36 protein-coding genes (2 of these 36 running past the window's edge) are annotated in these 57671 nt (G+C 67.9%); 18 read left to right on the forward strand and 18 right to left on the reverse strand.

The genetic code is table 11. The features are described 5' to 3' along the window. A protein-coding gene (locus G7Z99_RS11125) for a TonB-dependent receptor plug domain-containing protein (RefSeq protein ID WP_375139148.1) crosses the window boundary here: on the forward strand, positions 1–637 show its final stretch. Its footprint begins 1895 nt before the window's first position; the window shows 637 of its 2532 coding nt (coding positions 1896–2532); its start codon lies off the left edge, out of view; its stop codon occupies positions 635–637. A 454-nt stretch (positions 638–1091) separates the two neighbouring features. Here the strand turns inward: G7Z99_RS11125 and ku are convergent, their stop codons facing one another. The 7 genes from ku to G7Z99_RS11160 all read right to left on the reverse strand — a co-directional run bounded on the left by ku (position 1092) and on the right by G7Z99_RS11160 (position 6359). Then, the gene (ku, locus tag G7Z99_RS11130) at positions 1092–2018 is read right to left on the reverse strand and encodes a non-homologous end joining protein Ku (RefSeq protein ID WP_181093757.1); all 927 of its coding nucleotides are present in this window, start codon (positions 2016–2018) and stop codon (positions 1092–1094) included. A gap of 122 nt (positions 2019–2140) precedes the next feature. Beyond that, positions 2141–3046 (reverse strand): SDR family oxidoreductase, encoded by a 906-nt coding sequence (locus tag G7Z99_RS11135; RefSeq protein WP_181093758.1) that lies wholly within the window; start codon positions 3044–3046, stop codon positions 2141–2143. 238 nt (positions 3047–3284) lie between these two features. Further along, positions 3285–3518 (reverse strand): PLD nuclease N-terminal domain-containing protein, encoded by a 234-nt coding sequence (locus G7Z99_RS11140; RefSeq protein WP_181093759.1) that lies wholly within the window; start codon positions 3516–3518, stop codon positions 3285–3287. A gap of 76 nt (positions 3519–3594) precedes the next feature. Then, positions 3595–4566, reverse strand: coding sequence for a methyltransferase (locus G7Z99_RS11145; protein WP_181093760.1), 972 nt, complete (start codon positions 4564–4566; stop codon positions 3595–3597). Next, positions 4566–5918 carry an iron-containing redox enzyme family protein gene (locus G7Z99_RS11150; RefSeq protein WP_181093761.1) on the reverse strand — a complete coding sequence of 451 codons (1353 nt, stop codon included), beginning with the start codon at positions 5916–5918 and terminating at the stop codon, positions 4566–4568. Before G7Z99_RS11150 ends, G7Z99_RS11145 begins: the two co-directional genes overlap by 1 nt. Positions 5919–5937: 19 nt before the next feature. Continuing rightward, the gene (locus tag G7Z99_RS11155) at positions 5938–6129 is read right to left on the reverse strand and encodes a hypothetical protein (RefSeq protein WP_181093762.1); all 192 of its coding nucleotides are present in this window, start codon (positions 6127–6129) and stop codon (positions 5938–5940) included. A gap of 59 nt (positions 6130–6188) precedes the next feature. Then, entirely contained in the window at positions 6189–6359 is a 171-nt protein-coding gene (locus G7Z99_RS11160; RefSeq protein ID WP_181093763.1) for a KGG domain-containing protein, read from the reverse strand. A gap of 550 nt (positions 6360–6909) precedes the next feature. Here G7Z99_RS11160 and G7Z99_RS11165 point away from each other — a divergent pair. From G7Z99_RS11165 to G7Z99_RS11180, 4 genes are all read left to right on the forward strand, one after another. Continuing rightward, on the forward strand, positions 6910–29646 hold the full coding sequence (locus tag G7Z99_RS11165; RefSeq protein ID WP_181093764.1) for a BapA/Bap/LapF family large adhesin: 22737 nt from the start codon (positions 6910–6912) through the stop codon (positions 29644–29646). A gap of 116 nt (positions 29647–29762) precedes the next feature. Beyond that, positions 29763–31172, forward strand: coding sequence for a TolC family outer membrane protein (locus tag G7Z99_RS11170; RefSeq protein WP_181093767.1), 1410 nt, complete (start codon positions 29763–29765; stop codon positions 31170–31172). Continuing rightward, positions 31169–33328, forward strand: coding sequence for a type I secretion system permease/ATPase (locus G7Z99_RS11175; protein ID WP_181093769.1), 2160 nt, complete (start codon positions 31169–31171; stop codon positions 33326–33328). The genes G7Z99_RS11170 and G7Z99_RS11175 overlap by 4 nt, the downstream gene beginning before the upstream one ends. After that, positions 33325–34527, forward strand: coding sequence for an HlyD family efflux transporter periplasmic adaptor subunit (locus tag G7Z99_RS11180; protein ID WP_181093771.1), 1203 nt, complete (start codon positions 33325–33327; stop codon positions 34525–34527). Before G7Z99_RS11175 ends, G7Z99_RS11180 begins: the two co-directional genes overlap by 4 nt. 6 nt (positions 34528–34533) lie before the next feature. Here G7Z99_RS11180 and G7Z99_RS11185 read toward each other — a convergent pair whose 3' ends face one another. From G7Z99_RS11185 to pdxY, 4 genes are all read right to left on the reverse strand, one after another. After that, positions 34534–35151 (reverse strand): serine protease, encoded by a 618-nt coding sequence (locus G7Z99_RS11185; protein ID WP_258197014.1) that lies wholly within the window; start codon positions 35149–35151, stop codon positions 34534–34536. Positions 35152–35434: 283 nt separating this feature from the next. Beyond that, entirely contained in the window at positions 35435–36706 is a 1272-nt protein-coding gene (locus tag G7Z99_RS11190; protein ID WP_181093775.1) for an NTP/NDP exchange transporter, read from the reverse strand. 1 nt (position 36707) lies between these two features. Next, positions 36708–37616: an aldo/keto reductase gene (locus tag G7Z99_RS11195; RefSeq protein ID WP_181093777.1), complete on the reverse strand. Its 909-nt coding sequence runs from the start codon at positions 37614–37616 to the stop codon at positions 36708–36710. Between the two features lie 390 nt (positions 37617–38006). Beyond that, positions 38007–38879, reverse strand: coding sequence for a pyridoxal kinase PdxY (gene pdxY / locus G7Z99_RS11200; protein WP_181093779.1), 873 nt, complete (start codon positions 38877–38879; stop codon positions 38007–38009). 412 nt (positions 38880–39291) lie between these two features. On the opposite strand from pdxY, the gene G7Z99_RS11205 reads away from it, so the two are divergent. Beyond that, positions 39292–40425: an MFS transporter gene (locus G7Z99_RS11205; protein WP_181093856.1), complete on the forward strand. Its 1134-nt coding sequence runs from the start codon at positions 39292–39294 to the stop codon at positions 40423–40425. Between the two features lie 45 nt (positions 40426–40470). Here the strand turns inward: G7Z99_RS11205 and G7Z99_RS11210 are convergent, their stop codons facing one another. From G7Z99_RS11210 to G7Z99_RS11220, 3 genes are all read right to left on the reverse strand, one after another. Then, on the reverse strand, positions 40471–41445 hold the full coding sequence (locus G7Z99_RS11210) for a DNA replication terminus site-binding protein (protein ID WP_181093781.1): 975 nt from the start codon (positions 41443–41445) through the stop codon (positions 40471–40473). A gap of 425 nt (positions 41446–41870) precedes the next feature. Further along, entirely contained in the window at positions 41871–43010 is a 1140-nt protein-coding gene (locus tag G7Z99_RS11215; RefSeq protein WP_181093783.1) for a glutathione-independent formaldehyde dehydrogenase, read from the reverse strand. 252 nt (positions 43011–43262) lie between these two features. Further along, entirely contained in the window at positions 43263–44672 is a 1410-nt protein-coding gene (locus tag G7Z99_RS11220) for a purine-cytosine permease family protein (protein ID WP_181093785.1), read from the reverse strand. Positions 44673–44979: 307 nt separating this feature from the next. Here G7Z99_RS11220 and G7Z99_RS11225 point away from each other — a divergent pair, with 307 nt between their 5' ends. The 10 genes from G7Z99_RS11225 (at position 44980) to G7Z99_RS11270 (ending at position 52651) form a co-directional block, all read left to right on the forward strand. Then, a complete protein-coding gene (locus G7Z99_RS11225; protein WP_181093787.1) occupies positions 44980–45465 on the forward strand; it encodes a flavin reductase family protein in 486 nt (161 codons plus the stop codon). 87 nt (positions 45466–45552) lie between these two features. Next, positions 45553–46596: an LLM class flavin-dependent oxidoreductase gene (locus tag G7Z99_RS11230; RefSeq protein WP_181093789.1), complete on the forward strand. Its 1044-nt coding sequence runs from the start codon at positions 45553–45555 to the stop codon at positions 46594–46596. Positions 46597–46774: 178 nt separating this feature from the next. After that, complete coding sequence (locus tag G7Z99_RS11235; protein ID WP_181093791.1) at positions 46775–47371, forward strand: amino acid synthesis family protein; 597 nt, start codon at positions 46775–46777, stop codon at positions 47369–47371. 58 nt (positions 47372–47429) lie between these two features. Further along, positions 47430–48263, forward strand: coding sequence for an alpha/beta fold hydrolase (locus G7Z99_RS11240; protein WP_181093793.1), 834 nt, complete (start codon positions 47430–47432; stop codon positions 48261–48263). Beyond that, positions 48260–49741 carry an aldehyde dehydrogenase gene (locus G7Z99_RS11245; protein WP_181093794.1) on the forward strand — a complete coding sequence of 494 codons (1482 nt, stop codon included), beginning with the start codon at positions 48260–48262 and terminating at the stop codon, positions 49739–49741. Before G7Z99_RS11240 ends, G7Z99_RS11245 begins: the two co-directional genes overlap by 4 nt. 13 nt (positions 49742–49754) lie before the next feature. Then, complete coding sequence (locus G7Z99_RS11250) at positions 49755–50240, forward strand: flavin reductase family protein (RefSeq protein ID WP_181093796.1); 486 nt, start codon at positions 49755–49757, stop codon at positions 50238–50240. 68 nt (positions 50241–50308) lie between these two features. Next, entirely contained in the window at positions 50309–50698 is a 390-nt protein-coding gene (locus tag G7Z99_RS11255) for a carboxymuconolactone decarboxylase family protein (protein ID WP_181093798.1), read from the forward strand. Between the two features lie 87 nt (positions 50699–50785). Next, positions 50786–51538 carry a GntR family transcriptional regulator gene (locus tag G7Z99_RS11260; RefSeq protein ID WP_181093800.1) on the forward strand — a complete coding sequence of 251 codons (753 nt, stop codon included), beginning with the start codon at positions 50786–50788 and terminating at the stop codon, positions 51536–51538. Between the two features lie 2 nt (positions 51539–51540). Then, positions 51541–52104, forward strand: coding sequence for an NUDIX hydrolase (locus G7Z99_RS11265; protein WP_181093802.1), 564 nt, complete (start codon positions 51541–51543; stop codon positions 52102–52104). A gap of 259 nt (positions 52105–52363) precedes the next feature. Beyond that, positions 52364–52651: a hypothetical protein gene (locus G7Z99_RS11270; RefSeq protein WP_181093804.1), complete on the forward strand. Its 288-nt coding sequence runs from the start codon at positions 52364–52366 to the stop codon at positions 52649–52651. A gap of 12 nt (positions 52652–52663) precedes the next feature. On the opposite strand, the gene G7Z99_RS11275 is transcribed toward G7Z99_RS11270, so the two are convergent. Beyond that, complete coding sequence (locus tag G7Z99_RS11275) at positions 52664–52951, reverse strand: DUF1652 domain-containing protein (protein ID WP_181093806.1); 288 nt, start codon at positions 52949–52951, stop codon at positions 52664–52666. A 634-nt stretch (positions 52952–53585) separates the two neighbouring features. Between G7Z99_RS11275 and G7Z99_RS11280 the strand changes: the two genes are divergently transcribed. Next, entirely contained in the window at positions 53586–53819 is a 234-nt protein-coding gene (locus G7Z99_RS11280) for a type I 3-dehydroquinate dehydratase (protein ID WP_181093808.1), read from the forward strand. Here G7Z99_RS11280 and G7Z99_RS11285 read toward each other — a convergent pair. Next, entirely contained in the window at positions 53810–54667 is an 858-nt protein-coding gene (locus G7Z99_RS11285) for a sugar phosphate isomerase/epimerase family protein (protein ID WP_181093810.1), read from the reverse strand. The two genes, G7Z99_RS11280 and G7Z99_RS11285, sit on opposite strands and share 10 nt — an antisense overlap. A 126-nt stretch (positions 54668–54793) precedes the next feature. Continuing rightward, a complete protein-coding gene (locus tag G7Z99_RS11290) occupies positions 54794–56170 on the reverse strand; it encodes an L-serine ammonia-lyase (protein WP_181093812.1) in 1377 nt (458 codons plus the stop codon). A 145-nt stretch (positions 56171–56315) separates the two neighbouring features. Between G7Z99_RS11290 and G7Z99_RS11295 the strand changes: the two genes are divergently transcribed. Continuing rightward, positions 56316–57263 (forward strand): LysR substrate-binding domain-containing protein, encoded by a 948-nt coding sequence (locus G7Z99_RS11295; RefSeq protein ID WP_181093814.1) that lies wholly within the window; start codon positions 56316–56318, stop codon positions 57261–57263. 14 nt (positions 57264–57277) lie between these two features. Here G7Z99_RS11295 and G7Z99_RS11300 read toward each other — a convergent pair whose 3' ends face one another. Further along, positions 57278–57671 carry the 3' portion of a bile acid:sodium symporter family protein gene (locus tag G7Z99_RS11300; protein WP_181093816.1) on the reverse strand. Its footprint extends 599 nt past the window's final position, so only the last 394 of its 993 coding nucleotides appear in the window; its start codon lies beyond the right edge, outside the window; its stop codon occupies positions 57278–57280.

The raw sequence follows: 57671 nt of genomic DNA on the forward strand, positions 1-57671 counted from the left end.
GCTGACCGAAAACCTCTATGACCGGCGTGGCGGCAGTGGCGCGGTAGGCGATGTGCTCGCCTCGCTGGGGCTGGCCCGCACCACCTGGATCAACTACTACACCAATGCCTTCGACACCCGTACCCGCGGGATCGACCTGGTAGGCGACCATACCCAGGCCTTTGGCGCCTTCGGGGAGGTGCGCTGGACGCTGGGCTTCAACTGGAACAAGACCACGGTGCGCGGCACGCGCAGCACGCCCCAGGGCTTGGCCGAGGCCGGCCTGCAGGTGGTGGGCCATAGCCGCGAGGGGGATCTGGTCGCGGCCCTGCCCGAGACCAAGTGGGTGCTGGGTGGCCAATGGATGCTCGGCAACTTCACCGGCACCTTGCAGACCACCCGTTACGGCAGCGTCGAGACCTGGCAGCAGAACCCTGCACAAGACCGTCGTTTCGGCGCCAAGTGGATCACCGACCTGGACCTGTCCTACCTGCTGCTCGACAGCCTCACGCTGAGCCTGGGGGGCACCAACCTCTTCGACGTGCGCCCGGACAAGCACGGCGTGCCCAACCCCAATGGCAACCAGGCAGCGTATGGCAACGCGCCGTTTCATCCGGGGGGTGGGTATTGGTACACGAAGCTGGCGTACGACTTCTGAGCAGGCAAGCCTTCTGGTTGGCCATGGGCGGCCTTGCAGCATCGAGATCAGGGTTGCCAGGCCATCGGTCGACCTGCTGGCGATGCCGTGCGGCTGCCAGCGTCATCGCGGGCAAGCCCACAAATGCGGGGGTGCATGCGGAGCCGATGTGAGGGGTTTCCTGGGGGGTGGGAAGTGTGCCTGGAGGGGTTGAGTGGCTGATTTTACGGCCCCTGCGGGGCCGATCGCGGCGCTGGGGCCGCTCCTACAGGAGGACCGCAGCGCTGATTTGCCAGGACGCCGGCGTTCTCGTGTGGGAGCGGCCCCTGTGCCGCGATCGGCCCCGCAGGGGCCGTAAAGCCAGCGATTTGGTTGCGACAGTTGAACCGAACAGGTTCAGCGACACGATGCCGCCTGACAGTTGCGCCCACAAGGGGCCAGTCAATCGGCCCACCCTCGCGCCCCCTGCCGACCCTCACGATGCCTTGCGCGGGCTGCGTGTGCGCTTGGCCGGTGCTTTTTCCTTCTGTGCAGACGCCTTGCCGGCAGCGGACTTTCTGGGCGTCGTCTTCTTCGGTTCGGCCTTCTTTGCGGTCGTCTTGGCACCGCCCCGCTTGCCACCCAGGCTGCGCTTGAGCAACTCGGTCAGGTCGATGATGTCGGCGCTCTTCTGGCCGTCTTCATCCGTCTCGCGTGCGACGACGCTGATCGAGCCTTTGCTGGCCTTCTCTTCCACCAGCTCCATGATGGTCTCGCGAAACGCGTCATGGTACGTCTCCGGCTGCCAGTGCCCGCTCATGTCGTTGACCAGTCGCTTGGCCATGTCCAGCTCGCGCTTGTCGAGCGTGGCTTGGGTCACGCTCTTGTCCAGCTCCAGCGCGTCCAGGCCACGCACCTCGTTGGGCCAGCGCAGCGTGATCAGCACCAGGGCGCCTTCCAGCGGCCGCAGCAGGGCCAGGTGCTGGCGGGTATGCAGCACCACCGTCGCCAGCGCCACCTTGCCACTGCCAGCCAAGGTCTCGCGCAGCAGGGCATAGACCTTGCCGCCGCGCTTGTCGGGGCTCAGGTAATAGGGCGTGTCGAAGTGCTGCAGCGGGATCTCGCTGGCGTCGACGAACGAGAAGATGTCGATCGTCTGGGTCGCTTCGGGGCGTGCGTCGTGGATTTCTTCCTCGCTGATCACCACGTAGCGGCCTTTCTCGTGCTCGACGCCCTTGACGATGTGCTCGCTGTCGATCTCCTTGCCGGTGACCTTGTTGATCCGTTTGTAGCCGACCGGCTCCATGCTGCGCTTGTCGAGCCAATCGAAATCGATCCGCTCGCTGGTCACTGCCGTGTTCAGGGAAACCGGGATGTGCACCAGGCCGAAGCTGATGGCGCCTTTCCAGATGGCTCGAGGCATCGTGATGCTCCTGATGAAAGTCCATTCATGGCACGAACGAAAACGAGCGCCGTAGCGCTCGTCTTCAGTCTAGCGTCAGCCCGGCACCTCGTCGGTCGAACCGCACGGCCGGGCGTCATGCCTCATGGCAGCGGATCGCCACCGGTGACGCCGAAGATCTCGCCGGTGATGTAGCTCGACTCCTGGGTCGCCAGCAGCACGTACAGCGGCGCGCACTCGGCAGGCTGACCTGGACGCTTCATCGGCACCTGGCTGCCAAACTGCGGGATCTTCTCCTGCGGCTGGCCACCGCTGGGCTGCAGCACGGTCCAGACCGGGCCGGGGGCCACGGCATTGACCCGAATGCCCTTCTCGATGACCTGGCCGGCCAGCGCCTTGGTGAAGGCCACGATCGCCGCCTTGGTACTGGCGTAGTCGAGCAGGGTCGCCGATGGCTGGTACGACTGGATCGACGCGGTATTGATGATGGTCGCGCCTGCGGGCATCAGCGGTACGGCCTCCTGGCACAGCCAGAACAGCGAGTACACGTTGGTCTTCATGGTGTGGTCGAACTGCTCGGACGTGATCTCGCTGATGTCCTTGCGGGCCTCCTGCTTGCCGGCCACGTTGACCAGCACGTCCAGGCCGCCTAGGGCTTCGTGGGCCTTGCGTGCCAGGCTGCGGGTGAAGGCTTCGTCCTTCAGGTCGCCCGGCAGCGCAACGGCCTTGCGGCCAGCGGCTTCGATCAGCTTCACCACTTCCTGGGCATCGGGCTCTTCCTCGGGCAGGTAGTTGAGCACGATGTCGGCGCCTTCACGGGCGAAGGCGATGGCCGTGGCGCGACCGATGCCGGAGTCGGCACCGGTGATCAGCGCCTTGCGCCCGACCATGCGGCCAAGGCCCTTGTAGCTTTCTTCACCACAGTCCGGCTTGGGGGTCATGTCCTTGTCCAGCCCAGGCGGGCTTTGCGGCTGGTCCGGGAAAGGCGGTTGCGGGTACTGGGTCAGGGGGTTCTGCATGCTGAACTGATCACGTGGGGTGTTGGGCATGGGACGTACCTCCTAAGAAAAATGCCGTGCGCCATTTCGCGCGCTCATGGAATACGAGACCTGGACCCCGGCGAGGGTTTGCCGTGATGCGAGCATGGCCCGATGAACGGTCATGAGGTGCTGAATGGTTTGAGCTATGCCCGTTCGCAGCGCATGCCTGCTCTCTGTCTGGCAGACGAAAAAAGGGGCGGCTCCAGGCCACCCCTCTTCACGTGCAGGCATCGTTGCGGCAGAACGCTCAGCCCTTGCTGTGTTCGTCCGACGTCGGGCCGGTGCCGCGCTTGATGCCGCGAGGCCCCATCAACGCCCAGATCACCAGCCCGAGCACGGGCAGCACAATGACCAGCACGGCCCACATCAGCTTGGTCCCCGAAGGCTTCTCGCTGCGAAACACACTGGCGATGACCCAGATGTCCATCAGCACGATCAAGATCGTCACGATGGTCCAGAAGTAACTCGGCATGTCGCCCATGGTCTTTCTCCTTTCAAGCGTGGATCAGTGATCCTTCCGGTTGCCCCCGACACGCATCGAGGGCAGGTCTTGTTCTTCAGTGCACGCGCGTGACGGTCAGGCTGACGGCTGCGATGCGCTCGACGGCTTCATACCCTGGTTCATCGAGCTGCTCGCCGAACACGTCCGGGTCGATTTCTTCGTAGGTCCAGCTCCAGCCCGGACCGGCCAGTCGCAGGCGCACGGCCTCGAGGAAGCCATCGCGGCCTTCGACGATCGCGATGCCCGAATACAGCAGCAGGCTGCCGCCCACGCTCAAGCGCTCACAAGCCTGCTCCAGGATGCGCAGGGACAGGTCACTGCCCAAGTTGCCGCCGCCATGGCGATAAGTGCGCTCCTGCCCGTCCACCATGTAGGGCGGGTTGGCCACGATCAGGTCGAAGGTGCCCGACGTGTCAGCCAGAATGTCGCTGCGCTGCGCCGTCAGGTTCGTCACGCCTGCGGCAGCCGCGTTGACCTGGGTGTAACGCAGCGCCAGCGGGTTGATGTCGACGCCCATGACCTCGGCCCGAGGCACGGCCTTGGCGATCAGCAGCCCGCCGATGCCGCTGCCGCAGCCGATGTCCACGGCCCGCTGGATACGGTGGGCGTGGGTCTGCAGGTGCGCCTGGATGACGCGCGCGAAACGGTAGCTGTCGGGGCCGAAGAACACCGCATCGGTGCGGTCGGTCGGGTAGCCGGAATGCACCAGCAACAGGTCGTCCAGGGTCGACCAGCGGACCTGGCTACGAAACGCCTTGCCCTGCTCGTCCAGGACCTGCGCGGCCGACATCAGCTGCAGGCGGTCATCGTCGAGCAGTGCGAGGGAAAAGGGACGGTTCCAGCCGAACACATCGCGCAGCGTGAACGCTTGCTGGGCAGTTGCCCGTGCATTGTTGCGCTGGTGGGTGACCGGCGTGACGCTGGTGAAGCGGTAGCGCTCCTGTTTCAGCCAATGCGCCAGCTCCAGCAGGGCCGCGTCGGCCTGAATCAGGTCGTGATCGTGAATCGGGGTGTCGGACAACACCATCAGCAGGGTCTCCCTTCCGCTAGGCCGGTATGGCGAATGTAGTCACGTGTGGCTTGCAGGCCTTCGGGCAAGGCGTGCCGGTTGCCGAACATCTGCTCGATCAGGTCCGTGACCGAGGCCTGGGACGCGCGTCCGGCCGATGGCTCATCGATCTTCAGCGAGGCTTCCCACTTGCCTGGCATCACTCGGCGTGGCGCCGGGCCTTGCCAGTCGGCAGCGATCCAGTCATGCCACAGCTGGCGCTCATAGGGGCTGAAGACCCCGAACATGGGCGCGGTCGGGCCTTCCAGCAATCGGTAGAAGCGGCTTTCCATGGGGTCGGCACCGCGCCGGACCCAACGCTGGTTCTCCAGCGCCGTGAGGAAGGCCGACATGCTCTCGCCCGGTGCCAGCCACTGGTTGATGGTGCGGCCTTCGAGACGGCAATGGTCGGCATGCATGAACTGGCCGAACACCCGTTTGCGCTCCAGGCTCGCCACCAGCTCGCCGTGCAGGTCGAACGCACCGATCAACGACGGTGTGTCGATGCCGAGGTCGTTGAGGCGATAGCCCTGGCGCACGCGTTCGTAGAACGCTTCGGCCTCGTGCTCGGGGCACAGCTGGTGCAGCGCCTCGATGGCCTTGCGGGCATGCCCGCTGGCCGCGTTGTCGATGGTGATGTGCAACTGGAAATAGAACCCGTCGATGCCCAGTTCGGCCAACTCGTACGTGGTGATCAGCAAGTGCAGCGGCGGCTGTTCGTAGCCCAGGTTGTAGCCGATGACTTCCGGCAGGAATGCATCGCTGTGCAGGCCGAGCGCCAGCTGGATGCCACCTTGCAGGTAGCGCGCATCGTCCAACGGCACCGCTTCGAGACACCCGAGACGGCTCATCAGACGCTGGTAGATCAAGACATGGTTGCTGCGCAGGTCGCCGTCACCCAGCTCTTCGAGGTAGGTGCGGATCAGCCCGTGGTAGCGCGGGTCCTGCCAGTGGTGCAGCGTGCCATACAACCAGGCGCCATCGACCACCTTGGTCGGTGTCACCTGTTGGAGAAAATAGAGCGCTTGGGAGCGATTGGCGAAATAACGGCGGGGTTCGCCGGCCTGACGGGCTTTCAGGTAGGCCGCATAGGCAGACGCGACACGGGCGGCGTGACGCGCGGTCCAGTCGTCCAGGCCTGCAGCGGTCTCTGGCAGGTCGTCGGCCATGGCGCGTGTCCCTTCGAGCTGCTGCGCAAGCCAGCGCGCGCTGTCGACGGGGTTGCCGGCCAACAGGGCCTGGTAGCGATCCTTGAGGGTAGTGGCCGTGACAGGCACGTTGATCGGAGCGGTGCTACGGGTGGCGGTCGCCTTGCGGGTCATGACGGTCATGGGGCTGCCCTCTTGGACGTCAATGGTCTTGTTCGGATGAAGGCGCCGGCTGGGTCTCAGCCGTAGGGCTCGTGATCGGCTTGTCAGGCTGTTTCATCAACAGGGAAGGTTTGCTTTGATCAGCATCCTTGGCCGGATGGTCGCTGCGGTCGAAACAGCCACCCAACAGGATCAGGCTGGTCGACAGGCAAAGGATCGGGGCGATGCGCATGAAGTGCTCCTTGGGGTCGACAACGCGCGGCGCCACAGGCGGGCGCCGCGCGTCGCACGTTAGGATCGACCGCCTTTGTGTCCGGATTCCGAGGACTTGTCGTGAGAAGTCCCGGAGGCCTTCCCGCCTTTCTTGCCGGCTTCGGAAGCCTTCTGGCGGTCGTCTGCGAAGTTGCCACTACCTTTCTGACCGCTACTGCTCTGGCTGCCGCCTTGCTTGTTACTGGCCATGATCGTTCACCTCATGAGGGTTATAGGACACGGGCTTCGCACCGTGCATAGATTCCGATCGACACATTCGCGATAGATTCGATTTTTCTGCACCAGGTCGGATCAGCGGTCGCCCTTCTTCGAGGCAACGCCTCTTTCTCGGCGTGCTCATGGTGACCTCTGGACCTGCCTGACAGCCACGTGTCGCCCTGGCGTCATGCAGTGGGCGAACGTGCTTGTGCAACGTGCCAAATTCTCGACATGACGCCTTGCCCGACGAACGGTGTACCGTTTATCACACGCAGGTGTAACGCAACGTTTACAGGGGCTTATGGGATCCAATGCCCCGTTCTGGTGCCCTTTTTGACCCCCGGTCGAGTTTTTGACACCCCATCAAGTGAAATCCGCCGCGCTATACCCCTTTTCAGCCATAGGGCACAGATCGCTAGCTGACGTCAGGGAGTTATAGGGCGCTCTTCTCGGTAAAGGCACGACGCGCTTCACCGAATCTGCTTACAGAGTCGCCTGGTCTGACCTCAGCGGTATTCGAGGGAATTGGACAGGAGTTGTCATGGAAAACATCGTCGTCGCCGATAAAGCCACTTCACAGATCAGCAACCTGCAGGGCAATTCCGTTCAACTCAGTGGGCCTGGCGTGGTGCAGATGCCCGTCTCGCCGTCCCAGGTCGCGTCGGTCAGCCGCAGCGGCCAGGACCTGACCATCAACCTGAAATCGGGCGAGCGCGTGCGCATCGGCAACTTCTTCACCGCCGATGCCGAGGGCAATCAGAGCGATGTCGTGTTCACCGGCGACGACGGTGTCATGTGGCAGGCCCAGTACAGCACCGAACCCTTCGACGGGTTCACCTTCAACGAAGTCGACTCGCTCGACGAGTTGCTGGCGAGCACCGACGTGATTTCCGCCAACCAGACCTTCGCCTTCGCCGGCCTTGGCCTGCTGGGCGCAGGGGGCGCAGCGGCAGCGGCCGGTGGGGGCGGCGGCGGCGGTGGCGGCGGTGGCGGCACGCCAACACCCGTCACGCCCACCGCACCGACCAACCTGGTCCTGTCCCCCGATGGCCTGTCGCTGAGCGGCACGGGCCTTCCGGGCGCGACGGTGAACGTGCGCGGCCCGGACGGCACCCTGCTGGGCAGCACGGTGGTCGGCGCTGACGGCAGCTTCACCGTGCCGCTCGGCACGCCACAGAACAATGGCCAGACGGTGATCGTCGACCAGACCGACCCGACCGGCGCGACCTCCGACCCTGTGGTCATCACCGCGCCGGATACCCAAGCGCCCGCCGCACCTGACAACCTCCAGCTGAGCGCCGACGGCCTGACCTTGACCGGCACGGGCGAACCGGGCGCCACCGTCACCGTACGCAGTGCCGATGGCAGCGTGCTGGGCAGTGCCGTGGTGGCTACCGACGGGACGTTCAGCATCGGCCTGAGCGCGCCTCAGCTCGACGGCCAGACCTTGACGGTCGATCAGACCGACGCTGCGGGGAACACGTCCACAGACGCGTCGCTGACCGCCGCCGACGTGACCGCGCCTGCAGCGCCGGCCAACCTGGCGGTCAGTGCCGATGGCCTGTCCCTGACCGGTACTGGCGAACCCGGCGCCACGGTCACCGTGCGTGGCGCCAACGGGGCCGTGCTCGGCACCGCCGTGGTTGGCGCCGACGGCACCTTCAGCGTGCCCCTGGGCAGCGCACAGACCAACGGCCAGACCCTCAGCGTCGAACAGACCGACGCCGCCGGCAACGTCTCCCCGACCGCCTCGGCCCTTGCACCCACGGGGGTCGATGCCCCTCCAGCACCCACGGCGCTGGCCCTCAGCGCCGATGGCCTGACCCTGACCGGGCGCGGCGAACCCGGGGACACCGTCACCGTTCGTGGTGCCAATGGTGCCCTGCTGGGCACCGCCGTGGTCGCCACCGACGGCACCTTCAGCGTGTCGCTGGGCAGTGCACAGCTCAACGGTGAAACCTTGAGCGTGGTTCAGGCCAACCCTGAAGGGCTCGTTTCGCCTTCGGCCACCTTCGTCGCCGCCGACGTCACCGCCCCCGCCGCGCCCACGGGCCTGCAAGTGGGCGCCGATGGCCTGACCCTGACCGGCACCGGCGAGCCTGGGGCCACGGTTACCGTGCGCGGCCCGGACGGCGCCGTGCTGGGCACCGCCGTGGTCGCGGCCAATGGCAGCTTCACCGTCACCCTGGGCAGTGCCCAGCTCGACGGCCAGGCCTTGACCGTCACCCAGACCGACGCGGCCGGCAACACGTCCGCCGGGGCCGTGGCGACCGCACCGACGAACGCGGACGCCCCACCAGCGCCTGCCGATCTGGCCTTGAGCGCCGACGGCCTGACCCTTACCGGGACGGGCCAACCGGGCAACACGGTCACCGTCCGCGCCGCCGACGGCAGCGTGCTCGGCACGGCGGTAGTGGGCGCAGACGGCACCTTCACCCTCACCCTGTCGACCGCTCAGCTCAACGGCGAAACCCTGTCCGCCGTGCAGACCAATGCAGCTGGCCTCACCTCCACCGCCACGCCCTACACCGCCGCCGACCTCACCGCCCCGCAGGCGCCGACCGACGTGCAAGTGGCCAACGATGGCCTGAGCCTCAGTGGCCGCGGTGAGCCGGGCGCCACCGTGACCGTGCGCAACGCCAATGGCGCGGTCCTGGGCACCGCCGTGGTCGCGGCAGACGGCACCTTCACCGTGGGCCTGGGCACCGCCCAGCTCGACGGTCAATCCCTGAGCGTCGTGCAGACCGACGCCGCCGGCAATGTGTCGCCCGTGGTCTCGGCCTTCGCCCCCATCGGGGCCGATGCCCCTGATGCCCCGACGAACCTGGCCCTGAGCACCGATGGCCTGACCCTGAGCGGTGTGGGCGCGCCCGGCAACACCGTCACGGTGCGCGGCGCCGATGGTGCGGTCCTCGGTACGGCCGTGGTCGGGGCCGACGGCACGTTCAGCGTGTCGCTGAGCAGTGCGCAACTCAACGGCGAAACCCTGTCCGCCGTGCAGACCAACGCCGACGGCGCGACGTCCCCTTCCGCAGCCTACACCGCAGCCGACGTGACCGCGCCGGAGGCACTCGCGGACCTGCAACTGGCCACCGACGGTGTGACGCTCACCGGCACCGGCGAACCCGGCGCCACGGTCAGCGTGCGCGACGCCTCGGGCAACCTGCTCGGCAGCGTCGTGGTGCAGGCCGATGGTACCTTCACGGTCACCCTGAGCGCCGCCCAATTGAATGGCCAGACCTTGTCGGTGGTACAGACCGACCGTGCTGGCAATGCATCGGTCTCGAGCGAGGTGGTGGCCGCCGACGTGACCGCGCCTGCAGCACCCGCCAACGTCTCGGTCGCCAACGACGGCCTCAGCCTGAGCGGGACGGGCGAGCCAGGCGCCACCGTCACCGTGCGCGATGCCACGGGCACGGTGCTCGGGACGGCGATCGTCGCAGCCGATGGCACCTTCACCGTCGGCCTGGGCACCGCACAACTCGAAGGCCAGGCACTGACCGTCGAGCAGCGCGATGCCGCCGGCAATGTGTCATCGACCGCCGCAGCCTTCGCGCCCATTGGCGCCGATGCGCCTGACGCCCCCACCGGCCTCTTGCTGAGCGCCGACGGCCTGACCTTGTCCGGCGTCGGGCAACCCGGCGCCACGGTCACCGTTCGCGGTGCCGACGGGAGCGTGCTGGGCACGGCCGTGGTCGGCGCAGATGGCACCTTCGCCGTCACCCTGACCACGGCGCAACTCAACGGCGAAACCCTGACGGCGGTCCAGGCCGACGCCAACGGCGCCACCTCCCCTTCGGCGTCCTACACGGCCGCCGACGTCACCGCCCCGGACGCGCCAAGCGCCCTGCAACTGGCGGCTGATGGCGCGACCCTCACCGGCACCGGCGAGCCTGGCGCCACCGTCAACGTCCGTGATGCCTCGGGCACCTTGCTCGGCAGTGCCATCGTGGGCGCTGACGGCACCTTCAGTGTCACCTTGAGCAGCGCGCAACTGAACGGCCAGACCCTGTCCGTGGATCAGGTCGATCGCGCCGGCAATGCCTCGACCGCCGCCGACGTACAGGCCCGGGACGTGACAGCGCCGCAGGCGCCGAGCGACGTCGCCGTGTCCAATGATGGCCTGAGCCTGAGCGGGGTCGGCGAACCCGGCGCTACCGTGACGGTGCGCGACGCCAACGGCGCGGTCCTGGGCACCGCCGTGGTCGCGGCAGACGGCACCTTCACCGTGGGCCTGGGCACCGCCCAGCTCGAAGGCCAGCTGTTGAGCGTCGAACAGACCGACGCGGCCGGCAACGTCTCCCCGGTCACGTCGGCGTTCGCACCGGTGGGCGCCGATGCCCCCGATGCCCCGACGAACCTGGCGCTCAGCGCCGATGGCCTGACGCTGTCCGGTGTCGGCCAACCGGGCGCCACGGTCACCGTGCGCAGCGCCAATGGCAACGTGCTGGGTACCGCCGTGGTCGGGGCCGACGGCACCTTCGCCGTCACCTTGACCACCGCGCAACTCGACGGCGAAACCCTGACGGCGGTCCAGGCCGACGCCGACGGCGCCACCTCCCCGTCGGCGTCCTACACCGCTGCCGACGTGACGGCACCGCAGGCACCGACCGACCTGAGCCTCAGTGGCAATGGGCTGACCGTGACCGGCACCGGTGAACCGGGCGCCACCGTCACCGTACGCGATGCGTCGGGCAGCGTGCTCGGCAATGCCGTGGTCGGTGCCGACGGCACGTTCAGCGTGACGCTGAGCAGCCCGCAACTGAACGGGCAGACCCTGTCCGTCGAACAGGCCGACCGGGCCGGCAATGTGTCGGCCAGCGTCGAACTGCCGGTCGCTGACGTGACCGCGCCCCAGGCGCCCGGCAACGTCGTGGTCGCCAACGATGGCCTGAGCCTGAGCGGTACCGGCGAGCCGGGCGCCACCGTCAGCGTCCGTGATGCCAACGGCGCCGTACTGGGCACCGCGGTGGTGGCTGCAGACGGTACCTTCACCGTGAACCTGGACGCTGCGCAACTCGACGGCCAGGCGCTGACGGTCGCCCAGACCGACGCGGCCGGCAACGTCTCGCCAGTGACCTCGGCCTTCGCGCCCATCGGCGCCGATGCGCCTGCCGCGCCTGCGGGGCTGACCCTGAGCGCCGACGGCCTGACCTTGTCCGGCACCGGCGAGGCCGGCAGCACCGTGACCGTGCGCGCCGCTGATGGCAGCGTGCTGGGCACCGCCGTGGTGGCCGCCGACGGCACCTTCGCCGTGACCCTCGCCGCGCCGCAGCTCAATGGCGAAACCCTGACCGCCGTGCAGGCCAACGCCGCAGGCACCTCGCCGTCGGCGTCCTACACCGCTGCCGACGTGACGGCGCCGGAGGCACCGGCCGACCTGGCCCTGAGTGGCGATGGCCTGACCGTGACCGGCACCGGCGAACCCGGCGCCACCGTCACCGTCCGTGGCGCCAATGGCAACGTGCTGGGCAGCGCGACGGTCGGCACCGATGGCACGTTCAGCGTCATCCTGAACAGCGCCCAGGTGGACGCGGTCACCCTGTCGGTCACCCAGGCCGATGCCGCTGGCAACGCCTCGCCTGCCAGTGAACTGGTCGTGGCCGACGTCACCGCCCCGGCCGCGCCGACTGCGCTGCAGGTGGCCACCGATGGCCTGAGCCTGAGCGGCCTGGGCGAGCCGGGCGCCACCGTGACCGTCCGTGATGCTGCCGGTGCCACCCTGGGCACCGCCGTGGTGGCCGCCGATGGCACCTTCACCGTCACCCTGGGCACCGCTCAGCTCGACGGCCAATCACTGTCCGTGGACCAGACCGATGCGGCCGGCAACGTCTCGCCGACGGCCTCGGCCTTCGCGCCGGTGGGTGCCGATGCGCCCGACGCGCCCACCGGCCTGGCGCTCAGCGCCGATGGCCTGACGCTCTCGGGCACCGGCGAGGCGGGTGACGCCATCACCGTCCGGGGTGCCGATGGGCAGGTCCTGGGCCGTGCCGTGGTGGGCGCCGATGGCCGCTTCAGCGTGACCCTCGGCAGCGCCCAGCTCAATGGCGAGACGCTGAGCGTGGTGCAGAGCACCCCGGAGGGTGCCAGCTCCCCGTCCACGGCCCTGGTCGCCGCCGACGTCACCGCGCCCTCAGCGGTGACCGGCCTGCAACTGGCCGACGACGGTCGGACCCTCAGCGGCACCGGCGAGCCGGGCGCGCGGGTAACCGTGCGTGATACGGCCGGTACGGTGCTGGGCGTGGCCACGGTCGCTGCCGACGGCACCTTCAGCGTGCCGCTCGGCAGCGTGCAGCAGAATGGCCAGGCCTTGTCCGTGGTCCAGGCCGACGCCGCTGGCAATGCCTCACCGGCAGCAGCGCTGACCGCGCCGGACGTCACGGCGCCCGTCGCGCCGAGTGCCCTGCAACTGGCAACCGATGGCGTGACCCTCACCGGCAGCGGCGAGCCTGGGGCGACCGTGAGCGTTCGCGACGCCCAAGGCACCTTGCTGGGCACGGGCCTGGTCGGTGCCGACGGTACCTTCAGCCTGACCCTCAATCGTCCGCAGCTGGATGGCCAGCGCCTGACCGTCCAGCAGGCCGACGCCGCTGGCAACCTGTCCTCGACCACCCCCCTGACCGTCGCCGACCTGACCGCGCCGAACGCACCGGCCGACCTGCGCGTGACCACCGATGGCCTGAGCCTGAGCGGCCGCGGCGAACCTGGCGCCACGGTCAACGTCCGCGCTGCCGACGGCACCCTGCTCGGCAGTGCCACGGTCGCGGCCAATGGCACCTTCACCGTCACCCTCACGGCGGCGCAACAGCAAGGCCAGCAGTTGAACGTCGAGCAAGTCGACGCGGCGGGCAACCTGTCGCCAAGCGCAGCGGCCTTCGCGCCCCAAGGCGCGCAAGCACCCGACGCCCCGACGGCCCTGGCCCTGAGCAGCAACGGCCTGATCCTGACCGGTACCGGCGTCGCTGGCGCCACGGTGACCGTGCGCAGTGTCGGTGGCGCCGTAGTGGGCACTGCGCTCGTGGGCGCCGATGGCACCTTCAGCGTCACCCTGACCACCGCGCAGCTCAATGGCGAGACCCTCGACGTGCGCCAGGCCACGGCCGGTGGCACCTCATCGTCCACTGCCCTGGTCGCTGCCGACGTGACCGCACCGGGCGCGCTCGATGACCTGGTGCTCGGCACGGATGGCCGCACCCTCACTGGCACCGGTGAGGCCGGCGCCACCGTCACCGCGCGCGCCGCCGATGGTCGCCTGCTCGGCAGCGCCCTGGTCGCCGCCGACGGCACCTTCACCCTGACGCTGAGCACACCGCAGCTCGACGGCCAGGCCTTGTCGTTGAGCCAGACCGACGCGGCCGGCAACGCTTCGCCCAGCGTGGTACTCGACGCACCGGACGTCACCGCTCCGGCAGCGCCGACCGACGCCGTGCTCAATGCCGAAGGCCGCGTGGTCAGCGGGCGTGGCGAGCCGGGTGCCACGGTCACGGTCCGGGCTGCCGATGGCACCGCCCTGGGCAGTGCCGTGGTCGCGGCCAATGGTGTGTTCGACGTCACGCTCGACGTGCCGCAACGCGCCGGTCAGCGCCTGACCCTCGAACAGACCGACGCCGCCGGCAACACCTCGGCGGTCATCGGCCTGACCGCTGCCGACACCACCGCGCCGGTGGCGCCGAGCAACCTGCAAGTGACCGCCGACGGCCTGAGCCTGACCGGTACCGGCGAGCCCGGTGCGCGCATCGAGGTGCGCAGCGCCGATGGCAGCCTGCTCGGCAGCGCCGTGGTCACGGCGAACGGCACCTTCACCGTCAGCTTGGGCGCTGCCCAGTTGGCCGGGCAGGTGCTGAGCGTGTCGCAGACCGATGCGGCGGGCAACCTTTCCCCGGCCGTCGCGGCCACCGCCCCCACAGGGGCCGATGCCCCGGCCGCACCCGCCGGCCTGCAACTGAGCCAGGATGGCCTGAGCGTGACCGGTACCGGCGAGGCCGGTGCCACCGTCACCGTGCGGGACGCCAATGGCGCCGTGCTGGGCACTGCCGTGGTCGGCGCCGATGGCGCCTTCACCCTGACGCTGGGCACCGCGCAGCTCGACGGCGAAGTGCTGCGTGTCACCCAGACCGCCGACGGTCAGACCTCGGCCTCGATCTCCCTGACCGCCCCTGACGTCACCGCCCCGGATGCACCGACCGGGCTGGCGCTCGGCGCCGATGGGCTGACGCTGACCGGGACAGGCGAACCAGGGGCGACGGTCACCGTGCGCGATGCCGAAGGCCGCTCCCTGGGCAGCGCCCAGGTCGCCGCCGATGGCAGCTTCCGCGTGACCCTGGACAGCCCGCAACTCAATGGTCAGACCCTCGACGTCGAGCAGGTCGACCGGGCTGGCAACCTGTCACCAACGACCCCATTGGCCAGCGCCGACGTCACGGCACCGATCGCCCCGACCGACCTGCGGGTCAGCACCGATGGCCTGACCCTGGACGGGCGCGGCGAAGCCGGTGCCACAGTCACCGTGCGTGGGCCGGACGGCACCGCGCTGGGCACTGCTCAGGTCGGCACCGATGGCACCTTCAGCGTCTCGCTGAACGCACCGCAACGGGCTGGCCAGGCCCTGACCGTCGAGCAGGCCGATGCCGCTGGCAACCTGTCGCCTGCCGCGACCGCCTACGCGCCCCAGGCGCCGGTCGATGGCCAGGCGCCCACTGCGCCCGGCAATCTGCAGATCAGCGCCGATGGCCTGACCCTGCGCGGCACCGGTGAAGCGGGCGCCACCGTCACCGTACGCGGTACGGATGGCGGCATCCTCGGCACCGCCGTGGTCGCGGCCAACGGCACCTTCAGCGTGCCGCTGGGCAGCGCTCAGCTCGATGGCCAGACCCTGGCCGTGGTGCAGACCGATGCCGCAGGCAACAGCTCACCGTCCAACGCCCTGAGCGTGCCGGACGTCAGCGCCCCGCTGGCGCCGGCTGGCCTGCAGGTGAGCGCTGACGGCCTGAGCCTGAACGGTACCGGCGAGGCCGGTGCCACGGTGATTGTGCGCAGCGCCGCGGGTGCCGTGCTCGGCACGGCGGTGGTGGCCGGCGACGGCACCTTCGTGGTCACCCTCAATGCCGCCCAGGTGGACGGCCAAGTCCTTGGCGTGACCCTGACCGACCGTGCCGGCAACGTGTCGCCGGCTACCGCGGCCACGGCACCGATCGGCGTCGACGCGCCGGAAGCACCGGGCGGCCTGCAACTCAGCGCCAACGGCCTGGCCCTCACCGGGACCGGCGAGGTCGGCGCCACCGTCACCGTGCGCGCTGCCGATGGCAGCGTGCTGGGCAGTGCCGTGGTCGCCGCCGACGGGACGTTCAGCGTGCCGCTGAGCGCGCCGCAACTCGACGGCCAGGCCCTGACCGTCGCCCAGGTCGATGCCCAGGGCAACACCTCGCCATCGGTCGAACTCGTCGTCGCCGACGTGACTGCACCCGTGGCGCCGGCCAGCCTGCAGGTGAGCAGCGACGGCACCACCTTGAACGGCACCGGCGAGGTCGGTGCCATCGTCACCGTGCGTGGTCCGAACGGGGCCGTGCTCGGGACCGCCGTGGTGGGCGACGACGGCACCTTCAGCGTGCCGCTGGCAACCGTGCAGACAGGCGGCCAGAGCCTGTCGGTGCAGCAGGCCGATGCCGCTGGCAACGTCTCGAGCAGCGTGCAGGCCACAGCGCCGGCCGGTGCCGGGGCACCGCCTGCGCCAGCCGGCCTGCAACTGAGCGACAACGGCCTGACCCTGACCGGTACCGGGGCGCCAGGCACCCTGGTCACGGTGCGCGGACCGACCGGTGCGACCCTCGGCACGGCTGCCGTGGCCGCCGACGGCTCCTTCGTGGTCAACCTCGGCAGCGCGCAGCTCAATGGCGAGCGCCTGACCGCCGTGCTGACCGATGCTGCCGGCAACCGTTCGCCGTCGGCCGACCTCACCGCGCCGGACGTCACCGCACCGGCAGCGCCTACCGATCTTTCCATCGACATCACCGGCCTGGCGCTGACCGGCGTCGGCGAGCCGGGTGCCCAAGTCACCGTACGCGCCGCCGATGGCAGCCCATTGGGCACCGCCCTGGTCGACGCCCAAGGGCGCTTCACGGTTGAGCTGAATACCCCGCAACTGGCAGGCCAGACGCTGTCGGTCGAACAGAGCGACCGTGCCGGTAACCTGTCCGGCACAGGCACTGCGACCGCCCCGTCCAGCCCGGATGCCCCAGACGCGCCCACCGGCCTGTTCCTCGGCACCACCGGCACGACCCTCAACGGCACCGGCCAGGCCGGTGCCACGGTCACCGTGCGCGATGCCGACGGCAACCTGCTCGGCAGCACCGTGGTGGCCGCCGATGGCACCTTCAGCGTGCCGCTGAACCAGGCCCAGCTCGACGGGCAGACCCTGACCGTGGTGCAGGACGACGGGGCAGGCAACGTCTCGCCGTCCACCACCGTGCAGGCCAACGATGTCACGGCGCCCGTGGCCGCCGCCGGCGTGCAGGTCAGCGCCGATGGCGTCACCCTGAGCGGTACCGGCGAAGTCGGCGCCAGCGTCGCCGTTCGTGGCCCGGGCGGCGTGCTGCTGGGCACCGCCGTGGTCGCGGCCGACGGCAGCTTCAGCGTGCCACTGGGTACGCCGCAGACCGATGGCCAGACCCTGTCGGTCACCCTGACCGACCCCGCCGGCAACGTGTCGCCGCGCATCACTGCCCAGGCGCCGGACGGTGCCCAGGCACCTGCCGCGCCGAGCGCCCTGCAACTGAGCGAAGACGGGCTGACCCTCAGCGGCACTGGCGCGGCCGGGACCACCGTCAGCGTGCGCGGCACCGACGGCATCCTGCTGGGCAGCGCCACGGTCGGCACCGATGGGCGCTTCAGCGTCGCCTTGGGCAGCGCCCAGCTCGATGGCGAAACCCTCAACGTGGTCCTGACCGATGCCGGTGGCAACGCTTCGCCGTCCGCTGCCGTGGTCGCCGCCGACAGCACCGCGCCGACCCTGCCGATCGACCTGCAAGTGGCCAGCGATGGCCTGAGCCTGACCGGCGCCGGCGAGGTCGGCGCCACGGTCACGGTGCGCGATGCCGACGGCACCGTGCTCGGCAGTGCCGTGGTGGCGGCCGACGGGCGCTTCGAGGTGCCTCTGGGCACCGCGCAACAGGAGGGCCAGACGCTGTCGGTCACGCTGACCGACCCTGCTGGCAATACGTCGGTGCCTGGCTCGGCCAGCGCACCGGCCGGTGCCGACGCGCCTGCCGCACCTGACGCCTTGCAATTGAACCTGGCCGGCACCGCCTTGAGCGGGACCGGTGTCGCTGGCGCCACGGTCACCGTGCGCGCCGCCGATGGCACCGTGCTGGGCACTGCCACGGTGGCTGGCGACGGTACGTTCCGTGTCGACCTGGCCTCGCCACAGCTGGACGGCGAAGTCCTCAGCGTGACCCAGGCCACGGCCGACGGCACCTCGCCGTCGGTGCCGTTCACCAGTTCCGACGTCACCCCGCCGGCCGCGCCGACCGACCTGGTCTTCAACGATGACGGCACGCGTCTCACGGGCAGCGCCGAAGCCGGTGCCACCGTGCAGGTGCGCGGGCTGGGCAACAGCGTGCTGGGTACGGCGGTCGCCGGTGCCGATGGCAACTTCACCCTGGTCCTGTCGCCGGCCCTGAACCCTGGCCAGACCGTCTCGGTGGTCGCCACCGACACCGCCGGCAATGCCTCGACGCCTGCGCCGGTCACCGCCCCTGGCACCCCGACCGACACCGTCGCCCCGGACGCCGCCGTGAACGTGGCGATCAACGCCAGCGGCAACCTGATCACCGGCAGCGGCGAGATCGGTACCCTGGTCACCGTCACCAACGGTGCAGGCGTGCTGCTCGGCACCTCCGTCGTCGGCAGCGATGGCGCCTTCGCCGTGGTGCTGACGCCGGCCCAGGACATCGGCCAGCCCTTGAGCGTCACCCTGACCGACCTGGCCGGCAACGTCTCGACCGCCACTGCCCTGCTGGCGCCCAACCTGATCCAACCGCAAGCGCCGGCCGACCTGGCGGTGTCTGCGGACGGCGCCTTCCTCACCGGCCGTGCCACGCCAGGCCTGCGCATCTTCGTGCGCAGCTTCGCCGGGCGCCTGCTCGGCTCGGCGGTGACCGCCGTGGATGGCACCTTCGTAGTCAGCCTCTCGCCCGGCCAGACCGACGGCCAGGCCCTCGACGTCACGGCCGTCGATGCACGGGGCAACGTCGCCCCGGCCGAAACCCTCACCGCACCTGACACCACGCCACCGTCAGCGGTCACTGCCCTGGTGATCAGCCCTGATGGCGGCAGCCTGGCCGGCAAGGGCCAGGCCGGTGCCGCGGTCACCGTGCGCGATCAGGCCGGGATCACCCTGGGCACCGGTGTCGTGGATGACACGGGCAGCTTCCTGGTCGCCCTTGCGCCACCCTTGGCCGAGGGCCAGGCCGTGACGGTGGTGCAGGTCGATACCTCGGGCCTGCCGTCCGACGAGGCCCCGGCCGAAGCGCCGAGCGCCGATGCGCCGACCCCGGCCACGGGCGTGGCCATCGACGCCCAGGGCACCACCGTCACCGGCACCGGTACCGTTGGCAGCACGGTGGAAGTGCGTGACGCTGCGGGCAACGTGCTCGGCAGTGCGGTGGTGGGCGACGACGGCACCTTCAGCGTGCCGATCGCCACGCCACAGACCAACGGCCAGGCCCTCGATGTCGTCGTGCTGAACCCCGTCGGCGAATCGCTGCCGACGCCGATCACCGCCACCGACAGCACGCCACCGGCGCCGGCCGATACCCTGGTCGTCAACCCCAACGGCCTGGTGCTGTCCGGGCAGGGCGAAGCCGGGGCGACGGTCACCGTGCGCGGTGCCGATGGCGCCGTCATCGCCACGGGCGACGTCGGGCCGACCGGCAGCTTCTCGATCACCCTGCCCGTGGCGCAGAACCAGGGCGAACGCCTGGAAGTGACGCTCACCGACGCCAGCGGCAATGCGTCGACGCCTGCGCCGGTCGATGCGCCCAATGTACTCAACCCGCTGTTGCCAGGCGGCGTGACCCTCGATGTCGGCGGCACGCAACTGAGCGGCATCGGTCAGGCCGGCTCGACCATCACCGTCCGCGACGCTGACGGCGCGGTGCTCGGCAGCGCCACGGTCGGTGCCGACGGCGTCTTCACGGTGCCGCTGAACACGCCTCAGACCAACGGCGAATCGCTGTCGGTGGTCGGCACCTCGCCGGCCGGCCAGAGCAGCGACCCGGTCAACCTGGTGGCACCGGACACGACGATACCCGCACCGGTCACCGACCTCGTCGTCGAGGCATCCGGTGATCAGCTCAGTGGCACGGGCGAGCCGGGTGCTCAGGTCGTGGTGCGCGATGACAGCGGTGCCGTGGTCGGCACCACCACCGTGGCCGCCGACGGCAGCTTCGTCGTGCCCCTGACCGCGGCACCGGCAGCAGGCCAACCGCTGCAGGTGGTGCAGATCGACCCGGCCGGCAACCGCTCCGAGCCGGTCCTGGCCGTGGCGGCCGACACCACGCCGCCTGAGGCGCTGGTGGACGTCGCCATCTCCGCGGATGGCTCGATCGCCTCGGGCACCGGTGAAGTCGGCGCGCGCGTCGAGGTTTTCGACACCGATGGCCAGCGCGTGGGCACTGGCCAGGTGGGCGACAACGGTCGCTTCCAGATCACTCTGACGCCTGCCCAGGCCAATGGCCAGGCGCTGGTCCTCACCCAGACCGACGCGGCCGGCAACGTCTCGCCGGACGCCACCGTCACCGCACCGGACATCCAGGCGCCGGAGGTCGTCACCGACCTGCTGCTGGCCGACGATGGCCTGGGCCTGACCGGCGCCGGCGAGCCTGGCGCCACCGTGCAGGTGCGCGATGCCAGCGGCGCGATCATCGGCACCGGCACGGTCGAGGCCGACGGCCGCTTCGCGCTGACCCTGGACACCGCGCAGCTCGACGGCCAGGCCTTGAGCGTGACGCAGGTCGATGCCAGCGACAACGTCTCGCCCAGCGTGCCGTTGCAGGCGCGCGACATCACCCCACCGGAGCCGGTGCAGAACCTGGCCGTGTCGGCCAATGGCGCGACCTTGACCGGGACCGGCGAAGCCGGTGCGCGGGTCGCCGTCACTGGCGCCAATGGCGCCGCCCTGGGCAGTGCCATCGTCGCTGCCGACGGTCGCTTCAGCCTCGCCCTGGACACGGCCCAGGTCAGCGGCCAGACCCTGACCGTGGTGCAGACCGATGCCGCCGACAATGTCTCGCCATCCGCGGACGTCGACGCACCGGTGGTGCTGCTGGCCCAACCGTCTGCCCTGCTCCTCGATGCCACCGGCACCGTGCTCAGCGGCAACGCGGCGGCGGGCGCCACGGTCGAGGTGCGCAGTGCCGACGGCACCCTGCTCGGCCGCGACACCGCTGCGGCCGACGGCACCTTCGACGTCACCTTGAGCGCCCCGCAACTGGACGGCGAGACGCTGCAAGTCGTGGCCATCGACGGTGCACGCACGTCTCTGCCCGTGAACCTGGTGGCGGAGGACCTCACCCCGCCGGCACCCGTCACCGCCCTGCAGATCAGCGCCGATGGGACGACGGTGTCCGGTAATGGCGATCCGGGCAGCCTGGTCACCGTCACCCGTGGCGACGTGACGCTGGGCACCGCCACGGTCGATGACAATGGCGTGTTCGTGGTCACCCTCGATCCCCCGGCGGTCACTGGCGATGCCTTGTCGGTCGTCGCCAGCGACGAAGCCGGTAACGATGCACCGGGCGTTGCCCTGGACGGCCCACTGGGCACGGAACTGGCACCCCCGACGAACCTGCAACTGTCCGCCGACGGCGTGACCCTCACCGGCAGCGCGACGGCCGGCGGCACGGTGACCGTGCTCGGGCTGGGCGGCGTGGTGCTCGGCACCTCGGCGGTGGTCGGTGCCGACGGCACTTTCAGCCTCACCCTGAGCCCTGCACAGACCAACGGCCAGACGCTCAACGCCAGCGTCACCCTTGGCGATCAGACCTCGGTCTCGACCGCGCTGGTCGCGGCCGACACCACGGCCCCTGAAGCGCCCATCATCACCGTGGTGGCCGCCGATGGCAGCGCGATCAGCGGGCGTGGCGAAGCCGGCGCCTCGGTGCGTGTCACCGATGCCAACGGCACCCTGCTCGGCACGGCCACGGTCAGCCCGGCCGGCGTCTTCACCGTCACGCTGGCCCCTGCCCAGGCCAATGGCCAGGCCTTGACGCTGACGCAGACCGACGCCGCCGGCAACGTGTCGGCCGGCGTCAACCAGACCGCACCGGACATCCAGCCACCGGCCGCACCGACCGAGGTCGTGCTGAACGCTGCTGGCACCGTGGTCAGCGGGCGTGGCGAGGCCGGCGCCAGCGTCCAGGTACGCAACGCCGACGGCAGCCTGCTGGCCGAAGGCGTGGTCGATGCCAGCGGCGCCTTCCGCGTGACCTTGCCGGCCCCGCAATTGACCGGCGCCGCCTTGCGTGTCGAACTGACCGATGCCGCCGACAACACCTCGACTGCCACCACCCTGCTCACCCCCGACCGGACACCACCGGCGGCGGTCACCGACCTGTCGGTCAGCGGCGACGGCAGCGTGCTGGTCGGGCGCGGTGAAGCCGGGGCCCGGGTCGAAGTGCGTGACGCCAGTGGCACCCTGCTGGGCACTGCCACCGTCGCCGACAGTGGCGACTTCTCGGTCCGTCTCGCACCGGCACCGGCCAACGGCCAGACGGTCGAGGTGGTCCAGGTCGATGCGGCTGGCAACGTCTCCGTCGATGCCCTGGTCAACGCGCCGGACATCAGCGCACCGGCCGCCTTGACCAATGTGGTCATCAACGGTGACGGGCAGATCGTCACCGGCAAGGGCGAACCGGGGGCGACGGTGTTCGTGCGTGGTCTGGACGGCACCGAGCTGGGCTCGGCGCTGGTCACTGCCAATGGCTCGTTCAGCGTCACCTTGAACCCGGCGCAGATCAACGCCGAGCCGTTGACCATCAACCAAGAGGATCCACCCGGCAACGAAGGGCCGGCCATCGACCTGATCGCGCCGGACCTGACGCCACCGGCCGCGCCCAGCGAACTGGCCCTCAGCGTCAACGGCCTGCAGTTCAGCGGCAGTGCCGAAGCCGGCAGCACCGTCACCGTCAGCGCGTTCGACGGGCGCGTCCTGGGCCGCACGGTGGTCAATGCCACGGGCCGGTTCCAGCTCACCCTGGAGCAGGCGCAGCTCGATGGCCAGGTCCTGAGCGTGACGGCGCGCGATGCCGCCGGCAACGTCTCGCCATCGAGCCTGTTGACCGCTGTCGACCTCACGCCGCCAGGCATTCCGATGGACCTGTCGGTGTCGGTGGACGGCAGCACCCTCAGCGGTTTGGGCGAACCTGGCGCGCTGATCAGCGTGAGCAGTGCCTCGGGCGTGCCTTCGGGCAGCGCCACCGTCACCGCCAATGGCACCTTCAACATCCCGCTGATACCGCCGGTACTGGCCGGCACGGTGCTGAGCGTGACGCAGAGCGACGCGGCCGGCAACGTCTCCGGCCCCGTGGTGATCACCGCGCCGGGCGAACTGGCGCCGGATACGCCGAGCGACCTGGCCCTGAGCAGCAACGGCCTGGTGCTGACCGGGACCGGCACGCCGGGGTCGAGCATCGCCGTGCATGCGCTCGACGGCCAGTTGCTCGGCGTGGCCCAGGTCAACCCGGATGGCAGTTTCCGGGTGAACCTGACCACGGCCCAGCTCAATGGTGAGGTGCTCACCGTCAACGCCAGCAACGCCGACGGCATCAACTCGGGCCCCAACCAGTTGATCGCCGCCGACGTCACGCCACCGGCCGCCTTGACCGACTATCAATTGTCCCTCGATGGCCTGACCGTGATCGGGCGTGGCGAAACCGGAGCCCGCGTCATCGTCAGCGATGCCAACGGCCAGGACCTCGGCACCGCCGTGGTCGGGGCCGACGGGCGCTTCAGCGTCACGCTCGACAGCGCGCAACTCAACGGGCAGACCCTGAGCCTGACCCAGACCGACGGCGCCGGCAACGAGTCGGCCGCCGTCACGTTGGTCGCCGCCGATCGTCAGGCGCCGCTGGCGGCGACCGCCGTGGTGATCGACCAGACCGGCACGCTGGTCACAGGGGTCGGTGAAGCAGGCAGCACGGTGAGGGTCACCAACGCCGCCGGCCTGGTGCTGGGCACCGGCGTGGTGCGGGTCGATGGCACCTTCGCCGTCACCCTAACCCCGCCACAGACCAACGGCCAGGCCCTGGACGTGACCCTGGCCGATGCGGCCGGCAACGTCTCGCCGATCACTGCAGCCACGGCCATCGACACCACCGCTCCGCTGGCGCTGAGCAACCTGGCGTTCACGGGCACCGGCACCAGCATCACCGGGCGCGGCGAAGCCGGGGCCGTGGTCACGGCGCGCAACGCGGCAGGCGCCAGCCTGGGCACCGTGGTGGTCGGCGCGACCGGCGCCTTCACCCTGGTGCTCACGACGCCGCAGGCCAATGGCGAGGCCGTCACCCTGGTGCAGGCCGATGCCAGCGGCAACGTCTCGCCGGTGTCGAACCTGGTGGCACCGGACATCACCGCGCCCCTGGCGCTGCAGAACGTGGTCATCAACCCGGCCGGCAGCGTGGTCAGCGGCACCGGCGAGGTAGGCGCGCAGGTCACCGTGCGCGGTGCCACCGGTACCCTGCTCGGCAGCGGCACGGTGCAGGCCGATGGCAGCTTCGCCATCACCCTGAACACGCCGCAGATCAACCTGCAGGCCTTGACCGTGCAGCAGGCCGATGGTCAGGGCAACCTGAGCCCGGTCACCGCCCTCACCGCCCCGGACCTGACGCCGCCGGCCGCTGCCGTCAACCTGGTGGTCGCCGGCAACGGCACCACCCTGACCGGCAGCGCCGAAGCCGGTGCGCAGGTGCGCGTCAGCCGGGTCGGTGGCGAGGTCATCGACACGGTGACGGTCGGCCCCAACGGCACCTTCAGCGTCACCCTCACCCCGGCCCTGGTCAACGGCGAAGCGCTCGCGGTCGTGGTCATCGACCCGGCAGGCAACCTTTCGCCGATCAGCAACCTGACGGCGCCCGACCTCACCGCCCCAGAGGCGGTGACGGGCCTGGCCATCAACCTGGCCGGTACCCAACTGTCGGGCCTCGGCGAGCCGGGCGCCACCGTCGAGGTGTTCCTGGGCGCCACGCGCCTGGGCACCTCGACGGTCGATGCCAACGGCAACTTCACCGTGACCCTGAGCCCTGCGCAGGTCAACGGTCAGCTGCTGAGCGTGGTGCAGGCCGATGCGGCAGGCAACCTCGCCGCCGCAGTCAACCTCGCCGCGCCCGACACCACGCCGCCGGCAGTGCCGACCAACCTCGCGCTGGCGGCCAATGGCCTGGCCGTGACCGGTTCCGGCGAAGTCGGTGCACGGGTGCAGGTCACGGGGGCCGACCAGACGGTCCTGGGCGTGGCCCAGGTCGGTACCGACGGGCGCTTCAGCGTCACCTTGTCGAGCGTGCAGGCCAACGGTCAGACCCTGACCGTGCGCCAGGTCGATGCGGCGGGCAACAGCTCGCCGACGGTGGCCTTGCAGGCGCCCGACACCACCGCGCCGATCGCCGTCGCCGACCTGACGCTGAGCGTCAACGGCCTGGTGCTGTCCGGCACGGGTGAGGCTGGCGCCACGGTCCGTGTGAACGGCGTCGGTGGTGTGCTGGGGACGGCCACGGTGGGCGGCGACGGGACCTTCGCGGTCACCCTGAGCAGCCCGCAGCTCAACGGCCAAGCCTTGTCCCTCGTGCAGGTCGATGCGGCCGGCAACGTGTCGCCATCGGCTACGTTGACCGCCCGCGACGTCACGCCACCTGGCGTGCCGGTGATCGAGACGAGCGAAGTCGGCTTCCTGATCGGCACGGCCGAAGCCGGTGCCCGTGTCACCGTGGCCACGGCCAGTGGCGCGGTGGTGGGTACCGCCGTGGTCGAGGTCAACGGCAGCTTCGCGGTGATCTACACCACGCCGCAGGACACCGGGGCGCCCCTGACCATCACGGTCCGCGACGCCGCCAATAACGTCTCCACGCCGCTGGTGATCACCTCGCCCGACGTCACACCGCCGCTGCCAGTGACCGACCTGTCGCTCAATGCGGGCTTCAATCAACTGTTCGGTCGTGGCGAAGCCGGGGCCACGGTGACGGTCCGCATCGGTAACGGTACGGCGCTCGGCTCCGCGGTGGTCGGTGCCGACGGGACCTTCGTGGTGACCTTGTCGCCTGCGGCGTCGTTCCTGCAGGTGCTCAACGTGACGCAGGTCGATGCGTCGAACAACCCTTCGTCCGTGGCGACCATCACCGTACCGCTGGTGCTGCCACCGGAAACACCGACCAACCTGGTCCTGGACCCGGCAGGCACCACGCTGACGGGACGTGCCACCGCAAACGTGCGGATCGACGTGTTCGGGGCCGATCGCACCACCTTGCTCGGCTCCACCACGGTGGCCGAAAACGGCACCTTCAGCGTGCAGTTGAGCGCGCCACAGACCAACGGCCAGAGCCTGACGGTGACCGCCAACATCGCGTTGGTGGGCCCTTCCCTGCCGGCCATCGTCATCGCCGCCGACACCACCCCACCGGTGGCCCTGACCAACCTGGCGCTCAACGGCGCAGGCACCACCGTCACCGGCAGCGGCGAAGCCGGCGCCACGGCGGTCATCAGCAACGCGGCCGGGGTGGAACTGGGCCGCGCGGTGGTCGGTGCCAACGGCCTCTTCAGTGTGACCCTGAGCAGCGCGCAAACCAACGGCCAGGTGCTGAGCGCCGTGCAGATCGATGGCGGTGCCAACCGCTCGCCGGTGGTGCAGCTCACCGCCGCCGACACCACGGCACCGGTGCTGGCCACCAACCTGGCGCTCAACGCAGCCGGTACTCGCCTGACCGGGACCGGCGAGGCCGGCGCGGTGGTACGGGTCACCAGCGGCACCACGCTGCTGGGCCTGGGCACGGTCGCGGCCGATGGCACCTTCGCCATCACCCTGACGCCGCCGCAGACCAATGGCCAATCCCTGGGCGTGACCCTGACCGACGCGGCCGCCAACGTCTCCGGTGTGGCGACCTTGATCGCTGCGGACACCACCCCACCGGTCGCGCCAGGCAACCTGGCGCTGGTCGGCAACGGCCTGCAACTGAACGGCACCGGTGAAGCGGGCGCGATCGTCTCGGTCAGCACGGCGGCCGGCGCGGCGCTGGGCAGCGCCCGGGTCGGCGCCGATGGCAACTTCAGCGTGCTGCTGGCCAGCCCGCAGACCAACGGCCAGGTGCTGACCGTGCGCCAGGCCGATGCGGCGGGCAACCTGTCGCCTGCGGTCACCACCACGGCGGGCGACACCACGCCACCGGCCCTGGCCGGCAACCTGGCCGTCACCGGCAATGGCGTCACCCTGAGCGGGACCGGCGAGATCGGCGCGCAGGTGACGGTGACCAACGCCGCCGGGCAGACCCTGGGCACCGCGACGGTCGGCGCCACGGGCCAGTTCAGCGTCACCCTGTCGCCGCCTCAGCTCGATGGCCAGTTGCTCAACGTGCGCCTGACCGATGCCGCGCAGAACGTCTCGGCCCCCGCCGTGATCACCGCGCCGGACACCACCCCACCGGTGGCACCGGCCAGCGCCACGGTCAATGCCCTGGGCACCCTGGTCAGCGGCACCGGCATCGCCGGCGACCGTATCGTGGTCAAGAACGGCGCCACCGACCTGGGCACGGCCGTGGTGGCCGCCAATGGCAGCTGGTCGTTGGTGCTGAACCCACCGCTGACCAACTTCCAGGCCCTGACGCTGACCCAGCTGGACGCGGCCGGCAACGTCTCGCCTGCCCTGGTCGTCAACGCGCCGGACACGACGCCTCCAGTGGCCGCCAGCGGGCTGCAACTGAGCACCGACGGCCTGACCCTGTCCGGGGCCGCGGAAGTCGGAGCCACGGTCAGCGTGCGTGGCCTGGGCGGCACAGTGCTGGGCACGGCGGTGGCGCAGGCCAACGGCAGCTTCAGCGTCGGCCTGCGCGCCGCGCAGATCAACGGTGAGACCCTGACCGTGGTGGTCACCGATGGGCGCGGCAACGTTTCGCCGGCCGCGACCCTGGTGGCGCCGGACATCGACGCCGACCGTCCGGTGGTGGCCAGCGACAACCTGACCACCGCCACGGTGACCCTGGCGCCGGTGACCTCGGTGAGCAACCAGGCCGAGACCTTCCCGACGGTGATCGGCCTGGGCTTCACCCACACCTTCAACTTCACCGTGGCCGCCGGCACCACCGCCAGGCCGACGCTGACCCTGACCAACGCCGGGGTACTCGACCTGAGCACCCAGGCGACCTACAACCTGCAGGTCAAGGATGCCAGTGGGGTCTGGCAGACCATCGGCACCACCGGCAGCGGCGGCCTGCTAGACCTGCAACTGCTCAGCGGCACCGGCGTGCGCATCAGCGCCGGTACCCTGCAGGCCGGCGAGTACCGCCTCAACTTCGTCAGCAACAGCGTCAGCGTGATCACCAACATCGACTCCAACCTGCGCCTGGACGTCACCAGCCTGACCCAGTTCCAGGGCACGGCCGGTGCGGCGATCACCGGCAACGTGATCACCGACCTGGGTACCGATGGCACGGCCGACATCACCGGCCCGGACAACGGCGCGGTGCTGCGCGTGCAGAGCGGCAGCACCTACGTCAACGCCGGGACCGGTACGGTGGTGCAAGGCCTGTACGGCACCCTGACCCTCGATGGTCAGGGCAACTACAGCTACCGCGCCACCGGCACGGCCAGCAGTGTCGGCAAGGTCGATGTGTTCAACTACCAGCTGGTGCACCCGAACGGCCTGTCCGACACCGCGACGCTCTATGTGCGGATCGACAGCCCGCAGGCGGTCGAAGTCTGGAACAACGCCAACCTGGCGGCTCCGGCCGTGGTGGTCGACGCCACCAACGACGTGACCAGCACCAGCATCAGCCTGGCCAACCTGGAAACCACCACCACGACCAACCTGGGGACGGTCACCTCGGTCGCGCTCACCGGCGGTTCAGGGCAGTACGGCTTCACCGTCAGCCCCAACACCGTCAGTGACCTGACCTTGACCCTGTCGTCCACCAGCCTGGCGTCGCTGGCCGGCTCGCTCAACCTGAGCCTGTCCAAGCTCAACACGGCCACTGGGCAGTACGTGCTGGTCAAGAGCTGGAACGGCGCGGCACTGGTGACCCTGGGCGGCGGTGCCCGCGGCGTGGTCATCGATGACCAGACGCCGGGCACCTACCGGGTCAACGTCAGCGTGGGCGGCCTGGCGGTGCTGACCAGCCTCAACGTCAGCCTCACCAACGTGGCCACCTACACCAACCAGTTCGTGGTCGGCAGCTACACGCCGGTGACCGGCAACCTGCTCACCGACACCGCCGGTGGCGGCGCCGACGTGCTCGGGTCGGCCTTTACCACGCTGTCGGTGCTGGCAGCCGCCAACACCTACGTGCAGCCGGGCTACAACGGCACCAGCATCGCCGGGACCTACGGCACCTTGCTAGTCAAGGCCGACGGCGGCTATGCCTACACCTTGAACGCCGGGCTCAGCTCGACGGTGATCGGCCAGACGGACACCTTCACCTACCGCCTGACACACCCCAACGGCACCAGCGACACCGCCACCCTGACGGTCGGGCTGAACCAGGCCGGTGCAGTGGCGGCGCGCATGGCCCTGGCCAGCGTCGAAAGCGACGACACCGCCCTGCATGCGCTGGCGGCGTCCGACGCGCACACGCTGCTGGGGACCGACGGCAACGACACGCTCGACGGCAGCCAGGGCGGCGCGATCACGCTCAGTGGTGGCGACGGTGACGACACCTTGATCATCAGCGACCTGAACTTCGTCTCGGTCGATGGCGGCGCCGGTACCGACACCCTGCTCTGGGCCGGTGGCGATGCGGCGATCGACCTGGGCGAACTGCAGGACCGCCTGAGTCACATCGAGGTCATCGACCTGAACGACACCAGCGCCGTGGACCTCACGGTCAGCCTGGCCGACCTGGTGTCGATCACCGACAGCGACGCGGGCACCCTGCTGATCAAGGGCAACGATCAGGACAGCGTGCACCTGTCTGGCGACTGGAAGGCAGATGGCCTACAGGTTGCTGAAGGTCTGACCTACACTCAATACACACCACAGGAGGATCCGACTCACCAACTCTGGGTACAGAACGGCATACACGTGGTTTGACACAAGGACGGCGTCGCACGCCAGACCGGGGGCCACCCCGGCCTGGCGCGCTGCGTCAGTATTATCAGTAAGGGAATAATGTGATCTCAGCCTATGCCGGAAGTAACTGCCGTACCGTGCCTTTCGTTCTGCTGACGACCCTGGCACTGCTCATCCCTCGCGCCGCCTCGGCGGCCGACGACACGATAGACCCTGCGTTGCTCGACCTGAGCCCGCAACGACTTCACCAGGCGCCGGCCAGCCGTGCCGCCGCCGCCCCCCGGTTGCCGACCGGCGCCGACGGCCCGCGCCTGAGCCTGGACCAGGCCATCGGCCAGGCCATCGCCTGGCACCCGGACATCGCCCAGGCGGTGGCCGACCTCTACCAGCAAGGCGAAGGCATCAACGTCGCCGAGGCGGGTTACTACCCCCAGATCAGCGGCGGCATCCGCACCGGCATGGACACCGGTTACGGCGGCGACCGCAACACCCAGGCGCTGAACATCTCGCTCAAGCAGATGCTCTACGACTTCGGCAAGGTGGACAACACCGTCGAATCGGCCAAGGCCCGCGCCGCCCGCGCCCAGGCGCAGATCCTGCTGGCCATCGACCAGACCGGGCGCCAGACCGCCTATGCCTGGATCGAGGTGCAGCGCTACGCCCAGCTGATCGACATCGCCCGCCAGCAGATCGACGGCGTCGGCCGCATCGTCGAGCTGGCTCGCCAGCGCAGTGAACTGGGCGCCAGCGCCCGTTCCGACTTCATCCAGGCCCAGTCCCGGGCCGACGGCGCGGTGGCCATGCTGCAGGACTACAAGGCCCAGTACGCCCGCTGGCAGGCCGCCCTGGGGGCCCTGATCGGCCGCACCACGGCCGTGGAGGTGACCGACGACTTTCCGCCCGGGCCGACCGCGGCCTGCGAACGCCAGCCGCCGAACACCGACCTGCTGCCCGCCGTGCTGGTGGCCCAGGCGCAACGCAGCGAAGCCCAGGCGGACCTGGCCCGGGCACGGGCCGAGGCCTACCCGACGCTGTCGCTGGAGCCAAGCGTCAACCACTACCTGGACAGCAGCTACAACGACAACAACCCTGCCATCGACCGCACCCAGGCCGGGATCTACCTGAGCCTGGAGGTGCCGATCTACCAGGGCGGCGCGATCAGCGCCCGCAGCCGCGCAGCCGGCCATGCCCTGACCGCCGCCGATGCCGCCCAGGACACCGCCGTGCTGCAGGCCAGCCAGGGCCTGGCCGAAGCCCGGGTGCAGACCTCCAGCCTGGCGCGCCGCCAGGCCGCCTTGCGGCAGCGCCAGGAAGGCATTCGCCAGGCGCGGGTGCTGTATGGCCAGCAGTACCTGGACCTGGGCACCCGCCCGCTGCTCGACCTGCTCAACGCCGAGCAGGAGATCTACCAGTCCCGATTCGAACTGGCCGGCACCCAGGCCGATCTGCGTCGCCTGCAGATCGACTGCCTGTACAACAGCGGTGGCTTTCGCCGCGCCTTCGGCCTTGAAGACCGCCTGGTACAAGGCGTGAGGATTCTGCCATGAACGACGCTGTGATCATCGCCCCGCCACCGGCCGGGCAGGCCGCCGAGCCGCCCGACGTGCAACCTTGGATGCAGGCCATCCTGCTGGTGGCGCAGCACTACCGCCTGGACGTTTCCGAAGAAAGCGTGCGCATCGCCGGGCAGCGCACCGACCGTGCCCTGGAAGACGTGGTGCGGCAGATGGCGCGCCAGGCCGGCCTGACGGTCAAGTTCAGCGGACGCCAGCGCCAGCCCCTGGGCAAGTGGCGCACCCCGCTGGTGGTCGAGCTGGACGACGGTCAGGTCGGCGTGGTGCAGAGCATCAGCGGCGAGGAACTGGGCATCGCCCTGAGCGGCGACCAGGGGCTGCAGCAGCGCATGCCGCTGGCCGACCTCGACCAGCGCGTACGCCGCACGGTGATCCTGCGCCCGGCCCGGCCGCTGTCGGACGTGCGCACCGACGACTACGTGCAGCCGTTCGACGAGCACTGGTTCCGCCGCATCGTGCTGCGCGACCTGCGGCCCTATGGCAACGTGATGCTCGCCTCGCTGGTGGCCAACCTGCTGGGCATGGCCGGGGTGCTGTTCTCGATGCAGGTCTACGACCGGGTGGTGCCGGCCGAATCGCTGCCGACGCTGTACGTGCTGTTCGGCGGCGTGCTGCTGGCGGTGCTGTTCGACTTCACCTTGCGCATCATGCGCCTGCGCATCACCGACCTGCTGGGCAAGCGCGCCGACCTGCGCATCTCCGACCTGGTCTACGGCCATGCCTTGCGGCTGCGCAACTCGGTCAGGCCCAAGTCCACCGGCACGTTCATCTCGCAGCTGCGCGAACTCGAGCAGGTCCGTGACCTGATCACCTCGAGCACCGCCACGGCCCTGGCCGACCTGCCGTTCTTCTTCCTGTTCTTGTTCATCTTCTACCTGATCGGCGGGCCGCTGGTGGCCATCCCGGTGGTGGCGCTGGTGGTGATGCTGCTGCCAGGGCTGCTCTACCAGCGCAAGCTGGCGCGCCTGGCCAACGCCAACATGCGCGAATCGGCACTGCGCAACGCCATGCTGGTGGAAAGCGTGCAAGGCATGGACGACATCAAGGCGCTGCAGGCCGAACAGCGCTTCCAGGAACAGTGGAACCACTACAACGCCGCCACCGCCGACACGGCGCTGCAACTGCGCGGCCTGACCAACGGGCTGGTGACCTGGACCCAGACGGTGCAGAGCGCGGTGTTCGCCGTGGTGATCCTGTTCGGGGCGCCCATGGTGATCGCCGGCGACCTGACCACCGGCAGCCTGGTGGCCGCCTCGATGCTGGCCTCGCGCATGATGGCGCCGATGGCCCAGCTCAACCATGTCCTGACCCGCTGGCAGCAGGCCAAGGTGGCGCTCAAGGGCCTGAACAACCTGATGGAACAACCGGTCGACCACCCGGACGGCAGCAAGCGCGTGCACCTTGCAGCCATCCAGGGGGATTTCCACCTCAAGCAGGCCGCGTTCCGCTACGCCGCCGATGGCCCGGCGGTGCTGGAGATCGCCGACCTGCGCATCCGTCCTGGCGAGCACATCGCCGTGCTGGGGCGCAACGGCGCGGGCAAGTCGACCCTGCTGCAGGCCTTGGCCGGGGCCATGGACGTCGCCACCGGCGAGGTCACCCTCGACGGCATCGCCCTGGCTCATCTGGACCCAGCCGACCTGCGCCGGGACGTCGGCCTGCTGCACCAGCAGGCGCGGCTGTTCCACGGCACCCTGCGCGACAACCTGGTGCTTGGCGCCGGTCGGGCCAGCGACCAGGAGATGCTCGCGGCATTGTCGATCACCGGCGCGCTGGACTTCGTCCGACGCCTGCCCAAGGGCCTGGACCACCTGGTGCTCGAAGGCGGCCTGGGCCTGTCCGGCGGCCAGCGCCAGAGCCTGTTGCTGTCGCGTCTGCTGCTGCGCCAGCCCCACGTGCTGCTGCTCGACGAGCCGACCGCGTCGCTTGACGACGTCACCGAACGCCGCCTGCTCGACGAGCTCAAGCGCTGGTGCGACGGGCGCACGCTGGTGGTGGCCACGCACCGGCTCAGCGTGCTGCAAAAGGTCGACCGGATCATCGTGGTCGACAGCGGCCGGATCGTCATCGACGCACCCAGGGACGTCGCCCTGGCGCGCCTGAAAAACCCTGAAGGAGCCCAGGCATGAGCCAGAACGTCGCGCTTCACCCGCCGGCCGCGCCGGCGTCGTACCTGGACGGCAGCGACGACCGTGCGGTCTTGCGGGCCAACCGGGTGGTCTGGGTCTGCGCCCTGATGCTCGCTGCCTTTCTGGTCTGGGCCGCGCTGTTCAGCGTGGTCGAGGTGTCCAGCGGCACGGGCAAGGTGGTGCCCAGCTCGCGTGAGCAGGTGATCATGTCGCTCGAAGGCGGGATCATCACCGAGATGAACGTGCGCGAAGGCTCGCGGGTCGAGCGCGGCGACGTGCTCGCCCAGCTCGACCCGATCAAGACCCAGTCCAACGTCGGCGAAAGCGAGGCCAAGTACCGCGCCGCCCTGGCCAGCGTGAGCCGGCTGCAGGCCGAAGTCACCGGCAAGCCGCTGACCTTCCCCAAGGCCCTGGAGGCCTGGCCGGAGCTGACGCGTGACGAGGCCGAACTGTACAAGACCCGCCGCCGTGGCCTGCAGGAGACCCTCGCCGGGATCGAGCAGTCGCTCAAGCTGGTGCGCAGCGAGCTGGCCATCACCGAGAAGCTGGCCCAGGCCGGGGCCTCGAGCCGGGTCGAGGTGATCCGCCTGAATCGCCAGCGCTCGGAACTGGAGCTCAAGGCCAGCGAGGCCCGCTCGGAGTACATGGTCCAGGCGCGCCAGGACCTGGCCAAGGCCAGCGCCGAGGCCGATTCGCTGGCCGAGGTGGTGCGCGGCCGGGCCGATTCGCTGTCGCGGCTGACCTTTCGTTCGCCGGTGCGTGGCATCGTCAAGGGCATCGAGGTGACCACCATCGGCGGCGTGGTGCCGCCCAACGGGCAACTGATGCAGATCGTGCCGCAGGACGACAAGCTGCTGATCGAGGCGCGCATCAACCCGCGCGACATCGCCTTCATCCACCCGGACCAGACGGCCAAGGTCAAGATCACCGCCTACGACTACTCGATCTACGGCAGCCTGGACGGCAAGGTGGTGACCATCTCGCCCGACACGATCCAGGACGAGGTCAAGCCGGAGGTCTACTACTACCGGGTCTACATCCAGACCGAGTCCGACGTGCTGCGCAACAAGGCCGGCACGGCGTTCTCGATCGTGCCGGGCATGGTGGCCACGGTGGACATCCGCACCGGCGAGAAGACCGTGCTCGACTACCTGATCAAACCGCTCAACCGTGCGCGCGAAGCCTTGCGCGAACGCTGATCGGCCTCAGTGCGCCGCTGCCACCGGCAAGCCGGTCGGTGCCGGCGTGCTCTTGATCCCGGCCTGCAGGTTGGCGAAGCGCTGCCATTCGCGCTGGATCTGCGCATAGGGCAGGAAGATGCTGACCTGGTCACGGCCGGCCAGGTCGGGACGCTTGATCTTGCTCAGCGCGCCCTTGTCGAGGTTGGCGACGTTGATGCCGACCACCGAACCGTCGGCGGCGAACACCGGGCCACCGGACATGCCGACCACGGTCGGGCCATCATGGGTGGCGTACATCACGCCACCGTCCTTGGCGTCCAGGCGCACCAGCGCCGGCAGCGCCTGGCCATGCCCCTGCATCGGCAGGTAGAAGGCGTTGAAGCCCACTGCGGTGAGCGACTCGCCGGGTTGATAGCTGCGCCACAAGGGCAATGCCTGCTTGGCCTTGTGACGGAAGAACTGCACGTCCCCCCGCCCCTGAAACTCCGACCCGCCCACGAACGGCAAGTGCTTGACGGTGATGGCGTAGTCCTCGTTCCACTGCACGGCACTGCCCATCATCAGCAAAGGGACGGGGCCGCCGGAGTGGACGACGAAGGCTTGGTCTTGAAGGGAGGGGTCCTGATGTGAAGCGAGGGGCATTCCGTTGCACCCGCTGAGCAGCATGGTGGCTGCCAGGAGCGACTTGAGTGGGCGCATGAAATCACGAGGGTGGTGGTTGGATGGCGCGCAATACACCATGCCGGCACAGGTGAAAGCAATGTGCCATCACTACCGCTGGTCGAGTTTATATAAAAATTTACTTAATATTCGGATCCAAGTTCCAAATCGTTATATAGCCAAATGTTAGATAATATTTCTTGGATACATTTCAAGCACTTGGATCCAATAGCTCGACTCAAATTAATCTTTTTTATCGAGGCTATTACTCCATTTTCGCCCTGGCCTGACCCAATCGGTATCCTGTCATTGCCCACATTGCAGCCAGTCCCGCACCAATCCACAAGGCCAACTGCGGGTGCTCGCCCAGCAGATCGAGCGCTCGCTTGAGCCACCCGCTCACCGCATCGCCGCCGCGGTAGACCACGGTGTCGATGAAGCTCTTGGCCTTGTACTTGTCTTCGGCCGGTAGCACGGTGAACAACATTTCCCGGCCAGGCCGTACCAGCGCGTATTCACCCGCGCGGCGTGCCACCATCACCACTACGAACACGGCGAAGACCGGGGCCAGGGCCAGCCAGACGAAGCCCACGGCCATGGCCAGCGGCACCCCCAGCAGCAACGCCCCCACACCCAGGCGCTTGGCCAGGCGCCCGGTGAAGAACACCTGCGTCAGGATCGCCAGGGCCTGTACCCCGGCGTCGATCAGCCCGAACACCTGGGTCTGTCGAGCGCGGTCGGTGAAGGTTTCGCTGACGAGGCGCGCCTGCTCGACGTACAGGAAGGTGCTGACGCTGGCCAACAGCACCACGAACAGCGACAGGCCCAGCAGGTAGCGTGACCGCAGCACGGCCACCGCCCCAGCGAATGGATTGCCGCCCAGGGGCCGCGACGGCGGATGCCGGGCATCGTCGGGCAAGGGGTACCGGGCACGCCAGTGCCGCAGGTAGCGTGCAGCCGCGATACTGCCCGACAGCATCAGCGCCGCCAGCACCAGCAGCCCGGCATGCCCGAGCGGTGCCACCAGCGTCACGCCCAGCAACGGCCCGCTGAGGCCACCCAGGCTGGCCCCGGCCGCCAGCAGCCCGAACAGGCGCTTGCCCTGCTCGTTGGAGAACAGGTCGGCCAGCACGCTCCAGGCCAGCGAGATGCTCAGCAGGTTGAACACCGACAACCAGATGTAGAACGCTCGGGCGCTCCAGACACTCTCGGGGTCGTGTGCGAGCACCCCGGCGAAGAGCAGCAAGTTGATGACGAAGAAACCGTAGGCCCAAGGCAGGATGCGCTGGCGTGGCACCCGCGAGGCCAGCCAGCCGAACAGCGGCAGGCAGGCCAGGGTCACCACGAAGGTGCCGGTGAACAGCCAGTGCAGGTTGTCCACGCCCCCGGCCACACCCAGGGTTTCGCGCACCGGGCGCAGCATGAAGTAGCCGGTGAACAGCAGGTAGAACAGCGCCAGGCCCGCGGCTACGGCAGGCCCCTCACCGGCCTGCAGGTCCAGCCCCCTGGCCAGGCGACCTGCCCAAGTGCGGGCCATGTCAGGCGAACTGGGCGATGAGCGCGCGCTGTCGCTCGACGCTCAGGAGTGGCCCATGGCCTGCCTCGAGCTGGTCGCGCTGGCGGTCTGGGCGACCGGTGGCCGGGATCACGGCGGTCACGGCCGGGTGGCTGAGGGCGAACTTGAGAAACAGCTGCGCCCAGCTCGTCACGTCGACCTCGGCGGCCCAGGCCGGCAAGGGGCGATCCTTGACCTGGCTGAACAATCGACCGTCGTCGAAGGCGCGGTTGATCAACACGGCCACGCCCTTGTCCTGGGCCAGGGGCAGCAACGTGTCGGCGGCCTGCGGGGCGTTGACGGCGTAGTTGATCTGGATGAAGTCCAGTGGCTCCTTGCGCAGGATGTCGATCATCGGCGCATGGCCGCTGGCCAGGTAATGGGTGATGCCGACGTGGCGCGTCTTGCCCTGGGCCTTGAGTTCGCGGGCGTAGGCCAGCTGTGTGCGCCAGTCGCGCAGGTTGTGCACCTGCAGCAGGTCGACGCGGTCGGTGCGCAGGTCGCGCAGGCTCTGGGCCCATTGCCGCTCGGCAGCCTCGCGGCTGTCGGCGGCGATCTTGGTCGCCAGGAAGCATCTCGAGCGCCAGCCACCCGCCTCCAGCAACTGCCCGAGGATGGCGTCGGCGCCGTGGTAGTTGGGCGAGGTGTCGATGACCGAGCCGCCACCGTCGAAGAAGATCCGCAGGGCCTGGGCCAGGCGTTCGTAGGCGGTCGACCCGGCCTCGACCTCGAAGCTGCCAGAGGTGCCGGCGCCGATGACCGGCAAGGCTTCGCCCGTGCCTGGAAGGGTACGGGTGAGCAATGCCGTCGAGGGTGCGGCGCGCAGCCAAGGGCTCGCCGCGAGCAGCGCCAGCGCGGCACTGGTGCGTAGGACTTCGCGACGTCCGTACATGGGAAGTTTCCTGTCATCCAGTGGAAGTATTCAATTTAGTGGCTGAGGAAAAGACCGCTGGAAGAGAATGTTTCTGGATGTGAAAAGTGTGGGGCAAGGCTGTGAAAGCTGATCGAGGTTTGCGCCAAGGGTGAGCGCGCCGATGTCTGAGCTGCCGCTATCGCGGGCAAGCCCGCTCCCACAAGGGCCAATGCAGCCTGACCGTACATTCAGGATGCCTGCTACTGTGCTCTGTTATCTGTGCAAAATACCAAGTGTGATGTGGGCCCTGCGGGCCCACAAAGCTTTATAATTAATTGATTTTAAATCAACAATTTATTTTATTTTCTATGAAGGCGGGCTTGCCCGCGATAGGGCCGGGACACACCCTGCTGATCTCTCAGCCCACCCTCAACCTACCTTCACCGCCTCACAGACGAACCCCGGCGCGACGATCTGCTCCTGGGCCGCCACCAGGGGCAGGTCACGCGACCCCACGACCGTCGCCTGCACCAGCCCATACAGCGTCGAGGTCGTGCGCTCCAGCGCCTCGGCCAACGGCACGTCGTTCAGCAGGTGCGCCAGCACGGTGGCCGAGAACACATCGCCCATGCCATTGGGCAGAGGGTGCAGCGCCAGGCGCGGCGTGTTCACCAGCCAGGCGCCCTCGCCATTGATGGCCAGCGTGCCCAGGCGGTCGAGTGGCATGTCGTCGGTGGCCAGGCTGGTGATCACCACGATGTCCGGCCCTCGCCCACGCAACTGCTGCGCCACGCGTACCGCTTCGGCGACGCTGGCCAGCTTGCTGCCGGTCAGCAGCTCGAACTCGAACTGGTTGGGGGTGATGATGTTCGCGCAGGGCAAGGCCAGGTTGCGGAAGAAGTCCGGGATCGCCGCCTGCACGAAGATCCCACGGCCCACGTCGCCAATGACCGGGTCGCACAGGTAGCGCACCTGGAGGTTATCGCGACGAATCTCTTCCACGGTCTCCAGGATCACCTCGCCGATGGTCGCATCGCCGACATAACCCGACAGCACCCCGGCCACCTGCGCCAGCACCCCGCGCTCACGCAGCCCCTGCAGTACCTCGCGCACGTGCTCGGCGCCGAACACCTGGCCACGGTACTGCCCATAGCCGGTGTGATTGGAGAACTGCACGGTGTGAATCGGCAGGACTTCGAACCCCAGTCGCTGCAGCGGGAACACCGCGGCAGCGTTGCCAACGTGGCCGAAGGCGACGTGCGATTGGATCGAGAGAACGTAGGATGGGCTGCGACCGTTCATGGGAGTGCCTTCTGTCGAGTCGTGAAACCGCGCGGGCCGACGCAAGGGCGGCGCGGCGTGCAAGGTGCACACGTTACACCATTCTGACCTCACGACGGCCGTCTGCCAGGCAGGTGCGGCGCGACCGTCGCTGCCGTCGTGCCAGTCCTGGATGTGCGCCCTGCGTGCCGACATCCGCCTGGACGAAGGTCGAGGAATTCGGATTCGACATCAGTGCGCCACCGACGGCACCTAACCGCGTGGGCCGGGTCTGTGAAAGAACGTCCGCGCCACAGGGCCCGTGTTCGACTCGACACGCCCCAAGGGGTTGTCTACCCTCGCGCCTTTATCGTTTCAGCCTCTTGTCAGAAGGATCCCGATGTCCGCTTCTCTTCCTCCCCTGTCGACCCCATCGAAACCTGCCATCGCCAAGATGGAAGCGTCCATGGCCTTGGGTAGCTTCGCCATCGGTACTGGCGAATTCGCCATCATGGGCCTGATGCCCGACATCGCCGGCAACCTCAACCTGAGCGAGCCGCAGGTCGGTCATGCGATCAGTGCCTACGCCCTGGGCGTGGTGGTCGGCGCGCCGGCGTTGGCGATCCTGGGCGCCAAGCTGCTGCGCAAGCACATGCTGCTGTTGCTCATGCTGCTGTACACCCTGGGCAACCTGGCCACGGCGTTCGCGCCGTCGTTTTCCAGCCTGGTGGCGTTCCGCTTCGTCAGCGGCCTGCCCCATGGGGCCTACTTCGGTATCGCGGCCGTGGTCGCCTCGAGCATGGTCCCGAGCAACCAGCGCGCCGGCGCCGTGGCGAGGGTGATGCTGGGGTTGACCCTGGCCATGTTGCTGGGCAACCCGATCGCCACGTTCCTGGGGCAGTTCTTCGGCTGGCGCTCGGCCTTCGTGCTGGTCGGTGTCCTGGCCCTGTGCACCGTCGCGCTGGTGGCACGCTATGTGCCGCAACCCCATGACGAAGTGCGCAGCGACCCACGCCGTGAACTGCACGCCTTCACCAAACCGCAGGTGTGGATGGCGCTGGGCATCGCCTCGATCGGCTTTGCCGGCATGTTCTGCGTGTTCAGCTACCTGGCGCCGACCATGCTCGAGGTGACCCGGGTGTCGCCGCAGTGGATTCCGTTCGGGCTGGCCGCCTTCGGGCTCGGCGGCATCGTCGGCAACATCGCGGGCGGCAAGCTGTTCGACCGGCTGGGCTTCCGGGCCGTGGGGCTGGTGCTGGTCTGGTCGATGCTGGTGCTGGTGTTCTTCTCGTTCGCGGCGCAGTCGCTGTGGACCTTGCTGCCGTCCGTTGCGTTGGTGGGCACCATGATCGCCTTGGCCGCACCCCTGCAGATCCGCCTGATGGACATCGCCCATGAGGCGCCCAGCCTGGCGGCGGCGTCGAACCATGCGGCCTTCAACCTGGCCAACGCACTGGGCCCCTGGCTCGGCGGGCTGGCCATCACGGCGGGCTGGGGCTGGACCAGCACGGGTTACATCGGTGCGGCGGCGGCCCTGGGTGGGCTGGTGCTGTTCCTCATCGCGCGCCGGATGAAGGACGGGCATTGAGATCTTCCTGGCCTGGAGGACATCCCCTGTCGTTCAGGCCAGCCCTCAGGTGGGTTCGTAGACGACGCCGCCGAGCCGGTAGGTCGAATGCAAGGCGCCCTCCTTCACGGGCGCTTCGGGCTGGGTCGATTGCCCTTTCGGCCCTGGCAGGTACATGTGGCGCTGTGGCCACACCTCCTGCCGAGCCTTGACGTCACGGCGCCGCTCACCACGCACGGCCTTGTCGAAGCGCTTCAAGTCACTCAGTTTCATCTGCCCTTCCCCGGCCAGCACGAAGACCGGCAGGTTGGCCTTGGGCTGCGCGTCCCATTTCATGCCGGTGGGGCCGAACCACAGCGTGCACCGGGGATGGGGCGCGATCTGCTTGTGCTTGATCAGGACGTCGGCGTCATCGAGCCGGATGATCGCGGCCAGGTCCAGGTACTCGGGCGTCTGTTGCACGGGAATGTCTTCGGCGGCCGCGCGTAGCTTGGCCGCATGGGCCAGCTGTTCGCGAACCTTGGCCACCCGAATGCGCTCGGTGCTGGTGGTGTGCCCGGCCCAGGTGAACGAGAGGCGCCGGGGCGCGCCGTCGAACACGTGCAGGGTGCGCTGCAGCTGCTTGGTGCTGAACAGCGAGGAGCCCAAGGCCTTGCGCATCAGCTTCGGGCGCATTTCCGGCGCCAGGTTCTGGGCCACCCGCTCCGCTTCGATGGCATCCATCAGCGCGAGCTTGGCCGTGTTGACGGCCATGGCCAGCGGCAGCACCGACGCGCTGAGCTGAAAGTACCCCGGCAGGCGCATCACCGTGCCAGGTGCCTGGTCGATGTCCCGCTGGAACGTGCGCAGCGCAGTGATCGTCGCATCGATCGCCTGTTGCCCGGTCAGGGCTTCGACCTCGATGACGTCGGGTGTGCGCTGTTCCTGCAGGACAGGCAGCTGCCAGACCTTCCCGGCGACCACCAACGACGGCCAGGCCTCGTTGAACTGGGTGACTTCGGCGACCAGCCGTTGATAGGCGGCCTGAATGGCGTCGTACATGGCTGCGTCCTCATGGCGTATGGAGCGGGAGATGGCGAAGGTCGCCTTTTACACCCCTCTTCTTGTTGACTGCTTTTCACGTCACTGCGGTAGCTCATTGGGTGGTGCAATGTGATTCTTCAATGACGGGGTGGTATAAAAATGTAGGGTGTTGAAGGGCCTTTGTCAAAGGGCTGTAGGTTTTTTGACCTGCGAAAGAGCACATCCGTACTCCACAGTATAGAGAGGTTGATTTTGTGCTGTCACTTGGCGGAGGTACGCCTACCCCTTCAGGGGTGGCGTCGCTGGATCACTGCGGCATGATTTCGACGGGGTGGTATATAAATCGGTCCGCCATGGCTTGCGATGCCCATGAAAAAAGAGCACGGATGTGCTCTTTCGTCGAACCGGCAGCGGCAGCGCCGTGGCGCTGCCCTCCCCTGTCGTCATTGCCCAGGCTTGAGCACCACCTTGGTCCAGCCGTCGTCACGCGCGTCGAAATGGCGGTAGGCCTCCGGCCCCTGCTCCAGCCCCAGGCTGTGCGAGATGATCTGCGAGGGCTTGGCCCGTCCGTGGTGGATCAGCTCGGCGAGACGCCGGTTGTAGGCCTTCACGTTCGCCTGCCCCGTGCGGATCTGCTGGCCCTTGAACCAGAAGGCGCCGAAGTCGAAGGCCATCTTCCCTTCTTTGGCCAGATCGCTCTGCGCGCCAGGATCCTGCGGCACGAAGACGCCAACGACACCGATGCCGCCGGTGGCCCGCGTCGAGGCCACCAGATTGTTCATGGTCAGGTGGTTGGCTTCATGGCCATGGCGATCGCAGCATTGGTAGCCGACGCACTCGCACCCACGGTCGGTACCTTTGCCATGGGTCAGGTTGAGGATCTGCTCGACGGCCTTGTCCTCGGCCGAGTTGATCGGCGTGGCGCCCAGTTGCGCAGCCAGTTTCAGGCGGTCTGGCTGGTGATCGACCACGAACACCTGGGCGGCACCCTTGATCATTGCTGCGTGGGCGGCCATCAGGCCCACCGGGCCGGCGCCGTAGATGGCGATGCTCTCCCCCGGTTGCAGGCCTGCCAGTTCGGTGGCGTGCCAGCCGGTGGGGAAGATGTCCGACAGCATCACGTAGTCGTCTTCACGCTCCTGGGCGTCTTCCGGCAGCACCAGGCAGTTGAAGTCGCCATAGGGCACGCGCAGCAGTTCGGCCTGGCCGCCTGCGAAGGTGCCCATGTCGGCGAAGCCATAGGCCGCGCCTGCCGAACCGGGGTTCACGGTCAGGCAATAGCCGGTCAGGCCGCGCTCGCAGTTGTCGCAGAAGCCACAGCCGATGTTGAACGGCAGGCAGACGCGGTCGCCGACCTTGACCCGGTCGACCCCGACGCCGACCTCGATGACTTCACCCATGTTTTCATGCCCGAAGATGCGACCTTGCTCGAAGGAGGTGCGGCCTTCGTACATGTGCAGGTCCGAGCCACAGATATTGGTGGTGGTGACCCTGACCAGCACGTCGGTAGGTTTTTCGATCTTCGCGTCCGGTACGTTCTGGACGGAAACGTCACGAGGGCCGTTGTAGACGATCGCTTTCATTACAGACTCCTGGAAATATGGGTGGCGAGCAGCTCGCCGTCACTAGGTCAGGCGGACCCAGGCCAGGAGGGTTCAGCGCCCGGCCCGTGCAACTGACCGGTGGCGCTAATGACTGGAGGGACAGTGTCTGGGCGGCTTGGCAATCGGCTTGTGTTCGTCTCGCTGCCACGCGGCGGTTGCACCACGACGACCGCGGGCAGGCCTACCGAGGTGGGCCTGCCCGCGATGGGCTGCACGCCGGCCCGTTCAGGTTCAGTCGTGAGCGCTCGCTACTCGCCCTGCCTTGATAGCCGCCGCCTGCTCGCGTGTCGCCAGGCAGTAGTACAGCGGCACCGTCACCAGCAACCCGAACAGCCAGGACAGGTCGGCGCCTTCGATCAGGTTCGAATAGGGCCCCACGTACAGCGCCGTATTGGCGAATGGCAGCTGCACCAGGATCCCGCAGGCGTAGGCGATGATCGCATGGTGATTGAAGCGGCCGTAGATGCCGCCGTCGGCACTGAAGATCGAGGCGATGTCGTAGTGGCCTTTCTTGATCAGGTAGAAGTCGATCAGGTTGATCGACGCCCACGGCACCAGGACCAGCAACAGCGCCAGAATCAGCCCGATGAACTGGCCGATGAAGTCCGCCGACGCGTTCAGTGCCACGATCCCGCACCCGATCAGGATCAGCGAGGCCAGCACCACGCGCACCTTCACGCTGGGCGTCCAGTGGGCGAAGAAGGTCTGGATCGCGGTGACGATCGACAGCACCGCACCGTACAGGTTGAGGGCGTTGTGGCTGATGATGTTGAGCAGGAACAGCACCATCAGCACCGGCCCGAGCCAACCGGTGGCCTGCTTGACCGCCTCCATCGCATCGGTACCCTGCGGCACACACAGCACCGCCACCGCGCCGAAGCTGAAGCACAGGATCGTGCCCAGGGTCGCACCGAAATAAGTGGCCCAGAACGGCTTGGCGATGCCGATCTCCTTGGGCAGGTAGCGCGAGTAATCGGAGGTGTAGGGCGAGAAGCTGATCTGCCAGATGGTGCCCAGCGACACGGTGGCGACGAACCCTGACAGGTTGAAGGCGCCGCGGCTGAAGAAGTCGGCTGGCAGCTCCTGGCTGAACATCATGATGAAGCCGGCCAGCAAGGCCGAGCCCATCACCCAGGTGCCGATGCGATTCAGGCCATGGATGAAGCGGTAGCCGATCACGCCGATGGCCGTGGCGCTCAGGGCACCAATGACGATGGCGGTCGGCATGGGCACGCCGGGGGCGATGCCATGGATCGACTTGCCCGCCAGGACGATGTTGGAGATGAAGAAGCCGACGTAGATCAAGGCGGTGAAGAAGACGATCAGCAAGGCGCCATAGCGGCCGAACTGCCCACGGCTCTGCACCATCTGCGGAATGCCCAGCTGCGGTCCCTGCGCAGAGGCCAGGGCGATGACCACGCCCCCGATGAGGTGCCCGAGTGCGATGGCGATCAACCCCCAGAGCAGGTTCAGGTTGAACACCTGGACCACCATGGCGCCGGTCACGATGGGCAGGGGCGCGATGTTGGTGCTGAACCAGAGGGTGAACAGGTCGCGCGCCTTCCCGTGGCGCTCGGCAGGTGGAACGTAATCGACCGTGTGATTCTCGACAAGCTGGTGCTGCGAAGACGGCTGGGACATAGGATTTTAGCTCGAAAGGTCGTTTTTATCGTTGTACGGAAACCGCTCTGGGCGGCCTCTCAGCTGAGGACCATATTATGGTATTCCAAACTTTTGACAACACTGATCCGCCGTAAATCGCGCGTTCTGATCTGTTCAGGATCACCTTCGCCGCTTTCGCTGAATCCATTCAGGCCTTGAATTACGTGGCCTCCAGCCGCTCATCCTGTTTTTTTACGCCCTGCAAAAAGCGCTTGCAAATCGAGTATTACGGTATACCATCAGACACATCAACTATAAAAAACGGCCCCCAATCGAGGATCACGCCATGATTGACGCAACCGTCTACAAGAACGTCCTGGGCTCGTTCCCCTCCGGCGTCACGGTCATCACTACCCTGGACGACGACGGCTCGATCGTCGGCCTGACCGCCAGCGCGTTCTCCTCCCTGTCGATGGACCCGCCCCTGGTGCTGTTCTGCCCGAACTACACCTCCGACTCCTACCCGGTGCTGATCCGCAACAAGCGTTTCGCCATCCACCTGCTCTCCGGTGACCAGCAGGCCGAAGCCTATGCTTTCGCCCGCAAGGGCAAGGACAAGGCCGCCGGCATCGAGTGGACCTTGAGCGAGCGCGGCAACCCGCTGCTGGCCAACGCCACCGCCATCATCGAATGCGAACTGTGGCGCGAATACGAAGGGGGCGATCACGCCATCATGGTCGGCAAGGTCGACAACCTGATCGTGCCGGCCGATGCACCGAACCCCATGATCTATTGCCGCGGCAAGATGGCCAGCCTGCCAGCCTTCAGCTGAGCCAGAGGTCGCTCGCGGGCCCGCGCCCGCCCTGCCCGCCCCAGCCTGCCCGGCAGGCCACTCCGACAATTCTCAGAGGAAAGCCCCATGAAGTTTTCGTTGTTCGTGCACATGGAACGTTGGGATGACCAGGTCAGCCATCGCCAGCTGTTCGAAGACCTGACCGAACTGACCCTGATGGCCGAAGACGGCGGTTTCAGTACTGTCTGGATCGGCGAACACCACGCCATGGAATACACCATCTCGCCCAGCCCGATGCCCTTGCTGGCCTACCTGGCGGCGCGCACCGAAACGATTCGCCTGGGTGCCGGCACCATCATCGCGCCGTTCTGGAACCCGATCCGCGTGGCGGGTGAATGCGCCCTGCTGGACGTGATCAGCAACGGGCGCATGGAGGTCGGGCTGGCCCGGGGCGCCTACCAGTTCGAGTTCGACCGCATGGCCAACGGCATGCCGGCGACCGAGGGCGGCAAGGCCCTGCGCGAGATGGTCCCGGCGGTGCGTGAACTGTGGAAAGGCGACTACGCCCACGAGGGCGAGGTGTACAACTTCCCCACCTCGACCAGCGTCCCCAAGCCGGTGCAGAACGGCATGCCGCCCATGTGGATCGCCGCCCGCGACCCCGACTCGCACAACTTCGCGGTCAAGCATGGTTGCAACGTGATGGTCACGCCGCTGATGAAGGGCGACGAGGAAGTGCTGGACCTGAAGAACAAGTTCCAGGCCGCGCTCGACAACAACCCGGACGTCCCCCGCCCTCAGCTGATGGTGCTGCGCCACACCCACGTGCACAGCCCGGCAGACCCCGAGGGCTGGAAGGTGGGCGCCGAGGCGATCTCGCGCTTCTACCGCACCTTCGACGCCTGGTTCGGCAACAAGACCACGCCGGTCAATGGCTTCCTGGCACCGAGCCCGGAATCCAAGTTCGCCGAAGTGCCCGCCTTTGCGCTGGAGAACATCCGCAAGAACACCATGATCGGCACGCCGGAAGAGATCATCGCGCGGATCAGGTACTACCAGGAACTGGGCGTCGACGAGTTCAGCTTCTGGTGCGACAACAGTCTGCCCCATGCCGAGAAGAAGAAGTCGCTGGAGCTGTTCATCAAGGAAGTGGTGCCGGCGTTTCGTTGAGTGCGCCAGGGCAGCTCTAACTACCCGGTAGCCCCTGGGCCGCGACCCGCCCCACCGCGGCCTAGCCCTTACGGGACCACGATCCAGCCCGACGTCTTTTCCGCATCCCCTGTTGCAGTTATCGTCTTATGGTATACCATAAGACAACAAGCCCCGAGCAATCGCCATGGAGCCGCTCATGAGTTTCGAAATCCGCAAGATCGTCACCTACTCCGAAGAAACCCGCATCGAAGGCGGCAAGGCCACCGACACCCCAGTGACCATGGTCGGCCTGGCCGTCGTGATCAAGAACCCATGGGCCGGCCGTGGCTTCGTCGAAGACCTCAAGCCTGAGATCCGTGAGCACTGCTCCGACCTCGGCGCGCTGATGGTCGAGCGCCTGATCGCGGCCATCGGTGGCGCGGACAAGATCCAAGCCTACGGCAAGGCCGCCGTGGTCGGTGCCGACGGTGAGATCGAGCACGCCTCTGCGGTGATCCACACCCTGCGTTTCGGCAACCACTACCGCGAAGCGGTGCAGGCCAAGAGCTACCTGAGCTTCACCAACAAGCGTGGCGGCCCAGGCACGTCGATCCAGATCCCGATGATGCAGAAGGACGACGAAGGCCAGCGCTCGCACTACATCACCCTGGAAATGCAGATCGAAGACGCGCCGCGTGCCGACGAGATCGTCGTGGTCCTGGGTGCGTCCGACGGTGGCCGCCTGCACCCGCGCATCGGCAACCGCTACATCGATCTCGAAGAGATCGCCGCCGAGAAAGCCAACGCTCAATAACAATGATCAGAGGAAACGGGCGCGCCGTCGGCCGCCCTGCCCTCAAGGAGCGCCGTCCATGATTCAGCCTGCTGCTGAACGTACACCGGCCGGGACCAGTTACCTGAGCCTCGGCCAGGGTCAACCCGTGGTGCTGATCCACGGTGTGGGCCTGAACAAGGAAATGTGGGGCGGGCAGTTCGTCGGCCTGGCCAACGACTACCGCGTCATCGCCTACGACATGCTGGGCCACGGCATGAGCCCACGCCCGGCGGTCGACACCGATCTGGCAGGCTATGCCGCGCAGTTGGTCGAACTGCTCGACCACCTGCAGATCCAGCAGGCGACGGTGATCGGCTTCTCCATGGGCGGCCTGGTGGCCCGGGCCTTCGCCCTGCACTACCCGCAGCGCCTGAGCGCGCTGGTCGTGCTCAACAGCGTCTTCAACCGCACGCCCGAGCAGAGCGCCGGGGTCATCGCGCGGGCCGCACAAGCGGCCGAGCTGGGCCCGGACGCCAACGTCGACGCCGCCTTGGAGCGCTGGTTCAGCCCTGAATACAAGGCCGCCAACCCGGCCCAGGTCGCAGCCATCCGCCAGGTGCTGGGCGACAACGACCCCCAGGGTTACCACACCACCTATTCGCTGTTCGCCACCCAGGACATGTACCGCGCCGATGACCTGGATGCGATCCAGGCGCCGACGCTGATCGCCACCGGCGAGCTGGACACCGGCTCCACCCCGGCCATGACGCGCCAGCTGGCGGCCCGCATCCCCGGCGCCCGGAGCGTGATCCTCGCCGAACAACGCCACATGATGCCGGTGGAAGCGCCGCGTGAAGTCAACCGCATGCTGCTGGACTTCCTCGGCCACGCTCGCACGCTTACCGAATCTGCCAAGGGGATAGTCGCATGACCCTCGTTCGTTTCCAGATGTGCATCGACGGCCAATGGCGCGATGCGCAGAGCGGCAAGACCTTCGACAGCCTCGACCCGGCCACCGCCCAGGCCTGGGCCCAGCTGCCCGACGCCGACGAGGCCGATGTCGAGCAGGCCGTGCAGGCCGCCCAGCGCGCCTTCGAGGCCCCGGCCTGGCGCGGCCTGACCGCCACGGCGCGGGGCAAGCTGCTGCGCCGCCTGGGCGACCTGATCGCCGAGAACAATGAGCACCTGGCCCAGCTGGAAAGCCGCGACAACGGCAAGCTGATCCGCGAGACCCGTGGCCAGGTCGGTTACCTGCCAGAGTTCTTCCACTACACCGCGGGCCTGGCCGACAAGCTCGAAGGGGGCACGCTGCCGCTGGACAAGCCGGACCTGTTCGCCTACACCGTGCACGAGCCGATCGGCGTGGTGGCCGGGATCATCCCGTGGAACAGCCCGCTGTACCTGACCTCGATCAAGCTGGCACCGGCCCTGGCCGCCGGCAACACCATCGTGCTCAAGCCCTCCGAGCATGCCTCGGCGACCATTCTCGAGCTGGCCCGCCTGGCCCTGGAAGCCGGCTTCCCGCCGGGCGTGGTCAACGTGGTCACCGGCTTCGGCCCGAGCACCGGCGCTGCCCTCACCCGCCACCCCCTGGTACGCAAGATCGCCTTCACCGGCGGCGCGGCCACGGCGCGTCATGTGGTGCGCAGCAGCGCCGAGAACTTTGCCAAGCTGTCGCTGGAGCTGGGCGGCAAGTCGCCGAACATCATCTTCGCCGATGCCGACCTGGACAGCGCCATCAACGGCGCCGTGGCCGGGATCTATGCCGCCTCCGGGCAGAGCTGCGTGGCCGGCTCGCGCCTGCTGGTGCAGGACGAGATCTTCGACGAGTTCGTCGAGCGCCTGATCGCCCGCGCCCAGCGCATCCGCATCGGCAACCCCCAGCACGACGACAGCGAGATGGGCCCGATGGCCACCGCGCAACAGCTGGCCGTGGTCGAGCAGCTGGTCGCCGCCGCCCAGGCCGAAGGCGCCACGCTGCGCATGGGCGGCAAGCGTGCCGAGGTCGAGGGTGACGGCTGGTTCTACGAGCCGACGCTGTTCGAATGCGACAGCAACGCCATGACCATCATGCAGGAAGAGGTCTTCGGCCCGGTGGCGGCGGTGATCCGCTTCAAGACCGAAGAAGAGGCGCTGGCGATTGCCAACGACTCGCAGTTCGGCCTGGCCGCCGGCATCTGGACCCGCGACCTGGGCCGTGCGCACCGGCTGGCGCGCGATGTCCGCTCGGGTATCATCTGGGTCAACACCTACCGCGCGGTCTCGGCCATGGCGCCGATCGGCGGTTTCAAGAACAGCGGCTATGGCCGCGAGAGCGGCATCGATTCGGTGCTCGCCTATACCGAGCTGAAGACCGTGTGGATCAACCTGTCCACCGCGCCGATGCCCGACCCCTTCGTGATGCGTTGAGAGGTGCACTGAGATGATCGAACCCGGCATCTACAAAGACGTGATGGGCTCGTTCCCATCCGGCGTGACGGTGGTCACCACCCTGGATGCCGACGGCGGCATCGTCGGCATCACCGCCAGTGCGTTCAGCGCATTGTCGATCGATCCGGCGCTGGTGCTGTTCTGCCCCAACTACAGCTCGGACACCTACCCGGTCCTGCGCGACAGCAAGTCCTTTGCCATCCACCTGCTGTCGGCCGAGCAGACCCGGGAAGCCTATGCCTTCGCCGGCAAGGGCAAGGACAAGGCCAAGGGCATCGACTGGCAGCTGAGCGAACGGGGCAACCCCATCCTGCCCAACGCCACGGCGGTGATCGAATGCGAGCTGTGGCGCGAATACGACGGTGGCGACCACGCCATCATCGTCGGGGCGGTCAAGCACCTGATCCTGCCGGACGAGCCGGTGCCACCGATGCTCTACCACAAAGGCAAGCTCGGCGCCCTGCCGCCGCTTGGCTGAAACGTGTTTGGGGTCGTGCCGCACTCACCCTCGGTTGCGGCCCCGTTTTCTTTCCAGGAGCCTGCAGCATGAGCCGCGAGAAGTACGAGAAAGGCCTGGCGATCCGCACCCAGGTGCTGGGCGAGGACTACGTCAACCGTTCGATCCAGAACGCCGATGCGTTCACCCAACCCTTGCAGGAACTGGTCACCGAGTACTGCTGGGGCCACGTCTGGGGCCGTGATGGTTTGTCGCTCCAGGAGCGCAGCATGATAAACTTGGCCATGATTTCCGCGCTCAACCGGCCCCATGAGCTCAAGCTGCATATCCGCGGCGCCTTGCGCAATGGGCTGAGCCGTGAACAGATTCGCGAAATTCTGCTCCAGGTCGGCATCTATTGCGGCGTGCCTGCGGCGGTGGACAGCTTCCGCCTGGCCCGCGAAGCGTTCGCCGAGGCCGACGCGGAGTCAACCCGTTAACAACGGGCCAGTCGAACCTTGCAGGACGCACCCAGGTTCGGGGTGCCCGGCATCCGGGGTTCGATGGCCTCTCTCAGAGCGCACTCGATGAAACGCCAGCCCCTCGACGACAGCTTCAAGGTCAACCGCAACCCCGTTACCCTGCGTGAAATCGTGCTCGACAAGCTGCGCGCCGCGATCATGAACTTTCATCTGCTGCCCGGCGACCGCCTGGTCGAGCGCGACCTCTGCGAGCGGCTGGGCGTCAGCCGTACCTCGGTGCGCGAGGCCTTGCGCCACCTGGAGTCCGAGGGGTTGGTGGAGTTCGCCGACGCCAAGGGGCCGCGGGTCGCCATCATCACCCTGGAGGACGCCCGCGACATCTACGAGCTGCGCTGCGTGCTCGAAGGCCTGATCGTCCAGCTGTTCACCCTCAACGCCAAGGCCAAGCACATCCGCGCCCTGGAACGGGCGCTCGAGGAAAACCGCGAAGCCCTGGAGCAAGGCGAACTGCAGCAGGTGCTCGAGTCGGTCCAAGGGTTCTACGACGTGCTGCTCGAAGGCTCGGGCAACCATGTCGCCGCGACCCAGTTGCGCCAGTTGCAGGCACGCATCAGCTACCTGCGCGCCACCTCGGTGTCGCAGGTCAACCGCCGAGGCGCCAGCAACCTGGAGATGGAAAAGATGGTCGAGGCGATCAAGAGCGGCGATCCGCTGGTCGCTCACCAGGCCTCGGTCGACCATGTGCGCGCTGCCGCCAAGGTGGCCTTGGAGTACCTGCGCCAGAAGCAGGATGACACGGCCAAGGTGCGCGATCTGGTCGCCCCGGTGGCACTCAAGGACCCTCGCATAGGCCGCTGACCATGCCCAACGCCCCGCGCTACTGCCCCCATTGCACCCTGGAACTGGCTCGGGGCGTTCCGCCCGGCGATACCCATGAACGCCTGCACTGCACCGGCTGCGGGTACATTCATTACGTGAACCCGAAGATCATCGCCGGTTGCATCATCGAACGCGATGGCAAGTACCTGCTCTGCCGCCGCGCCATCCCGCCGCGCCCTGGCACCTGGACGCTGCCTGCCGGCTTCATGGAGGCGGGCGAAACCACCGAAGAGGCCGCCCTACGCGAAGTGTGGGAAGAGACCGGCGTGCGCGCCGACATCTTCGCGCCCTATTCGGTGTTCAGCGTGCCCCGCATCAGCGAGGTCTACATCATCTTCCGCGCCACCGTCATCGAGGAAACCGGACAGTTCGGTGCCGAGACGCTGGAATACCGGTTCTTCGAACCGGCGGACATCCCCTGGGACGACATCTACTACCCGGCCATCCGGCAGATCCTGGAGCGGTACATCCTCGAGCGCCAGGCAGGGGTGTACGGCATCTACATGGGCAACGACGATTCGGGCAAGGTGCACTTCATTCGCTGAAGCGCGAGCGTGCTCGCCTTGTCGACAGACGACCGTCGATCAGGCCGCCTGGAAGATCTTTGAATTAACAACCCTGTCACTTGACCACTGAGGCACCCTTTGCCACCCTCAATGAACCGAGCCTTCCCACACCGCGCTCGGTACCTGTCGCGCAAATGTATTGAACACTTGAAGCCGGGAGGCTTCGAACAGGGACTTTCGCCTGCCCTCCTGGGTCATTCGCCGTGTGACCCCGAACTCTGTCGATGGAGTGAGTCCCATGAAGTCACCTTGCCGTGCCCCCAGCGCTTGCCTCGAACTGGACTATGTCCGCGATACGCTCTTCGGCCCCCTGTCGCAGCGGGTCGAATGCGAAGTACAGCTTGCCCCGCTGCAATTGGGCGGCCGACAGGGCCTGCAGCTGCACATCGCGCCGCCCCTGCCCAAGAAACTCGACCGATCCCACAGCCTTGCGTTCGTCTGGGAAGGCAAGGCCTACCATGGGGTGGTGCGCCATCATGGCAAGTGCGGGGATGGCGGCATCAAGCTGCTGCTGGAACTCCAGTGATCCTGCGCAGCGTCAGGTGCCGGCTCGCATGGCCGGGGCGGACACCCCAGGCCAGACTTCCTTGGCCGGGGGATGCTGTTGGTGGCGCAACTGCATGATGAGCCCCAGCACGTCCCGGGTACTGTTCAAGCTGTCGAGCGGCACGTCACAGAGCATCACGCACTCCTCGAGCGACTCGCCCTTGCCCAGGCGGATCGTCAGGTATCCGTCCTCCGAACAGCTGACTTCGCACCGATCGGGCAGGCAGGCCCGTTCGATGATCTGACGCAATTCCAGCGTCGACAATCCTAGCAGTGGCATACCTCGACCCTCTTGTCATGATCCGTGAGTGCGAAGGTAGGCCTGACCGCAGTCGAGCGCCGATTGGTAGATGACCAGCCCAGCAATGGGTCATTCGCTCGTGGATGAATGCGTGCTTCGCTCCTTCACCATAACCGAAGAAACGCCCTGCACCGGTCTTGTGCGATTAACGGAGCGACTTGAACGACAAGCGGTCTCTGGCGCCGCCTGGACGACCCGCCTGTAGCGCCAGGGTTGAACCCTTCGCCCGGCGTGCGATTCGAAGTCGGAAGGCTCTGGTACGGGGCTTTGCGGATCGATTGCCCTGGGAGTCCGCCCGCCGCCTTGGCGCCGCGCTGTCGCGCAGAGAACATGACAATAGTTAGCAGGGTCCGGGGCTTTACCGCTAATCGATTTTAGGGCCGCTTTGCGGCCCATCGCGGCCGGTCCGGCGCCCCGGCAGGGGCCGATCCACCCGTAGCCCCACCGCGCGGAGTTGCAGGCTATCGCGGTCACCTGTGGGAGCGGCCCCTGTGCCGCGATTGGGCCCGCAGGGCCCACAAAGCTCTGTAATTAATTAATTTAAAATCAAAAACTTAACTTATTTTCTATGAGAGGCGCGCATGCAACGTCGTGAATTTCTGATCAAGTCCCCGTGACCACGGCCGGCATGGTGCTTGCGCACAGCGCGTGGGCCAAACGAGGGCATGAACGTCGGTTCACGCTGTCGCTGCGCGACACGGTAGCGTGGGTCGATCAGGTCATTTCCCAGTTGACCGGCGCGGCGCTGACCTATGCCAGCATCGGCCAGGCCTCGGCACCTGGGCAGCTGGAGGTCAGCGCGGTGCGCGAGGTGCTGGGCATCGTCCAGCGCGGGGCTCAGGGCTGAACCGAGCGCTCAAGTGTCGCCGCCAGTGCATCGAAGGCGCCTTGGCTGGCCTCTACCGCGCGCACCAGCGTGGCCTTGTCGGCCCATAGCGAGTCGGGTACGGATTCGGAGAAGATCTCCAGCACGTAATCACCCGCATAACCGCACGCGACGATCGCGCGCAGCAGTTCGCCGAGCGGGATCGCACCCTCCCCCAAGGCGCGGCGGTCGTGCAACGAACGTGGCCGGCGCCAGTCGGCCAGCTGCACCAGAAACAGCTTGTCGGCGCTGATCGCCTCGACCAACGCGCGGTCCTGCCAGCTGTTGTAGAGGTCCAGGCACACGCCGAACGCCGGGTGATCCACCTGCGCGGCCAGCTCCCGCGCCTGGCTGAATGAAAACAGGATCGAGTTGCGGTTCATCAGCGACGGCCCCAACGCCTCCAGCGCGATCTTCAGGCCGTGGGCCTGGGCATGCCGTGCCAGGGTCGGGTAGTGCTCGAGGCAACCGTCCCAGACCCGCGCTTCGTTACCCTCGGCATCGGCCCCCGTGTTGGTCACCAGCGGAATGCCCTGCCAGAAGCCTGCGAACAGCTCGACCGTGCCCATCAGCGCCTCCAGGCGGGCCTGCGGCGCGTGTGGCTCGGGGGCCGAGTGCGTGGGGTAGATCGACAGGGTGCGTGGCTGGATCGAGGTGACGCGCACCCCGCTGTCCTTGATCATCGCAAGCTGGTCACGCGCCTGCTGCGGGTCGCTGGACAGCTTCTTTTCGGCAAGTTCCAGCGCGCACCCCAGGCGCCTGCACAGGTGCAGGTCGTCCTCGATGGACAACGGCTGGGTGGTGATCTGGCTGATGGACAGGCGTTGCATCGGCACCTCGGTGAACTGACGGCAAAAGGGCATGCACTGTCAGAACGACCCGCCCCGAGGGAAGTTCAGGCGGTGAGCGGGCACCCATCTGCTCTCTGCCTGGCGTTCAGCTCGCTCACGTCGTGCTCAGCACTCCACGAAGGCGACGGCCAGACCGCCACGGGAGGTTTCCTTGTACTTGTCGTGCATGTCCGCGCCGGTGTCACGCAGGGTACGGATCACCTGGTCCAGCGAGATGAAGTGCTCACCGTCGCCACGCAAGGCCATCTGCACGGCGTTGATGGCCTTGACCGCGGCGATCGCGTTGCGCTCGATGCACGGCACCTGGACCAGGCCGCCGACCGGGTCGCACGTCAGGCCAAGGTTGTGCTCCAGGGCGATCTCGGCGGCGTTCTCCAGTTGCGGCGGTGTCGCGCCCAGCACTTCGGCCAGACCGGCCGCCGCCATCGAGCAGGCCGAGCCGACCTCGCCCTGGCAACCGACCTCGGCGCCGGAAATCGAGGCGTTCTTCTTGCACAGGATGCCCACGGAGGCGGCGGCCAGGAGAAACGCGACCACATCGTCGTCGCAAGCGTCGGGGTTGAACTTCATGTAGTAGTGCAGCACGGCGGGGATGATGCCGGCAGCGCCATTGGTCGGTGCGGTGACCATGCGCCCACCGGCGGCGTTTTCCTCGTTGACCGCCAGGGCGAACAGGTTGACCCACTCCATGGCGCTGAGCGTGGAGCCGATGACGTTGGGCTTGCCCAGCTCCTGAAGGCTGCGGTGCAGTCGGGCCGCACGGCGCCGGACGTTGAGGCCGCCTGGCAGAACGCCTTCGTTTTTCAGGCCATTGACGACGCACTCGCGCATGGCCGCCCAGATCTTCAGCAGGCCGTCGCGGATGTCCTGTTCGCTGCGCCAGGCCCGTTCGTTGGCCATCATCAACTGACCGACGCTCAGGCCGTGGGCCTTGCACAGGGCCAGCAACTCGGCGGCCGTCGAAAACTCATAGGGCAACGTCACCTGGGCGTCGCCCTGGTCCGGCGCATCGACTTCGGCCTGCTCGACGATGAAGCCACCGCCCACCGAGTAATAGGTGTGCGACAGCAGGCTGCCGTCAGCCCCGAGGGCCTCCAGGCGCATGGCATTGGGGTGGTAGAGCAGGTTCTCGTCCAGCAACAGCATGTCGCGGGTGTAATGGAAGTCGACCGGGTGACGACCATCGAGCATCAGGCAATGCTCTTGCATCAGCTGGTCGATGCGCGGGCCGATGCTGTGCGGGTCGATCTGGTCGGGCCATTGCCCCATCAGCCCGAGCAAGGTGGCGCGATCGGTCGCGTGGCCAATACCGGTGGCCGACAGGGACCCGTACAGGCGGGTTTCGACCCGCTCGACCTGCTCCAGCAGGCCTTGCTCACGCAAAGCCTTGGCGAAGGTCGCCGCGGCGCGCATGGGGCCGACGGTATGCGAACTGGAAGGGCCGATGCCGATCTTGAACAAGTCGAACACACTGATAGCCATGCTAATACCTCACCGTCGGTCACGAGATGCGATCGATGAATTCCGGATGAAGGAAGCGCTCGATGCCGTTGTGATGCGATGGTGACGCGATTGCCCTACACTGACCAACGAAAGTTCCTAACCAAGCCTTTAGCAGGACTAAACCGTGCATCGACAACTCGCTGGCCCCCTGTTCGTCTGGCTGCACGTGTTTTCCTGCGCGGCGCGGCACTTGTCCTTCACCCGCTGCGCCGAGGAGCTGCACATCACCCCCGGCGCGGTCAGCCAGCAGATGCGCCAGCTGGAAGAGCGGCTCGGCTTTCGGCTGTTCCTGCGTCGCGCCCGTGGCGTCGAGCTGACGGCCGAGGGCCAGCGCCTGGCGCAGACGGTCACCGAGGCCTACGGCAGCATCGAGTCCGAACTGGTGCGGCTGAACGCGGGCGACATTCGCGGCACAGTGCGCCTGCGCTCGATCCCCTCGTTCCTCGCCAAGTGGCTCACCCCTCGCCTGCCGCGCCTCCAGCAACGCTACCCGGACATCGAACTGCGCCTGGTAGCCGAAGACAGCAACCAGCCGCTGCACGAAGGCGACTTCGACCTGGCGGTCGACCTGAACGACGGCAGTTATCCGGGCATGCTCTCCACTCCCCTGCTGGACGAGCAGATCTTTCCGGTCTGCTCGCCGGCCCTGCTGCGCGGACGGCCGCCGCTGCACGGGCCGGCGGACCTGGTGCACTACCCGCTGCTGCACGACATCACCGCCTGGCGGGGCAGCTCGGAGTATTCGGAGTGGGCGTTCTACCTGGACAAGATCGGCGCTAGCGGGCTGGACGTGCGCCGTGGCCACACCTTCAACCGCAACCACCTGACCATCGAGGCCGCCATCGCTGGCATCGGCGTGGCCATCGCCCGGCGCACCCTGCTCAACGACGAACTGGAGCGTGGCGCCCTGATCGTGCCGTTCGGCACGCCGATCCCCAACCACAAGCGCTACGTGCTGCTCTATCCGCCCGCCGGCTTGATGCGCCCAGGCCCGCGTGCCGTGCACGACTGGCTGGTGTCGGAGGCGCAGAGCTTTCGTGCGCTGCACCCCCTGACCCCTGCGCCCGCCTGAAGCACGCGGCGGCCTCAGCGGGTGATGGCCGCACCGTCGAGGGGGGCTTCACGGCGCGCGTAACGCTGCGCGAGCACGGCACAGACCATCAGCTGGATCTGATGGAACAGCATCAGCGGCAGAATCATCGCGCCGATGCCACTGCCGACGAACAGCACCTGGGCCATTGGCACGCCGGTGGCCAGGCTCTTCTTCGAACCGGCGAACAGGATCGTGATGCGGTCCTCGAGGTTGAAGCCGAACAGCCGGCCGACCAGGTGCGTCACCAAGAGGATCGCCGCCAGCAGGATCGCGCAGACCGCGAACAACCCGGCCAGGTGCTGGGGCGACACGCTCTGCCAGAGCCCGGTGACCACGGCGTCGCTGAAGGCGGTGTAGACCACCAGTAGGATCGAGCCCTGGTCGACG

This window comes from Pseudomonas entomophila (assembly GCF_013523165.1).
Lineage (GTDB): Bacteria > Pseudomonadota > Gammaproteobacteria > Pseudomonadales > Pseudomonadaceae > Aquipseudomonas > Aquipseudomonas entomophila_A.

Coding starts and splice junctions, on each gene's coding strand:
- G7Z99_RS11270 (WP_181093804.1), top strand. CDS start 52,364: ATGAAGTCACCTTGCCGTGCCCCCAGCGCTTGCCTCGAACTGGACTAT.
- G7Z99_RS11175 (WP_181093769.1), top strand. CDS start 31,169: ATGAACGACGCTGTGATCATCGCCCCGCCACCGGCCGGGCAGGCCGCC.
- G7Z99_RS11230 (WP_181093789.1), top strand. CDS start 45,553: ATGAAGTTTTCGTTGTTCGTGCACATGGAACGTTGGGATGACCAGGTC.
- G7Z99_RS11210 (WP_181093781.1), bottom strand. CDS start 41,445: ATGTACGACGCCATTCAGGCCGCCTATCAACGGCTGGTCGCCGAAGTC.
- G7Z99_RS11165 (WP_181093764.1), top strand. CDS start 6,910: ATGGAAAACATCGTCGTCGCCGATAAAGCCACTTCACAGATCAGCAAC.
- pdxY (WP_181093779.1), bottom strand. CDS start 38,879: ATGAACGGTCGCAGCCCATCCTACGTTCTCTCGATCCAATCGCACGTC.
- G7Z99_RS11205 (WP_181093856.1), top strand. CDS start 39,292: ATGGAAGCGTCCATGGCCTTGGGTAGCTTCGCCATCGGTACTGGCGAA.
- G7Z99_RS11240 (WP_181093793.1), top strand. CDS start 47,430: ATGATTCAGCCTGCTGCTGAACGTACACCGGCCGGGACCAGTTACCTG.
- G7Z99_RS11285 (WP_181093810.1), bottom strand. CDS start 54,667: ATGCAACGCCTGTCCATCAGCCAGATCACCACCCAGCCGTTGTCCATC.
- G7Z99_RS11245 (WP_181093794.1), top strand. CDS start 48,260: ATGACCCTCGTTCGTTTCCAGATGTGCATCGACGGCCAATGGCGCGAT.
- G7Z99_RS11190 (WP_181093775.1), bottom strand. CDS start 36,706: ATGGCCCGCACTTGGGCAGGTCGCCTGGCCAGGGGGCTGGACCTGCAG.
- G7Z99_RS11250 (WP_181093796.1), top strand. CDS start 49,755: ATGATCGAACCCGGCATCTACAAAGACGTGATGGGCTCGTTCCCATCC.
- G7Z99_RS11255 (WP_181093798.1), top strand. CDS start 50,309: ATGAGCCGCGAGAAGTACGAGAAAGGCCTGGCGATCCGCACCCAGGTG.
- G7Z99_RS11290 (WP_181093812.1), bottom strand. CDS start 56,170: ATGGCTATCAGTGTGTTCGACTTGTTCAAGATCGGCATCGGCCCTTCC.
- ku (WP_181093757.1), bottom strand. CDS start 2,018: ATGCCTCGAGCCATCTGGAAAGGCGCCATCAGCTTCGGCCTGGTGCAC.
- G7Z99_RS11235 (WP_181093791.1), top strand. CDS start 46,775: ATGAGTTTCGAAATCCGCAAGATCGTCACCTACTCCGAAGAAACCCGC.
- G7Z99_RS11265 (WP_181093802.1), top strand. CDS start 51,541: ATGCCCAACGCCCCGCGCTACTGCCCCCATTGCACCCTGGAACTGGCT.
- G7Z99_RS11180 (WP_181093771.1), top strand. CDS start 33,325: ATGAGCCAGAACGTCGCGCTTCACCCGCCGGCCGCGCCGGCGTCGTAC.
- G7Z99_RS11150 (WP_181093761.1), bottom strand. CDS start 5,918: ATGACCGTCATGACCCGCAAGGCGACCGCCACCCGTAGCACCGCTCCG.
- G7Z99_RS11155 (WP_181093762.1), bottom strand. CDS start 6,129: ATGCGCATCGCCCCGATCCTTTGCCTGTCGACCAGCCTGATCCTGTTG.
- G7Z99_RS11215 (WP_181093783.1), bottom strand. CDS start 43,010: ATGAAAGCGATCGTCTACAACGGCCCTCGTGACGTTTCCGTCCAGAAC.
- G7Z99_RS11160 (WP_181093763.1), bottom strand. CDS start 6,359: ATGGCCAGTAACAAGCAAGGCGGCAGCCAGAGCAGTAGCGGTCAGAAA.
- G7Z99_RS11145 (WP_181093760.1), bottom strand. CDS start 4,566: ATGGTGTTGTCCGACACCCCGATTCACGATCACGACCTGATTCAGGCC.
- G7Z99_RS11195 (WP_181093777.1), bottom strand. CDS start 37,616: ATGTACGGACGTCGCGAAGTCCTACGCACCAGTGCCGCGCTGGCGCTG.
- G7Z99_RS11220 (WP_181093785.1), bottom strand. CDS start 44,672: ATGTCCCAGCCGTCTTCGCAGCACCAGCTTGTCGAGAATCACACGGTC.
- G7Z99_RS11135 (WP_181093758.1), bottom strand. CDS start 3,046: ATGCCCAACACCCCACGTGATCAGTTCAGCATGCAGAACCCCCTGACC.
- G7Z99_RS11260 (WP_181093800.1), top strand. CDS start 50,786: ATGAAACGCCAGCCCCTCGACGACAGCTTCAAGGTCAACCGCAACCCC.
- G7Z99_RS11185 (WP_258197014.1), bottom strand. CDS start 35,151: ATGCCCCTCGCTTCACATCAGGACCCCTCCCTTCAAGACCAAGCCTTC.
- G7Z99_RS11275 (WP_181093806.1), bottom strand. CDS start 52,951: ATGCCACTGCTAGGATTGTCGACGCTGGAATTGCGTCAGATCATCGAA.
- G7Z99_RS11225 (WP_181093787.1), top strand. CDS start 44,980: ATGATTGACGCAACCGTCTACAAGAACGTCCTGGGCTCGTTCCCCTCC.
- G7Z99_RS11140 (WP_181093759.1), bottom strand. CDS start 3,518: ATGGGCGACATGCCGAGTTACTTCTGGACCATCGTGACGATCTTGATC.